We start from the raw sequence: 57,671 nt of genomic DNA on the forward strand, positions 1-57,671 counted from the left end.
ACACGAACGTAGCAGTGCATTCAATCGCATCAATCAACGGGGCCCTGCAAAAATGGGCTTTAGAACAAATGCTAATAACCTTAATTTAAATCGCGATTTTACTAAATTAGATACCCCAGAAGTTAGAAGTGTTTTAAAGGTTATTAACGACTACAACCCAAATTTATACATTGATGTACACGTAACCGACGGCGCAGATTACCAATATGATGTGACTTATGGCTACAATCCGGTATTTTCAAGCGAGTCGCCTGCGGTATCTGATGCACTAAACCAGTTTTTTAAGCCTCTGATTGACGATACGCTAGCTAAGCAAGGGCACATGCCAGGGCCACTTGTTTTTGTTATGGACAAGCGCGACTTTAAAAAAGGATTAGCGGGATGGGTTGCTACGCCGCGCTTTTCAAATGGTTGGGGTGATTTAAAGTCATTACCGACTATTTTAGTTGAAAATCATTCATTGAAGCCTTACAAGCAACGTGTATTAGGAACTTACGTATTTTTAGATGGTGCTATTACTGCGCTATCAAAGCACAGTCATGAATTAGCTAATGCAGTAAAAAAAGAACAGGAATTTGTTCCTAAACAGTTAATAGTAAAGCGTGGCTATGCCAAGCAAGCTGATACGATTGCGCAGTTTAAAGGTATTGAGTATTCATCAAGCATGAATGCGCTCTCAGGCCAAAATGAAGTGAAGTATTTGGGTAAAGCACATACATATACCGACTTACCTATTTATTGGCAAAAAGATGTACAACATACAGTTGAAGTACCTAAAGCTTTTTTTATTCCGCCTGTATATCGCAATATTATTAAGAAACTAAAGTTACATGGTGTCTCTATTAATAAACTTGAAGGGGCAAACACACAGCCTTTAAAAGTAGCAAAGGTGGCAGACTACACGTTTGATAAAGCACCATTTGAAGGCCGTTTTAGAGTGTCAGCAAGTTTTGATTATGTCCCAGCTATAAATGTAGATTTAGATGGTTGGTATCAAGTCAATACTCAACAAAAAGCAGGTGAGCTTGCTGTGCATTTATTGCATCCTGAAGCACCAGATTCGTTTTTTGCATGGGGGGAATTTAATACTATTTTTCAGCGTACTGAGTATATGGAAAACTATGCACTAATTCCGTTTGCACGCCAAATGCTAAAAGACAATCCAAAGCTAGCGCTTAAGTTTGATGAAAAGCTTAAAGATAAATCGTTCGCAAGCGACGCTGATGCGAGATTAAACTGGTTATATGAGCAAAGTCCATTTTATGATCAAGCGTACTTAAAGTACCCAATATTGATGTCATTTGAAGAAGAAGTTGTTATTCCGGATCAAAAAAGTAAAGAAATCTAATATGCAAATTATAACCATACCCGTCACTGCATTTGCACAAAATAGTCGTATTATTTGGTGTAGTGAAACTAAACAAGCCGTAGTCATAGACCCAGGTGGCGACCCTGATAAAATAGTAGCAGCCCTTAATGAGCATAAACTAGAATTAAGTGCTATTTGGTTAACGCACGGGCATTTAGATCATGTGGGTGGGGCTGATATTTTACGTAATCAATTTAACGTACAAACTATTGGCCCACAAAAAGATGAGTACTTCTGGTTTGAAAACTTACCTATGCAAGCACAAATGTTCGGGTTTAAACCCATTGAGCCTTTTTATCCGGATATTTGGCTAAACCATAACGATACCGTGAGCGTAGGTAAACTTAGCTTTTTAGTGAAGCATTGCCCAGGGCATACACCTGGTCATATTGTGTTTTATCAACAAGACAATGAATGCGTTATTGTAGGTGATGTTATTTTTAAAGGCTCAGTAGGGCGAACTGATTTCCCTAAGGGGAACAGCGAACAACTTATAGATTCGATTAAGACGCATATTCTAACCTTGCCTGATAATACTAAAATATTGGCAGGGCATGGGAGCGACACTACGGTTGGATTTGAAAAACAAACAAATCCTTTTGTGAGTGGTAAGTTTGGTTAAGTTACTTATTTGAAGTTTGGCAAACTGCATAAAAATTAAAAATAAGCAGACTGAGTTTTAAAATGGTTGTATAATTTAACCAGTTTATTTGATAAATAAGAAATAAAATGTCTCTAAATCACGTAGATCGCCAAATATTGGCACTTTTACAACAAGATGCTAGTTTATCAACCGCAGAAATTGCTGATAAAGTAGGCTTGTCTCAATCTCCATGCTGGCGTCGAATTGCCAAGCTAGAGCAAGATGGTTATATAAAAAGCAAAGTGGCTCTTTTAGATGAGAAAAAACTTGGCTTTGATATGCTTGTATATGCACATGTGCGTTTATCAAATCACGGTAAAAAGAACCTTGCTGAATTTGAAAAACTTATAATGAGTTATGATCAAGTAACAGAGTGTTACACCATGGCTGGAACAATGGACTTTATGCTACGCATAATTTCACAAGGCATAGAAGGTTATGAGCACTTTGTACGCGATAATTTACTAAGCTTAGAATATGTACAAGAAGTACATTCTAATGTAACAATGACATGTGTAAAACGCAGTACTTCCCTCCCTTTATAAAAGCACTTCTTTTAAAAGCTAAACCTCTTTTAGTTTAGTTTAACCACATAATGACAATTGTTAACTGAGCGCTAATTTGGTAGAATTTAGCGCTTTTTTGATACCCATTACACCATTTGAGGAACTCAATGTTTAACTTACTCAGTAGGGCGCCTAGCTCTGCTAAAAACGATATTTTATCTGGATTAACTGTGGCGCTAGCCTTAGTTCCAGAAGCTGTTGCGTTTGCCTTTGTTGCAAATGTAGAACCTTTAGTTGGTCTATATGCCGCGTTTATCGTTGGTTTAATTACGGCTATATTTGGTGGCCGCCCTGGTATGATTTCAGGTGCAACCGGTGCACTAGCTGTTGTTATGGTAAGTTTAGTGCTTGATCATGGTGTTGAGTATTTATTTGCGACCGTATTGCTCATGGGCATACTGCAGATACTCGCGGGTGTATTTAAACTCGGTAAGTTTATCCGCATGGTTCCTCATCCGGTAATGCTTGGTTTTGTAAACGGCTTAGCTATTGTTATTTTTCTCGCTCAGTTAGGACAATTTAAAGTGCCTGATGGTATGGGCGGACAAGAATGGATGACGGGTAACCCGTTATATATTATGCTTGGTTTAGTGGCTTTAACCATGGCTATTATTCAGTTTTTACCTAAACTAACAACGGCTGTACCCTCTACATTAGTCGCTATTATTACAGTGACTGCTTTAGTCATTGGTTTGGATTTAGAAGCGCATACTGTAGTTGATTTCTTAAAAGGAATGACAGGCGACGAAGCTGCAACAATTGCAGGCGGTTTACCTCAGTTTCATATTCCTATGGTGCCGTTTACTTTCGAAACGCTACAAATTATTTTTCCTTATGCACTTATTTTAGCGGCTATTGGTTTAATTGAATCATTATTAACGCTTAGCTTAATTGACGAGATTACAGAAACTCGCGGTCATAGTAATAAAGAGTGTATAGGCCAAGGCGCTGCAAATATTACTTGTGGTATGTTTGGTGCTATGGGTGGTTGTGCAATGATTGGTCAATCAATGATCAACATTAACTCAGGTGGTCGTTCTCGCTTATCGGGTATAAGTGCTGCATTGATGTTGCTTGCGTTCATCATATTCGCTTCAAGCTTAATTGAGATGATCCCACTAGCTGCACTTGTTGGTGTTATGTTTATGGTTGTATTAGGTACGTTTGAATGGGCCAGCTTTAAAATGATGAAGCGTGTGCCTCTATCTGACGCTTTCGTAATAGTACTTGTATCGGGTGTGACGGTTATTACCGATTTAGCGATTGCAGTATGTGTAGGTGTTATTGTATCTGCATTAGTATTTGCTTGGCAGCATGCTAAGCACATATACACAACTAACTATATTGATGAAGAAGGCTCTAAAGTATATGAGTTACATGGCCCGCTTTTCTTTGGTTCAGTTAAAAACTTTGCAGAGTTATTTGATGTTAAAAATGACCCTAAAAATGTAATTGTTGAATTTAAGCATAGCCGCGTATCTGATCACAGTGCAATAGAAGCAATTGACACACTTGCTGATAAGTATACAAAAGCAGGTAAACAACTTCACTTACGTCACTTAAGTAAAGACTGTACGCAGTTGTTGCATAAAGCACGCGATTTGGTTGAAGTGAATGTGATTGAAGATCCAACATACAAAGTAGCATCAGACAAACTAGCTTAATTTACACAAAGCTATTTATATTTAAAAAGCGAAAGGTGAATAACCTTTCGCTTTTTTAGTGTATCTACTATTTGTTTGCGGTAAGACTATTAAAAAGCAAGGTAGGCTGTAGTGCTATGCAAACTCATAAATCTATATAATAAGACTATCTAATTTTATTAAAATTAGCCCTACATAGGTAAAAATAATAAAGAATAACAAGCGCCTATTTTATGGAATTAGTCTTTAACTATACGGAGTAAACATCTATTTTGAACTGGCAATCTTTAGTCGATAACAGACAACGCTTTTTTTGGCTTTTGCAAATTGCAGGCTGGATTGGTTATGCGTTAGTAAATTATATTGGCTCTAAAGTATTTGAAATGCGTGATATATACGTATTTGTTATTTTATTAAATGCTTACGCTGGTTGCTTAATGACAGTACCGCTTAGGTATATTTACCGTAAAATTTGGAATGCCTCGCCTTGGGTATTAATGATTGTGGTATTTGGTGCCTCCTATGTAACAGGTACTTTATGGGCTGTCGTTCAAAAATTTAATTTGTGGGAAATATACCGCCATGGTTATAGACCAGAGGAGTGGTTTTATTACCTGCAGCAAGGCTTAGATTCTGTATATATTATTTTATGTTGGAGTGGTTTGTACTTTGGCGTTAAATATTATCAGTTATTACAAAGTGAGCGACAAAAAGCGTTAAAGGCCACAACTATGGCACACGAAGCGCAATTAAAAATGCTTAGGTATCAGCTTAACCCCCATTTTTTATTCAATACACTTAACGCTATTTCTACTTTAATTTTGGTTAAAGAAAACAAAGATGCTAACTTAATGGTAGCAAGGTTAAGTGACTTTCTACGTTATACATTAAATACCGATCCAATAAAAAAAGTACCGTTAGAGCAAGAGTTACATGCGCTCATGCTTTACTTAGAAATAGAACGTGTACGTTTTGATGAGCGATTAAAGGTAAATGTAGATGTAAGCGAGCAAGCTAAAGAGGCTTTAGTACCGAGCTTAATCTTGCAACCTATTATAGAAAACGCGATTAAATATGCTATTGCCCATCTAACAGAAGGTGGAGTAATTGATATAAAAGCACAGGTATTTGCGAATGAGTTATTACTAGAAGTGGGCGACAACGGCCCAGGTACTGACATACTCGATGGCCAATTAGTTAACGCTCAAGGCGTAGGTGTCGCTAATACCAAAGATAGATTAAAAACGTTGTATGAAAATAATTATTCGTTTGTATTATCACATAATACGCCAAGTGGATTAAAAGTTAATCTGCGAGTACCTTTTGAGAAGGCTGTGAAAAATGACTAAAATAAAAACACTCATTGTTGATGATGAACCGTTAGCACGAAAAGGTTTAGCGGTAAGGCTCGAAGAATACTCTGATATTGAAGTAATTAAATTGTGTAGTTCAGGCGCTGATGCAATTGAAATGTGTCAAAGCGAGAAAATTGATTTGGTTTTTTTAGATATTCAAATGCCAGGTATGAATGGCTTTGAAGTAGCAAGAGCCCTTAGCGAAAGCTCAAAAGCATTACCAGCGATTGTATTTGTAACGGCCTTTGACCAGTTTGCTGTAAAAGCGTTTGAAATTCATGCTCTCGATTACATTTTAAAACCCGTTGATGATAACAGACTAAAACAGGCGGTAGAAAAAGTGCATACCTACTTAAAAACGCAGCAAGACAACGCCCATAAGAAAAAACTAGCGAGTTTTGTAGCCGGTATTACTGGTAACAATTGCGAAGAAATACTTAAAAAATTAGCCACTGGCGATATGCTAACAGACAGACGTTACCCAGAATCGCTTGCTGTAAAAGAGCAGGGTGAAATTATACGGGTACCTGTAGCGACTATCCAATGGGTTGATGCAGCAGGTGACTATATGTGTTTACACTGTGAAGACGGGCAAACGCATATTCTACGTAAAACAATGAAAGAGCTTGAGCAAGAGCTCGACCCTCAGTTATTTGTGCGTGTGCACCGCAGCGCAATAGTAAATACAAAACAAATTAGTAAACTGGTTACACAAGTAAGTGGTGAGTATTTATTAGTACTTGAAAATGGCCAAGAATTAAAAGTGAGCCGTAGCTACCGAGATAAGGTTAAAGCGGCATTAGCAAGTTAAAGCCAACGCTTTTATTACAGACACAAAAAATGCGAGCTAAGCTCGCATTTTTTATATTCGGCGTTTAATTACGCAACAGTTACAATTTTCATTGTGTTAGTTGCGCCCACAGTTTCCATTGAGTCACCGTGAGTAATAATTACTGTATCGCCAGACTGTAAAGACCCTTGAGAAACTAAAGTATCAAGCGCGGCTTTTACCATACCGTCTTTTTCAGTTTTTGTAGAATCAAAAAATACTGGGTAAACACCACGATAAAGTGCTGTTTGACCTAATGTACTCGCATGACGTGAAAGCGAGTAGATTGGTAAGCCTGAGCTGATACGCGACATTAATTTAGCCGTACTACCAGATTCAGTAAGTGTGATAATTGCTTTAACAGAATCTAAGTGATTAGCTGCATACATAGCAGAAAGCGCAATTGATTCAGCATTGTTAGAAAAGCGACTATCTAAACGGTGTTTAGAAACGTGCGTTTCTTTTTGCGATTCAGCACCTAAACAAACGCGTGCCATAGTCGCAACTGTTTCTTCAGGATAATCACCTGCAGCTGTTTCAGCTGAAAGCATTACAGCATCTGTTCCATCAAGAACAGCATTTGCAACATCCATAACTTCTGCACGTGTAGGCATAGGGTTATCAATCATCGATTCCATCATTTGCGTTGCTGTTACTACAGTACGGTTTAATGAACGAGCACGACGAATAATTAGTTTTTGCTTGCCCATAAGAGCAGCATCACCAATTTCAACACCTAAATCACCACGAGCAACCATTACAGCGTCAGACGCCAAAATGATGTCATCAACAGCTTCTTGGGTTTCAACGGCTTCAGCACGTTCAATTTTAGCAAGTAACTGTGCTTTTGAACCAGCAGCTTCAGCAAGTGAGCGTACGTAGCGCATATCGTCGCCACTACGTGGGAATGATACGGCAATGTAATCTACGTCAATTTCAGCGGCAGTTATTAAATCTTCTTTGTCTTTTTCAGTAAATGCTGGAGCAGTTAAGCCACCACCTAAACGGTTAATACCTTTATTGTTAGATAAAACACCGCCAACAGTAACTGTACAATGCACTAAATGCCCAGCTACTTCATCAACACTTAATTGAATAAGGCCGTCATTTAGAAGTAGTAAATCGTTAGGGCTTACATCGTTAGGTAATTCTTTATAATCAATACCTACGGAGTTTATGTCGCCTTCGCCTTTTTCCATTTTTGCATCAAGGGTAAATTTTGCACCCACAGCAAGCGTTACTTTACCTTCTTTAAAAGTAGAAACGCGGATTTTAGGGCCTTGAAGGTCAGCAAGGATAGCAATATGCTTGCCTAATCTTTTTGCAATATCGCGTACAGCTTGTGCACGGTCTTTATGATCTTGGGCAACACCATGTGAGAAGTTTAAACGTACTACATTAGCCCCAGCGATAATAATTTTTTCTAAGTTGTTATCTCTATCGGTAGCAGGTCCAAGGGTAGCGACTATTTTCGTGCGTCTTAGCATCAATTTCTCCTGTTTGCTTGGTGAAAGCATGTTGACGTTATTTTGTTGACTTAAAATATCTATATTAGAATAAAATATTTTAGTTATGTGCAAACTTCAAAGGTTTGCCACTATTTTATACAAAACTATTGTGTCATCATTATGACACCGGTGTCAGAATGCGTCAATGATCTTAATTTCAATTAGCTTTGCTTTTAGTCACCCCGAGACCATTGATGTTTGATATAATTACGTAGCTTATTTATCTGTAATAAAAAAGCATGTTGTATTGACTCATAATTAGTATTTTATGACTGTATGAGTATAATGCACGCGGTATTATTTAATTTATACACTGAATTTTCTAACCAAATAGTTGTTACCGAGGAGGACACTAGATGCAAGTTGCATTAGTAGGGTTAGGCGTTATGGGAAAAAATCTTGCCCTAAACTTGATTGAAAAAGGGATAACGCTAGTCGCTTATGACAAAAACCCACATGCGGGTGAAGAGTTACTAAGTTGTGCTAAATCTCAAGGCATGGCTGATAGGCTTCACATTGTCTCTGATTTAAGAGACATGGTAAGGCGTTTAGAGGCACCTCGTTCTATTTTATTACTTGTTCCTGCTGGTGAGTTAGTTGATACAGTTTGTAATGAACTTGTAGAGGCCGGCGTTAACTGTGACGATATGATTGTCGATTGCGGTAATAGTAATTATAAAGACGGTATAACGCGTAAACTTAAATACCAAAATAAATTTGAATTTGCCACTATGGGAATTTCTGGCGGTGCAGAAGGCGCTCGCCATGGTCCTGCAATGATGGCAAGTGGTTCTGAGGGTGGTTGGGAACGTATTGAGCCATGGTTTGAAAAAGTAGCTGCTAGCTATAATGGCGACTCGTGTTTTGCACGTGTTGGTCAATCAGCAAGTGGTCATTTTGTAAAAATGGTTCACAACGGTATTGAATACGCACTTATGCAACTTATTGCAGAAGTGTACCAATTACTTCGTTTAGGCACTAATCGTTCTCCAAAAGAAGTGGCTGAGATATTTAATGACTGGTCAGAAGGTCAATTAAATAGCTACTTACTGTCTATTTCTAGCCACATATTGTCACTTGAAAATCATAATAATGTACCGCTTGCGGACTTAATTGATAATAAAGTTGGCGCTAAAGGTACTGGTCTTTGGACTGCGCAAAATGCACTAGAACTTGGTATTGCAGTTCCTTCACTTGTTGCTGCTGTACAAGCTCGTCATTTAACTAATGCATGTAATACAACGGCTGCACAAGAGATGACGTATGCATCTAAATCAACTAACAATGTTGAAATTGATTTAGAAGAGCTAAAAGAAGCGTTCTTACTTGCAAGCTTACTAGCGTATCGCCAAGGTTTAGCGTTAATTAAAGGTGCATCACGTACTCATCAGTGGAAAGTTGATTTATCTAAAACGCTTCAAACGTGGCGTGCTGGTTGTATTATTCGTGCTGACTACCTTGATAGCGTTGCACAAGGTGTTGAATTTATTGATACCCTTGAGAAAGAGTCTAACTCTTTGCGCAAAATTACCGGACAAGCAATAATGACTGGTTTAGCATTCCCTGTATTGGGTGCTACACAAACGTATTTAGCAACATTAACCACACCGAGTAATGGGCATTTAGTTCAAGCCCAGCGTGATTACTTTGGTGAGCACGGCGTTAAAACCCATAGCGGTGAAACATGCCATTTAACTGACTTAGTAGATATCGACGCTAAAGTTAGGTAATAAACAGTTGTTTAAAACGATAAAGGCACGCTATTTAGCGTGCCTTTTGTATTTTAGGCGCGGTGAGATTTAACGGCTTAATTCACCACGTAAATTGTCTTGCATTAAATGACGAATCGTCTCTACTTCTAGCTTTTGGCTAAATAAATAATGTAATTTAGTTAAACACGCTTCAAGGGTCATATCGTATCCACTAATAACACCAATATTTAACAGTGCATTACCCGTTGCATAGCCGCCCATATTTACATGGCCTTTTAAGCACTGGGTTAAATTAACAATAACGACGCCACGTTTACTTGCTTCTTCAAGTATTGATAAAAAGTTAGGATCTTGCGGTGCATTACCTACACCAAAACTAAGCAACACCAAGGCTTTAATATTGCCATTAACTAAGCTTTTAACCACTTCTTGACTAATACCAGGGTATAAATAAAGCACACCAATGGGTTGAGGTGTAATAGGAGTAACTTGCAGCTCATTTTCAACATAAGGACTAAGTTGGCCTTTAATAAGTTGAATACTAATACCCGATAACGCTAAAGGGTCAAGATTAGGCGACGCAAATGCATTAAATCCATCGGCGTGGGCTTTAGTTGCTCTGTTACCTCTAAACAGTTGGTTATTAAAAAATAGACTTACTTCTGCAATTGGATAATTTGCCGCTAAATACATTGCATTCAGAAGGTTTACTTGACCATCTGAGCGTAATTGAGAAAGCGGAATTTGTGAGCCAGTTACAATTACAGGTTTAGTTAGGTTTTCGAACATAAACGATAGTGCTGAGGCTGTATACGCCATTGTATCGGTGCCATGAAGCACAACAAAACCATCATAATCTTGGTATTTATCTTTAATGTCATCAGCAATAAGTTGCCAATGCTCAGGAGACATATCTGAAGAATCTATAAGAGGGCAGTATTCGTGAATATCAAACAAAGGCATTTCATCACGGTTAAATTCTGCGTTGTTTACTACGGTTTCTGTTAAAAAACCTTCAGCAGGAATATAACCTCGACTCGATTTTTTCATACCTATAGTACCGCCAGTATAAGCGATATAAATGCGTTTACGTTTCATAAAAAAAGCCCAGTAAAAAAACTGGGCTTAGTATAACGTTAAGTAACTTTAAATACAGCTGATTAGGTAAAGCTATGCACTTTTATTGTGCAACGTTACACACTAAACAGCGTGCATATACACCTTGTGGATCGTTGTAATCTTTAAGGTTTTCAACTTCAGTACTTAATTGGTTAATAACGCTTTGCAAGTTAGCTTGCGTTGCTAACACAGATGTTTTTTGTGTTTGTAAACCAAGCATCGATTTAATAGACGCGTTACCAAAAATATTTTGAATCATTTTTTCTTGCGAGCTTAAATCTTGTTTAATGGTTTTAACTTCATAGTGATTCAGTTTTGCAAGTGCTGCGGCTGCTTTTATAGCATCTTGTTTATCACCAAGTTTGTCTACTAAACCTAGTTCAAGTGCTTGAGATGCAATCCATACGCGGCCTTGGGCAATTTTATCAACTTGCTCAGGCGTCATATTACGGGCATCAGCGACAACATTCAAAAAGCGACCGTATGCTTCTTCAACGCTCATCTGAATTACTTGACCCATTTTTTCGTTTAGGGGACGAGTGATAGAAAAACCAGCCATTTCGGTTGTTGCAACGCCATCTGAATAAACACCAATTTTAGATAAGGTTTTTTCAAATGTCATAAACGTACCAAACACACCAATTGAACCTGTAATAGTACTCGGTGCTGCCCAGATTTCGTTTGCAGCAGAGGCAATCCAATAACCACCTGATGCAGCTACAGAGCTCATAGAGGCAATAACAGGCTTACCAGCAGCTTTAAGCGCTAATACTTCTGCACGAATAACTTCAGAGGCAAACATACTACCGCCACCTGAATCAATGCGCAGTACAACCGCTTTAACTTTGTCATCAAGGCGTGCTTTACGAAGTAGGGCTGCTGTAGAGTCGCCACCAATTTCGCCAGCTTTACGCTCACCATCCACAATTGTACCTTTAGCAACTACAACGGCGACTTTTTCGGTAATAGGGTTATCAAACTCAATCGGTGGTTTAACCAAGCTTAAGTATTCACGAAATGAAACTTGCTTAAATGTTTTGCCATCTTCTTGTGCGCCAACTAAATCAATTAATTGTTTGCGAACTTGTTGATTTGTTTTTAAAGAATCAACCCACTGGTGGTCAAGTGCATATTTACCTGCATCGCCATCTGCAGCTTTCATTTTTTCAAGATATACGTCCATTGTCTCGTCGAAATTTGACTCATCAAATGGGCGAACCGCAGCAACATCTTGTTTGTATTCGCTCCAAAGAGCGCCTAACCAAACACGGTTAGCTTCTTTGGCTGCTTCAGACATGTCGTTACGAATGAAAGGTTCTACTGCTGACTTAAATGTACCAACACGGAAAATATGCTGCGTTACTTCAAGCTTTTCAAGTGCATCTTTAAAGTAAAGCGGATACATGCCGTAACCTTCAATACCTACGCTACCGTATGGGTGCATAGCTATTTCATCAGCATGTGATGCAATATAGTATTGTGCTTGGGTATAGTAATAACCCGATGCAATCACTTTTTTGCCAGCTTGTTTAAATGCATCGATAGCATTGGTAATTTGCTTAAGTTTGTTTAAATGCGCTTTAGGCATTTCTTGTAAATCAAGCAGCATCACCGTAATGCGATCGTCTTTAGTCGCTTCGTTTATTACTTCAACAATATCGTCGAGTAATATTTCGCTTGGCGCTTCAGAACCAGAAGTAGCATCACTAATTGCAGCTTCGACCGGATCTATGTATGTTTTTTCTTCAACAATAGGGCCATTTAGGTTAAGCCTAAGCACAGAGCCATTTTCAACTATTATTTTATCGTCGTCACTTGAGAGTGACACTAAGAAAACAATTACCAGTAATAAAAACAGAATGTTGAGTATTAAACGACGAGAAAAGTTAATTCCAGCCCAAATACCTTTAAATACCTTTGCTATCAAAATAGCTCCTTAATTTGGTACAGTTAATACATTAGTTCCATCTTAGCCTAGAATAAAAATAAATTTAACTGCTAAATCGTAACGAAGTGTTTATGAGGTGCTATTAATACATGTTTTTATAGCTTTTTTTAATTAAATGAAGGCACATATTGCTTATTACTTGCCATTAAAGCAGAATTAGCTAATGTATACAGGTTAGACCAGTTAACGGGACACAAGATGTTAGAACAACAATTACAATTAAAACACACACAATTACGTAACCGCTTAGTGATGGGCTCAATGCATACAGGCCTTGAAGAGGGATGGCATAACCGCAAACGCTTACGTGCATTTTACGAAGCACGTGCAAAAGGCGGCACTGCAATGTTAATTACGGGCGGATACAGCCCTAATTTACGTGGCAAATTAACACCTATTTCATCTTCATTTAATAGTTATTACGATGTATTTAAGCACCGCGCTTATACAGATGCTGTGCATAAACACGGCGGAAAAATTTGTTTGCAATTATTACATGCTGGACGTTATGCGTACCATCCATTCAATCAGGCACCAAGTGCAATAAAAGCACCTATTAATCCTTATAAACCTAAAGCGATGTCGCTTGGCTCGATTAAAAAAACAATTAAAGACTTTGCGCACTCTGCCTATATGGCTGAAAAAGCTGGCTACGATGGCGTTGAAGTTATGGGTTCTGAAGGGTATTTGATTAATGAGTTTATGGCGCCGCACACCAATAAACGTGAAGATGAATTTGGTGGCAGCCTAGAAAATAGAATGCGACTTGCGCTTGAAATAGTTAAAGCTGTAAGAGCAAAAGTATCTGAGCAATTCTTAATCATTTTTAGATTGTCGGTTATTGATTTAATCCCAAACGGTTCAACACCAGAGGAAGTTGTCATACAAGCTACCGAGCTTGAAAAAGCGGGTGTTGATATATTTAACACAGGTATTGGTTGGCACGAAGCGCGTGTACCGACTATTGCGAGTATGGTGCCGCCAGGTGCATTTAAAGAAGCATCAAAACGTTTAAAAGACGTGGTGAGCGTGCCAGTGATTGCGGTTAACCGAATTAATACTCCAGAAATAGCTAACGATATTTTAAATGCAGGCGAGGCTGATTTAATTTCGATGGCAAGGCCGCTACTTGCCGATCCAGAGTTTTTTAATAAATACGCAAATAATCAATCTAAGCAAATTAATATTTGTATAGGGTGTAACCAAGGTTGTCTAGATCACGTATTTAAAAATAAACGTGCTACGTGTTTAGTTAATCCACAAGCTGCATTTGAGCTAGATTACCCGTTAGAGCAAGCAACCAAAGCTAAAAATGTATTAGTAGTCGGTGCCGGTCCTGCTGGTTTATCGGCAAGTTGTTACTTGGCTCAAAAAGGGCATAACGTCACGCTAATTGACCAAAAACCGCAAATGGGTGGCCAATTTAATTTAGCTATGCAAATACCAGGTAAAGAAGACTTTAACCATACTCTTACTTACTTCACTAATGAGCTTGAGCGATTAAAAGTAACTGTAGAGCTTGGTAAATCTTATGACGATTCAATGCTTAAAAGCTATGATGACATCGTATTTGCAACTGGCGTTAGGCCGCGTGAAGCCTCTATTAAATGTAGCGATGATAAGCGTGTGTTTGCTTATGACGAAGTTATACGCGGCGAAGTAGAGCTGGGTAAATCAATTGCTATTTTAGGTGCCGGTGGTATAGGTTTTGATATGGTTGCGTTTTTAAGCGAACATAAATCGCAAACTATTAGCGAGTTTAAAACGCAATGGGGGATTGAGTGTGAAGCCCAACCTCATAAAGATGAACGTCAATTGTATATGTTAAAACGCAGTGCGGGTCGTTTTGGTAGCGAGCTTGGTAAAACAACGGGTTGGATACATCGCCAAGTTGCTAAGCAGCATGGCGTTAAGCAAATTGCTGATTGCCAATACCAAAGCTTTGATAAAAGCGGACTAACTATTAATGTTGCTGGTGAAACTCAAGTACTGCCAGTAGACACTGTTATTGCCTGTATTGGCCAGGTTTCTAACAACGAAGTGCTAGAAAATTACACAGATAACGCAAAGGTACATGTTATAGGCGGAGCTAAACTAGCTGCAGCTATTGATGCTAAACGCGCTATTTTTGAAGCACTTCAGGTCGCTAGAAGTATTTAACCTTTGTAAATAAATTGAAATAGTTTATCAATTCATGCGGTCTTTGCTGTTTATAGTCTATAACTTAATAAACAGTGAACACACAGGATACGCATGAATAAACTAACCAATCTTTATGATGCAATATTGGGTAAACTATCATTTTTAGATGGTTTACCTGCATTGCTATTTCGCTTGATTTTAGCCCCTGTTATGATCATTGCAGGTTATAACAAACTTGCTATAAGCGGTGAGACAGAAGGTTTCTTTGATAACTTTTTAGCATCTCCAGATGTAGTTCAATGGTTTGGTAATAATGAATGGGGTTTAGGATTACCGTTTCCTGATTTACTAGCTTTTTTAGCTGGCTGGAGTGAATTTTTAGGAGGTTGGTTTTTATTACTTGGCCTTTTAACTCGCTTGGTCAGTATCCCACTTATGTTTACAATGGTTGTCGCTGCAACCTCAGTGCATTGGCATAATGGTTGGTTTGCAATAGCACCAACTAATCCAGAAACAAGTGCTGCGCAAGTGCTCGATTGGTTATCAATTCCGGGCGCTAAAGAAAGCCTTGAAAACTCACTAGAAGTACAAGACCGAATAGGTAAAATTCGTGGCTTAGTTGAAGAACACGGTTTTCCTGATTATCTATACGAAAAGGGCAAGCCGTCTATTTTAAACAACGGTATAGAATTTTCGGCAATTTATTTTGCTATGCTTCTTAGCTTGTTTTTTATGGGCGGTGGGCGTTTTGTTAGTATAGATTACTGGTTAAGGCGAAATATTGTAAAAGAATAACGTATTTAATCTACTTTACTAACGGCCGCATAGCTTAACCCTTTGCGGCCGTTTTGCATTTTAATTTCTCGGTATTTATTTTTTAAGGGTTTAAATGTTACTCTAGCGTTTTGAATTTTGAGGAATCGTTATGAACGCTATCGAGCTTTTACTTACCCGCCAATCAGACTCTAAACTAACAGAGCCGGGCCCTACGCCTGAGCAGCTCGACATAATTAAGCAAGCAGCATTACGTGTTCCTGATCATGGCTGTATAGCACCGTGGCAGTTCATTGTTGCTCAAGGTGATGCACGCAATAAACTGGGTGAAATTTACCATCAAAGTGCAGTGGCAGAGCAACAAGAAGAAAAAGTAATTAACCGTGCTAAAGAGCTTCCCCTTCGTGCGCCTATGATTGTAATAGCAATTGCTAAATATCAAGAACACCCAAAAGTTCCTCGAATAGAACAAGTACAAAGCGCAGGCTGTAGTGTATTAGCGATGCAACAAGCTGCATTTGCCCAAGGGTTAGGCGGTGTTTGGCGCACAGGCTACTTTGCACAAAGTAGCGCGGTTAAAAAAGCGCTTAACTTACATGAGCAAGATGAAATAGTAGGGTATTTATATATAGGTACACCCGAAGTCGATTGTAAAAAGTCGCCTCGCCATAAGCCGGAACACTATTTTAGTAATTTGTGAAATAGTATGAACTTTGCGCAACTTACGTAGTCATAATTCATTAAGGTTACAAAGAGTATTATTTAAAAGTTAATGACTTGGCTGTAAGAAGCGCTTGGAAGCACTAAATTTACTAAATCTTCTTCAGTTTGTTTTTTAATCGGTTGTTTTTTGATACATTATGGAAAGTCTTAATAAAAATAACGATAAAGAAGACGAAAACTATGGGAAATTTATTTTTACGTGAAAAAGAGAATTGGCTAGCATGGTCAATTTGGGGAATCATTGGTGCTTTTGTAACACTGTATGTTGCAATGAGCACAAATGCATCACACTTTATAGCCGGTTCAGCGATGGGTATGCTTGTGTTGTTAACATGGTGGATGCACCAGTCCAAACGTTTCGACTTTGGGCGTGCATTTAAAGTATGCTGCTACGTTTTATCGCTTAGTGTGCTACCAGCTTTTATGTTTGTTGTAGTACCAAGTGATGATTTAAATCGATTCGATTTAATTTTTCAAGGCGTTACCTTTACCGCACTGAGTATATTGGCTTGTTTAATCTGCTCTTGGATTGCACGTAGACCTAAACAATATTATTAATGTGTTTAACTTTAGTCTATTAACTACACTTTTATTAAAGTGAAGAGCTTAACAAAAGAACAAAGTGGGGCTATTTTATCCAATATGTTAATATTTTATATTAATTTCTATTTAGCTCTTTACAAGTTATGTATTTAGCCATATTATTCGCGCCGTGCGGAGAGATGGCAGAGTGGTCGAATGCACCGGTCTTGAAAACCGGCATGGGTTTATAGCCCATCTAGGGTTCAAATCCCTATCTCTCCACCATTATTTAAAAAAAACCGCCTTATGGGCGGTTTTTTGCTTTGTGGAGTTTCTAAATGACTAAGGCAACAAACCTACCAACCTCGCAGAAATTAATAAAACATCTTTTATTATGGACGGTATTTGGTTACTGCTATCAAAGTGCTATTAGCTTATTAGTAAAAATGGCTATAGATGCTCAACCAGAGTATCCATTAATTACCGCTTTAATTTATGGTGTTGGTTTTAATGTTTTAGCTGCCCATCTTATTACCAAATACGATAAGCATTGGCCAGTTATTGGCTCTGTTTTTATTGGTTGTATAGGGCTGCTTGTAGTGCCATTTTTACTGTTTGGCGAATCAGGATTACTAACAATGCCTCTACTTGTTGGAATTTTATTCAGTTTGCCGCTTTGTAGTTATATTGTTGGCCTAATTAAGCTAAAACTCAGCAAAAACTAGCCCCAAACGCGGTTTATTTTGTGATAGCATAGTCGCGTCTTTTAACTAACAAAACGTGAAAAACACATTATGTCAGATAATTTTACTACAGATGCTGAAAAAGCAAGTTACGGTATTGGCTTACAAATGGGTGAGCAACTTAAGTCTAATCCTTTTGAAGGCTTAAACCTAAATTCAGTATTTGAAGGCATGAAAGATGCGTACGCTGGTAGCGCATTTCAAGTTGAGATCCCTGAGATCCAAGCTGCATTTGAAAAAATCAACGAAGAGATTCAAGCTCGTCGTGAAGAAGAGTCTAAAGTACTTTCTGCAGAAGGTATTTCATTCTTAGAAGAAAACGCAAAACGTCCTGAAATCACAGTAACTGAGTCTGGTCTTCAATACGAAGTACTAGCAACTGGCGAAGGCGAAAAGCCAACAGCTGAGTCTACAGTACGTGTTGATTACCACGGTACACTTATTAACGGTACTGTGTTTGATAGCTCATACGAGCGCGGTCAACCAGCTGAATTTCCAGTTGGTGGCGTGATCAAAGGTTGGACTGAAGCATTACAAATGATGCCTGTAGGTACTAAATGGCGTATCTACGTTCCTCATGATCTTGCTTATGGTGAACGTGGCGCAGGTGCTGCAATCGCACCTTTCTCAACGCTTGTATTTGATGTTGAGCTACACGAAATCATTTCTTAAATTAAATAAATTTTAATTTAAGAATTTAAAAAGCCGTATTCAATTTGAATACGGCTTTTTTGTGTTTGTAATTTAAGAGTTTTATACCAATTAGCTTAATTAAGTGATCTATTTTTCGCTAAGAAAATTGTGTCGATAACAAGGCAAAAATTTCGTTGTTTAGTTGTTACCACTAATTGCTCTTGCATTGCTCTACCTCCTGCATCCATGCAGTCGTATATCAGAAATTCTTAACGCAGTTAGCGTCAGGTTTAATCCTTCAAATCGATTAAGTATTACTGCGTGTTGATATTATATATTCTAAAAATAAAAAAACCGCATTAATAAAATGCGGTTTGTAAATATATAAACTAAAAACTATTTTTAATTATTAAAAATAACCACGAACACCAAAGCGGAAGTTTCTGCCAGGTAGTGGGGCTTTATCTTTAATAAATGAGCTATGCACAAAGCCTAACTCATCAGTAATGTTATCCACGTTTATATAAAGCTGTGCATCTACACTGCCTAAACCTAATTGGTAATTCGCTTGTGCATCAAATAACGTATAACCATCGGTTTGTGTTTCAAACGCAGTTACATCGTTTTGATCAAAGTAATGAGTACCTGTAAGTGTTAGTTGTAAATCACCTAAATCATACTGTAGCTCCGAGCCTAATTTATTGGCTGGAATACGCGGTAGGTTACCTTCATCATCTTTAAGTTTTGCACGAGTTGAGTCACCAAATACTTTAACCATAGCGCTTGATGTAATTTGATAGTGAGCATCAAATTCAATACCATATAGCTCTGCATCTTTGCTGGTAAACTGATAAACCGCAACGGCATCATCATGTGCACCAATAGCCGATTCTAAACCATCTTCTTCATCGTAAACTAAACCTGTATTTTCTTGGAAGTAGAAGTTTTTAATATCGTTATAGAAAAAGTTAACTGTGTAACCAAAATCACCGCTAAAACGTCTAAAGCTTAAATCTAAGTTAGTTGAAGTTTCTTGCTTAATATTTTCAGGCTCAAAATGCGCTTCATTACCTTCAATGTTGTAACCAAGGCCAAGCTCATAAGTACCTGTTGCAATGTGTAAACCATTTGATAAAAGCTCTGCCGAAAGTGGTGCTCGCTCTGAATGAGAAATACTTGTCGCAATACTATGGCCCGGTTTGTACTGCCAGATGGCACCGGCAGAGGCGCTTAAATTGGTAAAGCTTTTATTGTATCCAATAGTTTCTTCGTCGCTATGATCTATTTCTACTTCATCGTGGCTATGTTCGTGTGCCGTGATTTTGCTTTCAATTTTGTAATCTTCTACACGTGCACCAAGCTCTATTGTCACGTCGCCAAATTCACGCTCTTCTAGTAAATATAATGCGTTAGTTGTAGTTACACTCGCGGGTGTAAATGCTTCTTCACCAATTGCATCGTAGTCAGAATCGCTGTAGTGATAGCCCATCATTCCGTGCCAATCAGCAAACTTATGCTCTACATTTAAACGTGCTTCAGTCGTTTTATTTTTAAAAGTAGTACCAATTTCGCCATCTTCAATTTCGCTGTGTGAATAATCTGTATAGCCAACACGTAGGTTGATGGTTTCAATCCAGTTATTATGAAGGGCGTAACTTACAAGCCCTTGCCAGCGGTCTTGCTCTAAATGTGCGTAAACCGGCTCTTCAGCTGCTTCATCTTCATGTTCAGCATGCTCTTCTTCAGTTTCACCTTCGTGATCGTGATGATGCTCATGCCCAGGAATACCGTAATCAGTCTCAATGCTACCGTAAGAAAAACCAATCGTTAAGTGATCGCCAACATAGCTGGTACCAAAGTTGAGTGTTTCGCTATCAATAAAAGTATTTTCTACCGAGCTTTCGGTTTCAACATCGCCATCATCGTCGGCAATAGTAAAGGTCGGTGTTTGGTAATCATCGCCGCTGCGCTTAGTACCATCAAAATGAAAGTTAAAGCCTTCATTACCTGTTTCAAGTTTTGCAGCTACGGTGTTTGAATTTGACACCGTATCGTGGCTGTATTCAGCAGCGCCTGTAAGCTCGTCGATGTTGCTAGTAGGAATACGGTTATCAACCACGTTTACAACGCCACCAATTGCACCAGAGCCATAAAGTAGGGTACTTGGACCTCGCAACACTTCAATTTGTTCTGCCGCTAGGCTGTCGCTTGATGTCGCGTGGTCTGGGCCAATACGCGACGCATCGCTGGCATCTAATCCATTTTGTGTGATTTTAACGCGAGGGCCATCTAAACCACGAATAATTGGGCTTGATGATACAGGGCCAAAGTAACTTGCATTTACGCCTGGTAAACCTTTAAGAGTTTCGCCAAGTGTTGGTTTAGATTTATTTCTTAATTCATCACCTGAGAGCACGCTTACTGGCGATATCATTTCTAGGCTGTTCTTATGAAGTGCAGAGGCATAAACAACCACTGTTTCAACCGATGTTGGTTTAAGTGACACAGACAGATTATTTGAAGATTCGGTAACAGTAATACGAGAGTCTATGTAGTTGTCTTTACTAATATGTAATTGGCTGTTTGCATCTATATCGATAGCAAACTCGCCTAAATCATTACTTTTAACGCTTTGGTTTTTGCCATGGACATGGATAGAGGCATTTTTAATTGGTTGATTTTTATCATCCATTACTTTACCAGTAACGGTTGCAGCCAAAGCTGATTGAGAACATAAAACAGAAAAAATAGCAGAGGAGATTAATGTTAACTTTGTCATGGATATATTGGTTCGTGGTTATTATGTTGTGATATAATATAACACCGCAAAATTAACGAATCAACAATGTTATAGTATAACTTTGTGTTTTGCGATGAATAATCAAAAAATGACGATTAAGCCAATATTATAAAAATTCAAATAATAGGTTTGTGAATAGGAAACTTATCTATTTGACCGAAGAACTCATAGCGCTAGCCGGTAAATCTATGTATTTAATAGCGGCTATCTATCATTATCGCATCTAGTTTATGCTGCGCTCTTGTCTGATTTGTTATATCTACAGATTCAATCATTTCGCATTCGTCGCGGATCATCTCTGAAATAAGGCTAGGGTAGTGGCGGCAGTCTTCTGGGCGGTCGAGGTAAATACTGCAGGTATACATATTTTTAGCGAGAGGATCTTTTTTAGGCGCAATTTCTAAAAATGGGCACACTTGAAGTCTTAAGCCTGTTTTTGGGTCAAACCAAATTTCGTTGTTTTTAACGTATTCATAAATTTCGGGGTTAAAAAGCTCCCATAAATCTATTTCTTCTTTTGTTGCGCTTAAATCGCCGCCGCCATATTTAATACAGCATTTACCACACTGGTTGCATTCTTTCATAATTGGCTAATTTAGTTGGCTGTTAACGAATTTAAGTTAGTTATTAGTGTAGCACCAAATTTATTATTAACGCTCTACTGAATTTACCCATCCTTTAATTTTTGGGTGTGTAAACAATAGTTAGATACAATAACTTAAGTTAAAACCCTTTGTTACATTTTATATAGTACAAGCTTTATTTAATGGTTTACTCTAAAGGTAGCGAAAATGTTACAAACCCCGCTTGAGCAACTGTGTGATTGTTAAATGTTGCTGAGCGCAGATACCTAAGCAGGGCGTTATTATGAAAGAGGCTGTCACTAAGTTAAAAACAGAATTTAATGCAAAGTTATTGTATTGGAACAATCTTAAAAGTAGCAAAGCTAAAGCGGCAATCATCCTATTATTTTCAGTTGTCATTGCACTTAAAGTGTTTACGACCATTTTTACATTGGATTGGGTTGCAAGTTTATTCAGCGTGTAAGTTTACCAAGAGTAATTGCGATAAAGTTTAATCACAGAGTGTTTAACGCCTACGCGATGTTCATTATTAATGTATTATTACGCTATACACCAAATTAAATAAATCAGTTGTTTAAATACGTTTTATAATGACTGTAATGATACATTTTAGCTAAATTGAGTGAGTAAATGAGTTTAGCTGCATTAAAGGATAACCAGTGATGATGAATACAAAAGTATATAAAGCGGTACATGATCTAGCAGAAGATTTAATGGCGGCGGCTAACAAAAATAACCGTGAAAAGTTTGAGTCGTTATTTGCAGAGTTAAAAGCTATTTGTATTGAAAACGAAAACACTTCAAAAGATCACCCTGTACAATGGGAAACTTTAGCTGATTTTACCGAAGAGTTAGAAGAGGCAATTACTACTTACGAAAAAGCATTAGAAAAGTCGATTGCGATTAATAACAAAGATCACATGTCGTCGGTTTCTTTTTCAATGGCTACATTACAGCTTGAGCTTGGCCAAAAAGATGAAGCTATTAAAAACCTTCAAAATGCTAAAGTCAGCGCCAATAAAATTGAAGACAAAGAGCTTAAAGCTGAAATACACGACCTACTAGAGTCGCTTATTGAAGAAGAAGGTTAAATACATAACTTATCCATATTAAATGTGATTTATGTGGATTTAGCTTGAGCTTAATAAAGCGCTGATGGTTTATACCCTCAGCGCTTTTTTATGTTTGCTATAAATACTAAACCAAAAGAAAAGGCTTACTATTGAGCTAGGTTATTCATAAAATCGACAATGTACTTTGCAATTTCTACTGGTTTTTCTTCAACGCTAAAGTGCCCTGAATCGAGTAAATGCAGTTCAGCGTTCGGTACATCTTTTAAGTATGCTTTAGCGCCTTCGGCTATAAACGCAGGGTCGTTCTTACCCCATACAATTAACGTTGGTGGTTGGTACTTGCGTAAATAAGCTTGCCATTTTGGATAGTCGAGAAGGTTGTTGTAGTAATCTTGTAGCAATTGCACTTGAATTACTCTATCTGCTTTGGTTTGTAAAAAGTGAAGATCATGCGTCCAGCTATCTGGGCTCATCACTTCAGGGTTACTTTGTACGTCTCGTAAATACTGCTTATTAATAATGGCTTGTTCAGACGTGAACGAATAAATTTTATCTTGCTGAGCTTTCGAACTATCTTCATTCGCGGCTTTAAAAAATGCTTGCCTCGGTAGGGTTAGCCCCTCTAAATACGCATTACCATTTTGTACAATAAGTGCATCAAGTTTATTAGGGTTATTTAACAACATTCTAAAGCCTACAGGTGCTCCAAAGTCTTGTATATATAGGCTGTAGCGCTTTACTTTAAGCGTTGTTAGTAACCCTTCAACGTATTGAGCTAGTAATTCAAAAGTATATTTTTGAGTTTCTGGGTTTGGGCGTTCGCTGTATCCTGAGCCTAAATAATCGGGTGCAATTACATGATAACGACCTGATAAAAGCGGGATCAATTCTCGGTAGCTGTGTGAAGACGACGGATAGCCATGTAAAAGCACAATGGTTTGCTTATGCTGGATGCCAGCTTCTCGGTAAAATATCTTTTTACCGTTTACATTTGCATATTTGTAAGCGGTTTTTGAAGGCCATACAGCATCAGCGGCATATACCTGAGCGGTAAGCGTAGACATTGAAACTAGTAAAAACACAATAAAAGAGACGATGTGAGCAGGTTTTACTTTAAGATTTTTTTGTATATCTGGGTGCATAAGTAAACTCGTTATTTTTGGTAATGACGCTTTATTAATTTACCAGACCCGTTATTTGCACAATTGTATTCAGATAATAACGTTGTAGTTTCACAGCAAAGAAGTGTACAGCAGGAGTAAGTGCAGCTTTGGACCTTACAAGATACTTATGAGCCAACAGTGGGCTAGGGCGTTAGCTCTTTATTGGCCGCTTTTTTGTATTTGAAATAGCTTATTAAATAAACGGCTATTGGAATCGTTGGGCTTAAAAATATGTGAGGATGAAAATAGATACCACGTTCGTCATATAGAAACACATATAACACGACCGCAAACGTTGAAGGTAAGGGGAAGATGATTGCGCCGTGCCCAACAGCAGCAAATAGTGTCCACGAGAAAACACTAGGCCAAAGCACTGCTCTGATGTAAGCACCTTTATTAGTCGCTTTAGCCTTTTTAGCGTAATTACGTGAAACAAAATAAGATATTAGCGTTGGAAACAAAGTTAAAATGATACTTAGCAGTATAAGCATAGTGATTCAATTCCTTTTGATATTATTTGCATAACCCAGTTTTTCACAATGTGTTAATTGGTTTGAGTTAATACCGTTTTTAAAGCAACAATTTGCTTAATTTCATCAGCTGTTAATGCTTTATATAACCTAGGATAGGGCCAACTATAGCCCCATCTGAAAGTCGATGGTATATAAGGGCTGCCACCAAATCGAACTCCAGCAAGCATAAGGTTCGCTATACTCGTTTCGCCGGCTTCAATAACACACTGTTGCAAGGCTTTATCTGCTTCTAAACGTTGCCAATAAGCGCCACCTTGCCAGTAGGCGTAGTCATGCGCTTTACAACATGCAAGCCACAACTTTTTAACTTTTGTCGTGCCGTCCGGAAAAGCACTACAGCCATCTGATGTGAACGGTTTTATATTTTCAGCATTTGCTGTATTACTTAATATGACAAGTAAGACAATGGGACTGAAACGCATTATTTTCATGCGAAAGAGTGTATTAGTAAAATTATATATGATTTTAAGTGTTACTGTTTTAGTTACAAATAATAACACTTTAAAAAGTATAAAAAAGGTTTTTACTGTTTATAGACTGGTTATGCTTATATGATAATTTTGATTTAGAGCTTTTTGTTTAGATACTCTATGCGTTCTATTTTCTTCGCTAGTTGCGAGGTGTTAATACTAAAAGTGCTGGTTAAAAAACTTACTACAATATTAGATTAAGGTTTACACATGGTGTGTTGCATTTGTACTTTAGGAGAGGAGCTGTGCTAGAACAAATAGAAAATTGGATTGACGCTACAAATTTAAAATACAGTAGTCAAAAAGTGAGTTGTGATAAATTCAGTAATGAATTTTATGGGTTTTATCCTACCGAGCTTTTAAAAAACGCGTATTACGTTGTTGTAGACCAAATACCAAAGCCAGACTTTGCGGGTCTGCGAGAAATGGGCCTAGGTGATTTTGTCGATATGGACGCGGCGGGTATAACGTATAAATATACTTATTATATACTTCCCCACGTCGCTACTAATTTAAGGGTCCATTTTCATGAACTTGTTCATGTTGCGCAGTGGCTTGAGCTTGGCGCTAACGCATTTATGCTTCGTTACATTAGTGAAATTCAACGAGAGGGATATCACCATGCTCCGCTCGAAAAGATGGCATACCCGCTTGATGATCAATTTGCTAGTCGTGGTAAAAAATAGATGTGCCAAAATATGTAACTCATACTCTGTAATTAGCGCAGAATTTTAAAGGAATTTATATGAACAAAACGTTAGGATGCTTTTTTACTTTAATGTGTATTGATGCACAAGCTGTAACGTTTGAAGAAGGTATAGTATCAGCCTTACTCGAGCGAACAAAACACAATATTACCTACGATGGGGCTTATCACTCAATTGCTTACCCAGGTGGTGATGTGCCTAAAAATATTGGGGTATGTACCGACGTTATAATCAGAAGTTACAGAAAGTTAGGCATCGATTTACAGAAACTCGTGCATGAAGACATGCAAAATAACTTTACACTGTATCCATCTAAACGTATTTGGGGTTTAAGTAAGCCTGATAAAAATATAGACCACCGACGTGTTCCAAATTTACAAGCTTACTTTGAGCGCCATGCAAACGTATTAAGTAAATCCAACAAAGTGAGTGATTATAAAACCGGCGATATAGTAACGTGGATGTTACCAGGTAATTTACCTCATGTAGGCATGGTGATTAATGAATCATCTCAAGATACAGGTAATCCGCTTATTGTGCATAATATTGGGCGTGGGCCGCAAAAAAGTGACATGCTTTTTGATTACAAAATTACAGGGCATTACCGGTTTGTTCCACAGTATTGATGCGCTTAATAAACGGTATATGTAAGTATTAATCTTATTTCAGATTAATACTTACATTGCCATTGGGTTTACAGCAGCACAGGAGTATTTCGCCTTCGCGCACAAATGCAAGGGGCTCTTCGTTATATTCAACACTACCTGACACTAACGTTGCTCTACAAGCGCCGCAGTAACCTTCACGGCATTGGAATGCGACGTCTATTTTCATGGATTCTAAGCAGTGTAAAAGAGAAGGGCAGCCAGCGGTAAACTCTATACACTGGCTGTTTTCTGCAAGCGTTACACTTGCAGTAGACTTGTCACTCATTATAAATCAAAATCACCAAATTCTGATGCATCAACTTGCGAGTCTATTTGACCAACAAGGTATGAGCTTATTTCTGCTTCTTGTGGTGCTACTTGCACGTTATCAGACACTAACCACGAGTTTATCCATGGGATAGGGTTACTGTTATTTTCAAACTGTGCTGGCAAACCAATCGCCGTCATACGCGCATTGGTAATGTATTCAACGTACTGACATAAAATATGCTTATTTAAGCCAATCATCGAACCATCTTTAAATAAGTATTCGGCCCACTCTTTTTCTTGCTCTGCTGCGTCAACAAACATTTTAATAGCTTCATCGCGGCACTGGGCAGCAACAATCGCCATTTCTGGGTCGTCTTTACCGTCTTGCATAATGTTTAAAATATGCTGAGTACCCGAAAGGTGAAGTGCTTCATCACGTGCAATTAGCTTGATGATTTTAGCGTTACCTTCCATTAGCTCGCGCTCAGCAAACGCAAACGAACATGCAAAGCTTACGTAAAAGCGAATCGCTTCAAGAATATTTACCGACATCATTGCAAGGTAAAGTTTCTTTTTAAGCTCAAACAAATTCACGATAACAGTTTTACCATTAATCTCGTGTTTGCCTTCACCGTATAAGTTGTAAAGCGAAACAGAGTTAATTAAGTCATCGTAGTATTTAGTTACGGCATCAGCACGTTCGCTAATTTTATCGTTGCTAACTATGTCATCAAAAATAAGCTCAGGTGCTTGTGTTACATTACGGATAATATGCGTGTATGAGCGGCTGTGAATCGTTTCACTAAACGCCCATGTTTCTATCCATGTTTCAAGCTCTGGTAGCGATACAATTGGAAGTAGGGCAACGTTTGGCGAACGACCTTGCACACTATCAAGTAGAGTTTGGTATTTGAGGTTACTTAAAAATATATGCTTTTCGTGATCGGGTAACGCTTGAAAGTCTAAACGGTCTTTACTTACATCTACTTCCTCAGGACGCCAAAAGAAAGACAGTTGCTTCTCGATTAATTTTTCAAAAATAGGGTATTTTTGTTGGTCGTAACGAGATACGTTTACAGTTTGGCCAAAAAACATTGGCTCTTGCATTTGGTTATTATGGTTTCGGCTAAAAGTAGTATAAGACATGTTTATCACTCAAAAAACTATCAGAAAAAGCGGGCTAAATGCCCGCTTAAAATAAAAATCAGCAGTTATATTTTACACGCGCCGCCTTCACAATCATCATCTTCCACTTCTGGAGTATCTTCTTGCATATCTGAGGCACCATCACGAGTATTGTGGTAGTACAAGGTTTTAACACCTAGTTTGTACGCGCTTAGTAAGTCTTTTAATAAGACTTGCATAGGTACTTTACCGCCTTCGAACTTGTTTGGATCATAATTTGTATTTGCAGAAATTGTTTGGTCTACAAATTTTTGCATTATACCAACAAGCTGCAAGTAACCATCGTTTGATGGAATGTCCCACAGTAGCTCGTATTGATCTTTTAAACGCTCATACTCAGGAACAACTTGCTTTAAAATACCGTCTTTACTTGCTTTAACGCTAATATGTCCACGTGGTGGTTCAATACCATTTGTTGCATTAGAGATTTGCGACGATGTTTCTGATGGCATTAACGCACTTAGTGTTGAGTTACGCATACCGTGCTCTTTAATATTTGCACGTAGTGTATCCCAATCAAGATGAAGTGGCTCATCACAAATTTTATCTAAATCACGTTTGTACGTATCTGTTGGCATAATGCCTTGTGAATACGTTGTTTCGTTAAACTTAGGACAGGCACCACGCTCTTTAGCAAGCTCGTTTGATGCTTTCATCAAGTAGTATTGAATCGCTTCAAATGTTTTATGAGTCAGTGCATTTGCGCTGCCATCTGAATAACGCTTACCGTTTTTAGCTAGGTAGTATGCGTAGTTAATCACGCCTATACCTAACGTTCGACGACCCATAGTTGCATTTTTAGCAGCCGGTACTGGGTAGTCTTGGAAATCAAGTAAGTTATCAAGGGCGCGTACTGCAAGTTCAGCTAGCTCTTCAAGCTCATCTAGTGATTCTATTGCACCTAAGTTAAACGCAGACAGTGTACAAAGGGCAATTTCGCCTTCTTCGTCATTTACGTTATTAAGTGGCTTAGTTGGCAATGCAATTTCTAAACATAAGTTAGATTGGCGAATAGGCGCAACTTTAGCAATGAACGGGCTATGTGTATTACAGTGGTCCACATTTTGTAAATAAATACGACCTGTACTTGCACGCTCTTGCGCAAACATAGAGAAAAGCTCAATCGCTTTAATGCGTTTTTTACGAATCGATTCGTCTTGTTCGTATTTTACGTAAAGCGCGTCAAACTCAGCTTGGTCTTCAAAAAATGCATCGTAAAGACCAGGCACATCTGATGGGCTAAATAACGTAATGTAGTCGTCTTTAATTAAACGAGAGTACATTAGTTTATTAAATTGTACGCCGTAATCTAGGTGACGAACGCGGTTGTCGTCCACACCACGGTTATTTTTAAGTACAAGTAGGTTCTCTACTTCTAAATGCCAAAGCGGGTAGAACAATGTTGCAGCGCCGCCACGTACACCACCTTGCGAACAACTTTTAACAGCTGTTTGAAAGTGCTTATAAAAAGGAATACAACCTGTGTGGTACGCTTCGCCGTTACGAATATGGCTACCTAGCGCACGAATTCGACCAGCATTAATACCAATACCTGCGCGTTGTGAAACGTATTTAACAATAGCTGACGACGTTGCATTGATTGAATCAAGGCTATCGCCACATTCAATTAATACACACGAGCTAAACTGGCGAGTAGGTGTACGTACACCCGACATAATTGGCGTTGGTAGAGATATTTTAAATAACGATACTGCGTCGTAAAAGCGCTTAATGTAAGAAACGCGTGTTTCACGTGGGTAGTCAGAGAATAAGCTCGCTGCTACTAAAATATATAAAAACTGTGCACTTTCGTAGATTTCACCCGATACACGGTTTTGAACGAGATACTTACCTTCAAGCTGTTTTACAGCCGCGTAGCTAAAGTTAAGATCGCGAGAATGATCAAGATATGCATCAAGCTCGTCTAATTCTTGCTCTGTGTAATCTACTAATAAGTGAGCATCGTAGCGTTTATCGCCAACCATTTTTGTTACGTGGTCAAATAAACGTGGTGGCTCAAATTGACCGTACGCTTTTTTACGTAAATGGAATACAGCTAAACGTGCAGCTAAGTATTGATAATCAGGCGATTCTTTTGAAATCTGATCCGCTGCTGCTTTAATGATGGTTTCGTGAATGTCTTTAGTACGAATACCGTCGTAAAACTGAATGTGCGATTTTAATTCAACTTGCGAAACCGAAACGTTGCTTAAACCTTCGGCGGCCCATTCAATGACGCGATGGATCTTATCCAGATCAAGAGGCTCTTTGCGCCCGTCACGTTTGCTTACAGATAACTGTTGGTTCATTTGCCTGTATTCCTTGGGAATTATGTATTTTGACCAATGCTTTATGCCTCGCCGAAGCAAGGTACATACTCATTTATTATAGGTTTCACCGTATTGGCGAATTTAATTGAATAACATTTGGCCACAATATCTGGTGTTGTTCAATTTAGAGATCACAAGATAGTGTGGTCTGAGTTGTTTTGCAAGGGACATAATTGCCCCTGTTTGTGGATAACTTTGGGATAACGCATTTGTGTTAGTAGACACTCACCTTCGAACAATCATTTAAGTTGAAATATGCAAAAATCAACTAATGATCTGCTAAATTTACTCATTTTAAAAATAAATTTTGACTGCTTTTTTTATCAGCAAGCTTTGTGTGAAAACTAACACAATCACAATATATAGTGTTTAATAATTAACATAGCACTATATATGGTTAAAACCATCAATTGGGCTTTGCCAGTTAAAATCAGCATTCCAGCTGTTGGCTTCATCAATACTTGGGATGTAACCCCAAAGTGCCGTTGCGGTATGCATACCTGCCGCTTTGCCTGCTTGTATGTCACGCTGTGCATCACCAATGTATAAACAACGGCTTGGTTCTACCTGCATAAGCTTTGCACAATGCAGCAGTGGTAAAGGTGATGGCTTAGCTTCAGCTAATGTGTCGCCACTTATTACTACACTGGCATTTTTTAATGCGGGAATAGCTGCCACTAAAGGATCGGTTAAAAACCCTGGTTTATTAGTCATGATCCCCCATTTGATCTTTTTCTGATCAAGGGCGATAAGTAACGATTCAACTCCGCTGAAGCAACGTGTGTGATTTGCTATGTTTGTGGCGTACTCGTCAACTAATTGCTTTATAAGCTCGCTTTGGGGTTGTTTAGCCCATAATTCTTTAAAACCAGCCTCTAATAATGCGCCTGCGCCGTTAGATGCGGCAGGACGGTATATATCACTACTAACAGGTTCTATTTTATTGCTAATAAGGACTGTGTTTAAAGCGGCACCTAAATCATCAGCGGTGTCGAGTAGGGTGCCGTCTAAATCAAATAAAAATGCATCGTACTCAATAAGGGGTAGGGGGGCTTGAGAGTTAGCCATTAAGCTAACTTCTCAAAATAAAGTATGTAATTTACGCTAACGTCACTATTGAGCGTATATTGCTTTGATAGTGGGTTATAAGAAAGCCCTGTACTTGCACGAACTTTTAAACCGGCTTGCTCTGCCCATGCAATAAGCTGTGCAGGCTTTATAAACTTTTTATGGTCGTGTGTACCTTCAGGCACCATTTTTAAGAGTTTTTCAGCGCCAACAATAGCGTATAAGTATGCTTTAGGTGTTTTGTTCAGGGTTGAAAAAAACACGTCTGCGCCTGGTTTGGCAAGTGCGGCTACGGCATGAATGATAGATGCTGGGTCGGGAACGTGTTCAAGCATTTCCATACACGTTATTACATCAAAGCGCTCAGGGTACTGTGTTGCAAACTCTTCTGCAGGCACTTTTATATAATCTACATTTACGCCAGTTTCTAAACTGTGCAACTTAGCAACAGTTAAAGGTTCTTGGCCCATATCGATGCCAGTTACTTTTGCACCCATACGCGCCATGCTTTGGCTTAAAATACCGCCGCCACAGCCAACGTCGAGTGTTTCTTTATCGAATAAGCCTTGCGTTTTGTTTGCTATAAAGTCTAAACGTAACGGGTTAATTTCGTGAAGAGGTTTGAATTCTCCGTCTAGGTCCCACCAACGCTCAGCGATGGCTTCAAATTTTGCTATTTCTGCGTGATCTACATTTTGATGTTCGGTCATAAAATACTTCCTCGTCAATCTGAGGCCATTATATAGGGCTAAATTGATAAATCGCAAAGTTTTGCGCCTGTAAATTAAAATTAATTGTGATAGCATGGCTGTTAGAAATAATAACAATACTCTTAATACCCAATACCGGGTTGTTGAGAGCTGATACTGAAGGAATGTGATATCAAATGACTGATCTCGCCAATGAAATTCTGCCAGTCAATATTGAAGACGAGTTAAAAAACTCCTACTTAGATTACGCAATGAGCGTAATAGTAGGACGTGCATTACCAGACGTACGTGACGGCTTAAAACCTGTTCATCGCCGCGTTTTGTTTGCAATGAACGAGCTTAGTAATGACTGGAACAAGCCTTACAAAAAATCGGCCCGTGTGGTCGGTGACGTAATCGGTAAATACCATCCACACGGCGACAGTGCAGTTTATGACACGATAGTTCGTATGGCTCAGCCATTCTCACTACGTTATATGCTTGTAGATGGCCAAGGTAACTTCGGTTCGGTTGATGGTGATTCAGCAGCGGCAATGCGTTATACAGAAGTACGTATGGCAAAAATGTCGCATGAGTTATTAGCCGATCTTGAAAAAGAAACGGTTGATTTCGTTCCTAACTACGACGGCACTGAGTTCATCCCTGACGTGTTACCTACGAAAGTCCCTAATTTATTAGTGAATGGTTCGTCGGGTATTGCAGTAGGTATGGCTACAAATATACCACCACATAACTTAACTGAAGTTGTGAACGGTTGTTTGGCACTTATTCAAAATCCTGATTTAACTATTTTAGAGTTAATGGATTATATTCCTGGTCCTGATTTCCCAACGGCTGCAATTATCAACGGTAAAAAAGGCATTGAACAAGCCTATTTAACTGGCCGTGGTAAAGTGTACATGCGTGCACGCGCCGACGTCGAAACCGATGAAAAAACAGGCCGTGAAACAATTATCGTTCACGAAATTCCTTATCAAGTTAATAAAGCCCGTTTAATTGAAAAAATTGCTGAGCTTGTTAAAGATAAGAAAATTGAAGGTATTAGTGCACTACGTGATGAATCAGATAAAGACGGTATGCGTATCGTTATTGAAATTAAACGTGGTGACGTAGGCGAAGTTATTTTAAATAACTTGTATTCACAAACTCAGTTACAAACTGTGTTTGGTATGAATATGGTTGCATTAATTAACAACCAACCTAAGTGTTTTAATCTAAAAGAAATGCTTGAAGAGTTTATTATTCACCGCCGTGAAGTAGTAACTCGTCGTACCGTGTTTGATTTACGCAAAGCGCGTGACCGTGCTCATACGCTTGAAGGTTTAGCAATTGCGCTTGCAAACATTGACCCAATTATCGAGCTTATTCGTAAATCACCTACACCTGCTGAAGCTAAAATTGCTTTAACTGCACGTCCGTGGGAATTAGGTCATGTACAAGGTATGCTTGAAAAAGCAGGCGAAGATAATGTAGCCCGTCCAGATTGGCTTGCTGATGATTTAGGTATTCGCGACGGTCAATACTATATTTCTGAGCAACAAGCTCAAGCAATTCTAGATTTGCGTTTACACAAGCTGACTGGTCTTGAACACGAAAAAATCTTAACTGAATATCAAGCGTTGTTAGAGTTAATTGCTGAGCTACTTTATATTTTGGCAACACCTGAGCGTTTAATGGAAGTTATTCGTGACGAACTAGTTGAAATTAAAGCGCAGTATGGCGACGAACGTCGTACCGAGATTAATGCAGCGGCTCACGATATCAGCCTTGAAGACTTAATTACCGAAGAAAACGTTGTTGTAACGCTTTCTCACGAAGGGTATGTGAAGTATCAGGCATTGTCTGATTACGAAGCACAGCGTCGTGGTGGTAAAGGTAAGTCAGCAACGAAGATGAAAGATGAAGATTTCATTGAACGTCTGTTAGTTGCAAATACACACGATACTATTTTATGTTTCTCTACGGCCGGTCGTTTATATTGGCTTAAAGTGTATCAGTTACCACTAGCAAGTCGTGCAGCGCGCGGTAAGCCAATTGTTAACTTGTTACCACTTGAAGCTGATGAACGTATTACTGCTATATTGCCAGTACGCGAGTACGCAGAAGATAAATATATCTTTATGGCAACTGCATTCGGTACAGTTAAGAAAACACCATTAACGGCTTACAGTCGTCAACGTGCAAGCGGTATTATTGCTGTTAACTTAAATGATGGCGATAGCTTGATTGGTGTTGATATTACCGATGGTAGCAACGAAATTATGTTGTTCACTGATGCAGGTAAAGTTGTACGCTTCAAAGAAGCTGAAGAAACAACAGTTGTTGATGAAAACGGCAACCCAGTATTAGACGAAGAAGGTAACCCTGAGATTCGCTTCAAAGGTGTTCGCCCAATGGGTCGTACTGCTACAGGTGTTCGTGGTATTAAAATGCCAGACGAGCAACGCGTAGTATCGTTAATTGTACCAAAAACTGACGGTGCCATTCTAACGGTAACTGAAAATGGTTACGGTAAGCGTACACAACTTGAAGATTACCCATCTAAGAGCCGTGCAACACAAGGTGTTGTATCAATTAAGGTGAGTGAACGTAACGGTGCTGTTGTTGGTGCTGTGCAAGTTGATGACAACGATGAAATAATGATTATTTCGAATCGTGGTACCTTAGTACGAACTCGCGTTAATGAAGTTTCAACGGTTGGACGTAACACACAAGGTGTTATTTTGATCAGAACTATTGACGGAGAGCAAGTAGTTGGTTTACAACGTATAGAAGAGATTGAAGTTACAGAAAGTGACTTAATTGATATTGAAGACGTTGAAACAGTAGATACGGTTATTGATGAAGTAGCGGATGATAATCCTCCTTCAGAATAATTGATATTGAAAAAGCGGCCTTGGCCGCTTTTTTTAATGTTGTTGAAAAAAATTAATAGAGTGTGAAATTATACTCATACCAATTCGCTTAATTAAGAGATCTATTTTGAGGGTGGAAAAACGTGTTGATAGCTAGGCAAAAAATTCGCTATTTAGTTGTTCTAAATGAGAATTTTTTAACGCAAGTAGCGACACGTTTAGCCCCGCAAAATGATTAAGTATTATTGCGGATTGGTATTATTCATTAAATTTTAAAGGTTTAGCGGATTGGTATTAAATGTTCATGCTTAGTAGTTAAATTACTGGAATGAGGCAAAGGTAATGAGTAAATATAATTTTTGTGCGGGGCCAGCTATGCTTCCGCAAGCGGTTATGAAAAAGGCGCAAAAAGAGTTTCTAGATTGGCAAGACCTAGGTGTGTCTGTGATGGAGATTAGCCATCGTAGTAAAGAGTTTTTAGCGCTTACAGCTAAATGTGAAGCTAGTCTTCGTCGCCTAATGAATATTAGTGATGAATTTGAAGTGCTGTTTATGCATGGTGGTGGTCGTGGCCAGTTTAGTGCTGTGCCATTAAACTTACACCAAGAAGGTAAAACAGCGTTTTATTGCGAGAATGGCGTATGGTCGAAAAGCGCCAGAGATGAAGCGAATAAGTTTACTCAAACGTCTTTTACGGATGTCCGTAATGATGCTGATGGTGAGTTTTCAATTAAAGACGTTGCTGACTGGGAATTACCAGAAGACGCTGCGTACATCCACTATTGCCCTAATGAAACTGTCGATGGCTTAGAGATTTTTGATGTACCAAGCCACCCAACAGCTCCGATTATTGCTGATATGTCTTCAACTATTTTATCGCGTGAGATAGACGTTAATAAATTTGATTTGATTTACGCTGGTGCGCAAAAAAATATCGGTCCATCGGGCATATCAATTGTTATTGTTCGTAAAACATTACTTGAGCGCGAAGGTTTGCCAAAGCCCGGTATTTTAGATTACGCACTTGAAGCAAAGCAGGGCAGTATGTTTAATACCCCACCTACCTTTGCTTGGTATTTAGCGGCTGAAGTATTTGAATGGCTTGAAAGCAATGGTGGGGTAAAAGCCATGGAAGCACAAAATATTGCTAAAGCAAATTTACTGTATGATTTTATCGATAACTCAGATTTTTATTCAAATATAGTCGCTAAACATTGCCGCTCACGCATGAATGTTCCATTTTGGTTAAACGATGAAAGCTTAAATAGCAAATTTGTTGCTCAATCAAACGAGGCCGGTTTACTTGCACTTGAAGGTCACAGAATTGTGGGCGGTATGCGCGCAAGTATTTATAACGCTATGCCTCTTGAAGGTGTTCAAGCACTTGTAGATTTTATGGCTGCATTTGCAAAGGAGCACAGCTAATGGAGCAGCTCCGTTTAGAACCTATTTCTAAAGTAAATGGCACGGTAACCCTACCAGGTTCAAAGAGTCTATCGAACAGAATTTTATTATTAGCAGCACTGGCAAACGGTACCACCGTTGTAGAGAACTTACTTGATAGTGACGATATACGCCATATGCTGGGTGCTTTAAAGTTATTGGGTGTAAATGTAACTTTAAATGATGAACACACTGTAGCGACCGTAGAGGGAGTTGGTGGTGTGTTTAATACACCTACTGAGCCCTTGTTTTTAGGTAATGCGGGTACTGCTTACAGACCTTTAACGGCTGTACTTGCTGCCGTTGCTGGTGAGTATGAGCTAATAGGCGAGCCACGTATGGAAGAGCGTCCGATAGGGCACTTAGTTGATGCTCTACAAGCGCTTGGTGGTGATGTTACTTATACAAAACACAAAGACTATCCACCACTTAAAATTGTAGGTGGTCAAATAAAAGGTGGTGAGGTTGAAATTGACGGTAGTATTTCAAGTCAATTTTTAACGGCTCTATTAATGGCAGCGCCATTATTTAGCGGTGATACAACGATAACTATTAAAGGTACTTTAGTATCTAAACCTTATATTGATATTACGCTTGATGTAATGGCACGTTTTGGTGTTAGTGTTGAACACAGTGATTATGCAACTTTTAAAGTTAAAGGTGGTCAACAGTATCAATCACTCGATCGAATTATGGTTGAAGGCGATGCATCTTCTGCTTCTTACTTTGTTGCTGCGGCTGCAATTGCTGGCGGCGAGATTGAAATTAAAGGCGTGGGTGCTAAATCAGTTCAAGGTGATATAGGCTTTGCTAAAGTAATGGAGCAAGTAGGCGCAAAAATCGATTGGTATGATGAACGTTTAGTTGTTCGCAAAGGCGAATTAAAAGGCGTAGATATTGACGCTAATGCAATTCCTGATGCTGCTATGACCCTTGCAACTGTTGCTCTTTTCGCTAAAGGCCCAACTGCCATTCGTAACATTTATAACTGGCGAGTAAAAGAAACAGACCGTTTATATGCGATGGCAACTGAGCTTAGAAAAGTAGGTGCAGAAGTGGTAGAAGGGCATGACTTTATAGAAATTACACCGCCTAAACACTTCAACGATGTAGCAATAGACACTTACGACGATCACCGTATAGCCATGTGTTTTGCAATGGTTGCCGTTGGTGGAAAGCCAATAACGATTAATGATCCAAAGTGTACCTATAAAACATTTCCTACATTTTTCAATGTTTTAGCGTCAGTCAGTGAATAAGCTAATTAGAAGTAATTACAAAAGTTACACACTAATAGCAGATATATTTTAATAACTGACGTATAATGTCGCGGTTTATTTAGGTGTGCATTGCAGGAGGTTTTAAATGCAGGCGTTATTAATGCCCGTGATCACCGTTGATGGCCCAAGTGGTTCAGGTAAAGGAACTGTTTGTCGCTTGTTAGCCGACAAGTTAGGGTGGGATGTATTAGATAGCGGTGCGATTTATCGCGTTTTATCTTTAGCTGCACTTCATCACCAAATTGCATTAGACAATGAAGAAGGGCTTGTCCCTCTTGCTGCAAATTTAGATGTGCAGTTTTTGGTAGATAGCCAAACTAATGCAGGAAAAGTTATTTTAGAAGGCGAAGATGTAACTACTACTATTCGTAATGAAGAAGTAGGCGCTGCAGCATCAAAAGTTGCAGCATTACCTCGCGTTCGTGAAGCGTTATTACGTCGCCAGCGTGCATTTCGCACTGAAAACGGCTTAATTGCCGATGGCCGTGATATGGGCACTGTGGTTTTTCAAGATGCGCCGTTAAAAATATATTTAACAGCAAGTGCAGAAGAGCGTGCTCGTAGACGCTTTGTTGAGTTGAATACGCGCGGTCTTGATGTTACACTAAGTGGTCTATTACAGGACATTCAAGCTCGTGACGAGCGCGATATGAATCGTGCCGTTGCTCCGCTTGTACCTGCAGATGATGCTATTGAGCTTGATACTAGCGAACTCAATGCACAGCAAGTGTTTGATAAGGTAATAACTTTATTGGATATTGCAATCTCTGAAGGTAAGCTTCCTAAACGAAGCTAAAACACATTTTATGCGCCAGCAGGATGCCAGTGCTATTTTAACAACCCCATGCAGCATGGTTGCTTATTGGTATAATATATAGAGACGTATATTCGTATGTCAGAAAATTTTGCGCAGTTATTTGAAGAAAGCTTAAAGGGTTTTGAAGCAGAGCAAGGCTCTATCGTTAAAGGTACAGTAATCTCTATCGAGAATAACATTGTACTTGTAGATGCTGGTCTTAAATCAGAAAGTGCTATCCCTGCTGAGCAGTTCAAAAATGCTGCTGGTGAACTTGAAGTTGCTGTAGGCGACGAAGTAGATGTTGCACTAGATGCAATTGAAGACGGTTTCGGTGAAACTATTCTTTCTCGTGAGAAAGCTAAGCGTCACGAAGCATGGATCCGTCTTGAGAAAGCATGTGAAGAGCAAGAGACTGTTACTGGTGTTATCAACGGTAAAGTTAAAGGCGGTTTCACAGTTGAAGTTGATTCAATCCGTGCTTTCCTACCTGGTTCACTTGTTGATGTTCGTCCAGTACGTGACACAACTCACCTTGAAGGCAAAGAGCTTGAATTTAAAGTAATCAAGCTTGACCAAAAACGTAACAACGTTGTTGTTTCACGTCGTGCAGTTATCGAATCTGAAAACTCACAAGAACGTGAAGAGCTTCTTGCTAACCTTGTTGAAGGCCAAGAAGTTAAAGGTATCGTTAAGAACCTTACTGACTACGGTGCATTCGTTGACCTTGGTGGTGTTGATGGTCTACTACACATTACTGATATGGCTTGGAAGCGTGTTAAGCACCCTTCAGAAATCGTTAATGTTGGCGACGAAATCGCAGTTAAAGTTCTAAAATTCGACAAAGATAAAACTCGTGTATCTCTAGGCCTTAAACAGCTTGGTGAAGATCCATGGGCAGCTATCGCTGGTCGTTACCCAGAAGGTTCTAAACTTTCTGGTCGTGTTACTAACCTTACAGATTACGGCTGTTTCGTGGAAATCGAAGAAGGCGTTGAAGGTTTAGTACACGTTTCTGAAATGGATTGGACTAACAAAAACATCCATCCTTCAAAAGTTGTTAGCTTAGGCGACACTGTTGAAGTTATGGTTTTAGAAATTGACGAAGAACGTCGTCGTATTTCTCTTGGTCTTAAGCAATGTATTGCTAATCCTTGGCAGGAATTTGCTCGTCTACAAAACAAAGGCGATCAAGTTACTGGTAAGATCAAATCAATCACTGACTTCGGTATCTTTATCGGTCTTGACGGTGGTATTGACGGTCTTGTACACCTTTCAGACATTTCTTGGAATACACCTGGCGAAGAAGCTGTACGTGAATTCAAGAAAGGCGACGAAATCACTGCTATCGTATTGCAAGTTGACCCAGAGCGTGAACGTATCTCTCTAGGTGTTAAGCAAATCGAAGCTGACCCATTCAATAACTACCTTGATGCAAACAAAAAAGGTGCTATTGTTAAAGGTAAAGTGACTGAAGTTGATGCGAAAGGCGCAACTGTTGAACTTATCGAAGGCGTTGAAGGTTACATCCGTGTAGCTGATATCGCTCAAGAACGCGTTGAAGATGCAACTACTGTTGTTTCTGTAGGCGACGAGATTGAAGTTAAATACGTTGGTGTTGATCGTAAGAACCGCACTTTAAGCTTATCTGTAAAAGCTCTTTTCGAAGCAGAAGAGAAAGAAGTACTAGAGAAGCTTAAGAAAGAAGAGCCAGTGTTTGAAAACGCAATGGCAGCTGCTTTCGCAAATGCACAAAAAGACTAATATATAATTAGTTTTTAGTTGGAAGGGCATTTTTTGCCCTTCCTATATCTCTTTTTAAGGAAACGCTATGACTAAGTCAGAACTGATAGAAACACTTGCGGAACAACACGCACACGTTCCAGTGAAAGATGTTGAGAATGCTGTAAAAGAAATTCTTGAACAAATGGCCGGCTCATTATCTACTTCAGATCGTATTGAGATCAGAGGTTTTGGTAGTTTCTCTTTGCATTTCCGCGCTCCTCGCACAGGTCGTAATCCTAAGACTGGCGATACAGTTGAGCTTGAAGGAAAGCATGTACCTCATTTTAAACCAGGCAAAGAATTACGCGACCGCGTAAATGAAAGCATTGCCTAGTTAACTTAGTGGAGTAGTTACTTGTTCAAGGTATTAAAAATTATTCTGGTTGCGCTATGCCTTATCAGTGCATTTGTATTAGGGTCACAAAACCCACAGTTAGTACAAATAAATTATATTATAGCCAGTAATACACTACCTTTAGCTGTAATAATAAGTATCTGCTTTTTATTAGGTGTTTTAGTGGGTTGTTTTATTAGCTTTAAATTGTTTTCACAATTAAAGTGGCAAAACTACCGCTTAAAAAAGCAATTAGCGCCTGAAAAAGATAAAAAAAAGCTTGCCGCGAATAAAGACACCTAACTATGATTGAGCTTTTGTTTTTACTATTACCTGTTGCCGCCGGTTACGGCTGGATTATGGGTAAAAACAGTGCTAAAAACCAAGCTCATCAACTAAACCGTCAGATCACTTCTGAATACAGCAAAGGCTTAAAGTTTCTACTCGACAGAGAAGAAGACCAAGGCTTAGAGCACTTGATTAATTTGCTTGAAGTTTCAGCTGACTCTGTTGAACACTATTCTACACTTGCCACCATGTTTCGCCGTAGAGGTGAATTAGACCGCGCAATTAAAATTCATGAACTTCTATTAAAACACCCAGGCTTAAATGAACAACAAGCTGCAACTAGCCGTTTAGAACTTGCCGAAGATTATATAATGGCTGGTCTACTAGATAGTGCAGAAGAGCACTTAGTTTGGTTAGTTAAGGCTGGCCATGTAGAAGCGCTAGACCCTATTATTACTTTATATTCGCAAACCCGTGAATGGGAAAAAGGCATCAACATGTTTGAAGCCCACAGCGAACTATTTTCAAAAGAACAACAATTTAAAGCGATTGCTAATTTTTATTGTGAATCAGCTTTAAGTGATAACACACCCCAACTAATGAGAAAAGCGATTAGCTTAAATTATAAAGCCGTACGTCCGCTTTACGAGTTAGGATTAGTTGCTTACGCGAAAGAAGATTACGTTAAAGCTATTTATTACTGGCGTGAGCTTGTATCACAATTCACTTTGTTTGCGCCGTTGTTTATTGATGAGCTAGCTCACAGCTATAAACAATTAAATTTAACGCATCAATTTCATGAATTAGTCAGTGACTTGTTAGAAAAGGGCGGTGTATTAATTAAAATAAAACATTGCCAAGCATTGCTTGAGCAAGGACACACTAAACAAGCCTTTGAATTTCTAACTGATAGCTTAAAACGTCAACCTACTATTCGTGGTTTCAGTTTTTTACTGCAATTAATGGGTGACCAAAATAAAAATACTAAAGAAGTACTTAATGAAATTGATAAGCTTGTAACCTCTTATATTGCTACAAAACCTGATTTCCAATGTCAGCATTGCGGTTTTACAAGCTACACCATATATTGGAATTGCCCTTCTTGTAAGCATTGGGAAACCATTGTTCCAAGTCGAGGCTTAGACGGATTTTAATAACCCCTTAAATAATATCGGATTTAACTATGATAATTTTAGCAAATTAAACTGAGAGTTTACTGGGTTGGAATTTTTTGATGTTGTGTCTATATAAATTTCTCTACACCTTCTCTCAAATTACCAGCTAGCACTATTGCATTAAATCTACTTATACAATTACTTTATATCAATTCGCTTAATTAAGTGGTCTGTTTTGAGGTAAGAAAATTGTGTCGATAACAAGGCAAAAATTTCGTAATATTATTGTTCTACATAAGAAATTTTTAACGCAGTTAGCGTCAGATTTGGTCCTCAAATTGATTAAGTATTATTGCGGATTGGTATTATAGCCATACATTAGGATAGTCATGTCTTTCGAACAGTCAAAAAAAATTCTTATAGCATTAGATTACGATGATCAAGAGGTTGCTTTAAACTTTGTTAAACAACTTTCTCCTGATACATGTCGTCTTAAAGTAGGCAAAGAGATGTTTACTTATTTTGGACCTGCATTTGTTAAAGAGTTAATTGATTTAGGTTTTGATGTTTTTCTAGATTTAAAATTTCATGACATCCCTAATACAGTAGCTAAAGCTGTTACTGCAGCTGCGAAAATGGGTGTGTGGATGGTAAACGTTCATGCTTCTGGTGGTTTTGAAATGATGAGCAAAGCTAAATCGGCTCTAGAACAATTTGGCGATAAAGCGCCATTACTTATCGCGGTTACTGTATTAACAAGCATGGATGAAACAGAACTAAAGCGTTTAGGCGTTGATAAATCTGCTCAAGAGCAAGTTATATATTTAGCTAAGCTTGCAAAGGAAGCAGGGCTTGATGGCGTTGTGTGTTCTGCACAAGAAGCAAAAGCTTTAAAAGCAGAGTTAGGTGAGAACTTTAAACTTGTAACACCAGGTATACGTCCTGAAGGCAGTGATGCTGGCGATCAAAAGCGTATTATGACTCCTAAGCAAGCAATAGATGCAGGAAGTGATTATTTAGTTATAGGCCGACCTATTACTCAGGCAGATGATCCCGTAAAAGTGCTTAGTGATGTTAATAGATCTATAGCATAATTTAACAAAAAGCAGCAATATAGTGCTAAAAGCCCTTACCTCATGTATATTTTATGTTACATTATTAGGATTGAAATGTAGTAGGGGTTTGTTTTGAAGTTATTATTAGGTTTTATAATTATTATTGTTGCGGGTTTTTCAGTAAATAAAAATCTTTTTTCTAATAAAGCATATGATGATGTTACATCAGTAACAGATATAATCACGAGTTACCCTGTCAATATGTTCGATTTTAAACAAACAATGCAAGATTATGCACACCACCTATGTTACAAAAATGAGGATACACTCATATCTCAGCATATAACAGTAACTGATTGCATATCTAAGCTTGATGATAAAAAAATAGAATGCGAAAAGAAGGTTTTTCGTTTGGCACCGCTTAACCTAGAGTCAAAAGGTGAAGTGCTTGATTATTCAAGGCAATATACGCAATGTACATTGCCTTATAAGTATATTTTAGGTTAATTACAAACAGATAATATTAGTAATTACAGCCTATTATTTATAATTAAGATCTTAAGCGAATGGATTTCGCTTCAATATCTATCAACTCTTGTTTGAATAATCCACCAATTGCTTTTTTATAGTTAGCTTTACTAGTAGAAAACATCTTTTTTATTGCTTCAGGTTCAGATTTATCACCTAATGGGATAACTCCACCTTCGTTTTTAAGTTTTTGCATAATAGTTTCACCAAGGTCACTTACTTTTCCCATACCTGGTTTTTCTAATACAACATCAATTTTTCCATCTTCACGTACTTTCTGAATGAAGCCTTTAAGCTTTTGACCCACAAATAAGCTTTTAAATACCATATTGTAAAAAACAACACCGAAATGCGATTCTTCAATTAATACCTTGTAGCCAATATCTGTTTTACCAGCAACAATTAAATCTACTTCTTGTAAGTGAGTATATTGTGGCTCATCTTTAGATAGGAAGCGATTAAAGTTGTTTGATGCACAAATACGTTGGCTTGCATTATCAAGGTACAGACGAACTAAATATGAGTGACCTTCTTGCATGCGTGGTTTTTGTTCGTTAAACGGGGTTAGTACATCTTTCTCAAGACCCCAATCTAAAAATGCACCAATACTATTAATTTCTTTAACGCGAAGCAGGGCATATTCACCTACTTGTGCGTGTGGCTTTTTAGTTGTGGCAGTTGCTAAGTTAGCGTTGTCTAAAAAGATAAATACACTAATGCTATCGCCCGCTTCAAGCTCATGTTTAATTTCTTGTTTTGGTAAAAACACTTCACCTAAATCATGACCATCTAAGTAAGCACCTTCGTTACTCACTTCTTTTACAAATAATGTTTGTGTGGTTCCTAGGTAACTCATAATTATTCCTGCTCAGTCTTTTTTTTACGGCGCATTGGTGTATCGCCATCAATGTTCATTGGTGCTTTAATTGGTGCTGTGGGCTTTTTAGGTTTGGCTTTGCGTTTAAATACAGGCTTTTTAACAGCGGCGGATTTTTCTTTAGATTTATCCCACGTTGCCTCAGGCTTTTTCTCTTTTAAACCTTTAAATTTAGCTTTTAAGCCCTCTACGCTCGCAAATTTTAACTCATCATTTAAAAATGCTTTAATAGCTAAATAACTTGCCCAATCTTTTGGGCCAACTAATGAAATTGCGTTACCTTTAAAGCCTGCTCGTCCTGTACGACCTATGCGGTGTACATATTCTTCAGCGTGTTTTGGTAAATCAAAGTTAATAACATGCGTTACACTTAGTAAATCTAAACCACGAGATGCAACATCAGTTGTGATTAATATTTTAAAGTTTTCGCGACTAAACGAATCCATTATATCTAAACGTTTATTTTGTGTTAAATCACCAGCAAGCGCTACAGACTTGAAGCCTTTAGCATTAAGCGCTTCACTCAAGCGACTAGTGTCAGAACGTGTTGCTGTGAAGATAATGCATTGACCAACATCATCTTGATTCAAAAAGTGCTCTAATAGCGCTTCTTTATGATCAAGGTGATCGGCTAGATATAAAGTTTGTTTAATATCGCTATGTTGCTCATTCGCTGCACTTAGCGTAATTTGCTTTGGTTTTTTTAATAGGTTACGTGATAGAGCATCTACTTGTGCATGGTCAAGTGTTGCAGAAAACAATAACGTTTGACGTAAACGGTGATTAGCTTGCTCGTTAATCATTTTTAACTGCTCGGTAAAGCCTAAATCTAAAATACGATCGGCTTCATCAAAAATAAGCAGTTCTAGTCCACTCAATTGTAATGAACGTTTTGTAATGTGATCAGCTAAACGCCCTGGTGTAGCAACTACGAATTGTGGATCGTTTCTAAGTGCTTTTATTTGGTCATTAAAGTTTTCGCCACCAAGTATTTTTACGGCCTTAATGGCTGTGCCTGCAATTAATAAACGCAGCTGAGTAAATACTTGCGTAGCAAGCTCACGAGTAGGAGCAACAATAAGTACACGAGGATCGCGTTTACTGAGTGCTTTTTGTTTCATAACCCTTTGTACAGCAGGTAATAAAAACGCCAAGGTTTTGCCCGACCCAGTTTTAGACTGAGCGAAAATGTCATGCCCTGCAAGTGCGGTAGGCACTGCATGCGCTTGAATATCGGTGGGCTGGGTGATCCCTTGATGTGCTAACTGTGTTTCAAGGCGTGTATCAATCCCAAGATCAGTAAACTGCAATGTGTGTTTCTCCAAAATGAGCAAATTAAGTCTATAAATTTATCAGCGCATTATAGCTTACACAGATAGGTCGCTAACAGTAAAAACCAATCTATAGCGCTATTTTTTGCAATTAAACTAAAAAAGCGTAAAATACGCGCCCCATATGCGCCGGATTTACGATTCGGTAAACGCCAATACTGGCTAATAAGGCAAAATAGGAAATAGAATGACTGTTGTTCATAAAGATAATGTAACGGGCGATCACTTTGTAGTATGTGCGCTGTATAAATTTGTTGGTTTACCTGAATTTGAAGCTATCCGTAAGCCGTTGCTTGAAGTGATGGAAGCAAATGAAGTACGCGGTACTTTACTACTCGCTGCCGAAGGTATAAACGGCACTGTTTCTGCAAAACGTGAAGGGATAGACAACTTATTAGCCTGGCTTGATGAGCAACCAAATTTAAAAAACATCGTAACAAAAGAATCTTACGATGATGAATGCCCGTTTTACCGCACTAAAGTAAAACTAAAAAAAGAAATTGTAACGATGGGCGTTGAAGGCGTAGATCCGCTTAAAGTTGTGGGTAGCTATGTAAAGCCAAATGAGTGGAACGCACTTATATCTGATCCAGAAGTAATTTTAATTGATACACGTAATGATTACGAAATTGAAATTGGTACATTTCAAAATGCAGTCGATCCAAATACTAAAACCTTTCGCGAATTTCCACAGTGGGCTAAAGAAAACTTAGACCCTGAAAAACATAAAAAAGTAGCGATGTTTTGTACAGGTGGTATCCGCTGCGAAAAATCGACGGCCTACATGAAAGAGCAAGGTTTTGATGAAGTTTATCATCTTGAAGGCGGCATTTTAAAATATCTAGAAGAAGTGCCAAAAGAAGAAACCATGTGGGAAGGCGAATGTTTTGTATTTGATAATCGCGTTGCGGTTGATCACGACTTACAAAAGGGCTCTTATGATCAATGCCACGCGTGCCGTATGCCAATTACAGAAGACGAAAAGTTAAAGCCTGAATACATGGAAGGTGTATCTTGTCACCATTGTATTGAAGAAGTGACAGACGAGCAGCGGACACGTTTTGCGGAGCGCCAAAAGCAAATAGAATTAGCGCAAGCCCGTGGCGAAGGCCATATTGGTAATGAGGCACAAGCTGTTTTACAGCAACGTAAAGAAGCCAAAAAAGCCCAAAAAGACGCTCAGCGCGGTAAATAAATTTTTACAATAAGTATTATATTTAAAGAGTCTATTTAGGCTCTTTTTTTGTGCCCAAAATTGTGTAGTAATTGTTTTCACACTCCGATGATAGTGTTAATCTGCAAAACATATTTAGTCATTTTAATGCGCATACAGGAAGGGATTTATGCAAGCCGAACAAGTTGAAATCGCACAATTTTTAGCACAACATCCTCCTTTTGATGACTTACCTCAAAAAGCGCTTAATGAGCTAGCTCAACAAGTAGAAGTTGCTTATTTTAGAGCAAAAACAGACATTTTAAGTTTTGGACAAGACATATCTGATTTGTATGTGATTAGAAGTGGTTCTGTAGAAATGTATCGCCGAAATGGTGAGCTATACAATCGTTTGGCCATTGCAGGAATATTTGGTCAAATGGGTTTATTGATGAACCGTAAGGTGCGTTTTCCTGCAACTGCTCTTGAAGATACGTTAGTTTATTGTATAAATGTTGAGCTATTTAATCGTTACTGTGATGAGTTTGATGCGTTTGCTGATTACTTTGAAACAGATGGTAACGTGCGTTTACATCAAGCTATTGTTGAACAAGCTGATGGCAATGACCTTACAACAGCTAAAGTAAAATCATTAATTCACAGAGATGTAGTCACCGTAGATGCAACATCTACAATACAAGATATCGCTAAATTAATGACCGAAGAGGCGGTATCGTCAGTTTTGGTAACCGATGTAAATAAACCAATAAACGACGATCCTGAGGAAGATGATGGACAAGTCGTTGGCATAATAACCGATAGGGATTTACGCTCAAAAGTAGTGGCTAAAGGGCTTGATTTTAACACACAAGCAAAAGAGATTATGTCTACTAACTTAGTGCTTTTAGATGCTAATGACTATATTTTTGAAGCGGTACTGGCCATGCTCAGAGATAATCTCCATCATTTACCCGTAGTACAAAAAAGACGTCCTATAGGAGTTATCTCCCTCTCTGATATTTTACGTTACGAATCGCAAAGCAGCTTATTACTTGTACGCGGCATACTTGCTCAACAAACAATTGAGGATTTAGCGCATTATGCACGCCAATTACCCAATGTATTTGTCCGTATGGTTAACGAAGATGCAAATTCACACATGATTGGCACTGCCATGGCCGTTATCGGACGTACTTTTAAACAAAGATTACTTGTATTAGCTGAGGAAAAGTTTGGTCCACCTCCCGTTCCTTATTGTTTTATTGCACTGGGCTCCATGGCTCGCGACGAGCAACTTATTGTAACTGATCAAGATAACGCACTAATTTTAGATGACAGTTACGACGATGAAAAACATAACGTGTACTTTCAAAATATTGCCGATTTTGTGTGTGATGGCTTAGCGCAGTGTGGTTACACTTATTGTGATGGCGAAATAATGGCGTCGTTTAAAAAATGGCGTAAAACTCGCTCAGAGTGGTTCGATCAATTTGCTGATTGGATAGCCCAGCCAAAACCACAAGCACTGCTTAATAGCTCTATATTTTTTGATTTAGACGGTGTGTGGGGCAAAACCAAGTGGGCCGACGAGCTTAAAATATTTATAGCGAAACAAAGTAAAGTGAATCGTATATTTCTAGCAAATATGGCTGCAAATGCTCGAAATAGGACACCACCGCTTGGCTTTTTTAAAGGCTTTGTTATGGAGCATAACGGCCAACATAAGCGTTCAATGAACTTAAAACGAAGAGGTACTGCACCACTTTCTGATGTTATACGTGTACACGCATTAGCTATTGGTTCGCGTAAACAAAACTCGTTTGAGCGATTAGAAGATATTATTGAAGCTAAGCTATTACCGCAGGGTAAAGCGCAAGATTTACGTGATTCACTTGAGTATATTGCTATGATGCGAATTCGCCATCAAGCGTGGCAAATAGAGAAGGGCGAAGAGCCTGATAACGACTTAGACCCACATTTACTGTCTCCTTTTGAACAGCGAAACTTGAAAGAGGCATTCGCTATTTTAGAAAAAGCACAAAGCTATTTAAAATTTAGCTACACAGCAAACTCTGGTGTGAAGTAGCCTATGAATCCGCGCAATTATAAAGCAGTTGATTGGCAAGCTAGATACAACGAGCTTGCTAACAACACCGAAAATAAACTTCTAAAACACTTTTATGCAGGTGCTTATAACCAAGATAAAGCCGCAGTAGAAGATGTGCCTTTTGTAGCAATGGACTTTGAAACAACAGGTTTAAATAGCCAGAACGACGATATAGTGAGTGTTGGCTTAGTGCCGTTTAATTTAAAGCGTATTTATTGCAAACACAGTCGGCATTGGGTTGTTCAACCAAGACGTAACCTGCATGAAGAGTCTATTTTAATCCATGGAATAACGCACTCTGAGGTGGATGACGCCCCTGATTTTAACCGAATTATTGAACCTTTACTTGAAGCGCTAAGTGGCAAAGTTGTCGTGGTGCATTACGCTGCAATAGAGCGCCATTTTTTAAATAATGCGTTATTACTGAGGCTTAAAGAAGGTATTGAGTTTGCTCTTGTTGACACAATGGAGCTAGAAAAAAGAGCACTAAAAGAGAGGCAAGGTTTATTAGGCCGATTATTTAATACAAAACTAGGCTCGCTCAGATTAACAGATTGCCGTGCGCGTTATTCCCTACCTGCGTACCAAAATCATAATGCGTTAACGGATGCACTTGCCACAGCTGAGCTTTTACAAGCGCAACTGAGTCATCATTACCGTGTAGATACTCCAATCTCAGAGTTGTGGGTATAATACTAATACGCAATAATACTTTAATCATATTGAGGGTTAAACCTGACGCTAGCTGCGTTAAAAATTTCTCATTTAGAGCAATTAAATAAAGAAATTTTGCCTTACTATCGAGAAGTTTTTCCTGCCACAAAATAGATCACTTTATTAAGCGAATGGATATAACCTTAAATAGTTAAATAAAAAAGCGCCGCAAAAATTGCGGCGCTTTCGTTACTAATTAAAAGTATTGCTTACTAAAAGTATTATTTAACTGGGCGAGGCTCAGTTCGTAAACCTAAAACTAAGCTTAAACACATAAACAACAATACAATAGTAAATGGCAAGCCTGTAGAAACAGCACCTGCTTGTAGTGCTTCGATTGCTTGTGTACCACCAATCCAAAGTAAGGCCGCTGCAATTGCGCCCTCTACCGTTGCCCAAAATATACGTTGTGGCACCGGTGCGTCAATTTTACCGCCAGCTGTAATTGAATCAATGACTAATGAGCCTGAGTCAGATGACGTAATAAAAAATACTAACACTAATATAATCGCAATAAATGATAAGATATTAGATAGAGGTAATGCATCAAACATCTGGAACATAGCTAAAGGGACATCAGTTAAACCATTAGTGCCTAGTGCACCAACACCATTAACTACTTGATCAATAGCAATACCGCCGTATATAGACATCCATAAAATAGTGACAGCAGTAGGGACGAGTAATACCGCAATTAAGAACTCACGAATTGTACGACCACGTGATACACGCGCGATAAACATACCTACGAACGGTGACCAAGAAATCCACCAAGCCCAGTAAAATACAGTCCAGCCATGCATCCATGTTTCGTCTTCACGGCCGTGAGGATTACTCAATGGAATAATGTTTTCTACATAGCCCATCACGGTAGTCGGTACATTACCCATTGCTACAGCAAAGCCCACTAAACAAACAAACAATAATAATGAGAAAGCAATTAACATGTTTACATTACTTAGCAGTTTCACACCACCGTCAATACCGCGAACCACAGAAACAATGGCTAAAAGTGTTACACCCGCAATAACTAGAATTTGAGAGCCAATGCCACCTTCTGTACCAAATACATGGTTAATACCTGCAGAGGCTTGTTGAGCACCTAAACCTAAAGATGTTGCAAGGCCAAATAACGTAGCAAGTACAGCTAAGATATCAATGATATGACCAGGCCAACCCCATGCTCTATCACCTAATATAGGATAAAAAATAGAACGAATAGAAAGCGGTAAACCTTTGTTATACGTAAAAAATGCAAGAGATAAACCAACAACAGCGTAAATAGCCCAAGGATGAAGACCCCAATGGAACATAGTTGCGCCCATTGCTAATTTTGCAGCTTCTGGTGTATTAGCGGCTACATTAAGTGGTGTTTCGTACCAACCAGTAAAGTAAGCAACCGGTTCAGCAACGCCCCAAAACATAAGGCCGATACCCATACCTGCAGCAAATAACATAGCAAGCCATGAAACTCGAGAGTGAGAAGGTTTAGCATCATCACCACCAAGGCGAATATTCCCGTAAGGAGAAACAATAAGTGCTAAACAAAAGAGTACAAAGAAGTTAGCAGCCCACATAAATAGGGCATCAAAATTATTAATAATATCGGTCTTGATACTATCAAGCGCTGTTTTTGCAGTTTGTGGGTCGGTAACAAGTATGGCGATTAAAAAGATGACAATCAGGCCCGCACTAGTTCCAAAAACAGGGTTGTGTATATCAAACCCCCACTTTTGTACGTTGTCCTGACCTACGGTGTAGTCCGTATTGTCAATACTATATTTGTCATGATTTTCCTTCATGCAATACCTCTTTAGTTGTCCTAACAAGCCAAAATAAATTCGGCGTCATATCGAATTACATTAGCCTTTAAATATTAAGTAAAAAGTAATACCGTAATTATTTGAAGACTAACTAATTTGAAGAGTGATCATACAGCTAGTAGTGTATGAGTTAAATATTAAATGTAAATGAATTTGTATTTAAAACGCTGTTTATATAGCCAAATTAATGATTCTTTTATTTAAAAAGCCCTAAAATTATAAATTCAGTGAACGTTAAAATTTAGTTTGCTATTAAAAGTATTAATTTACTTAGTTAAGTAAAAAAAGATCACTTTTAAGCAACTTAATTAATGCTTAAATACTAGGGCTTGTTGATCTTTTAGGATTAAAATTTGTTCAATTTAGGAGCTGTTTAATCGATCCTAGGTTTGTAACCTAACGGTTCGATAACTGCTCCTGCGTTATTCTGCATGCTTACATACACGTGAGAATAATTAAAAGCTGAGCAGCAAAGAGCAAATTTCCCTTTAGGGCTAGTATAAATTTATAAGCTGATAAGCATCTTTAATCAAGTTGTAATATGAATATGATTTAACACAACATTAGGGCATGTTGAATTTTGGCGATTGAATTTACAGTAGTATGTTTGGTTTTTAGGCAAGGCAGAGCCTATGTAGTGTGGTCATTCCCCATAAATAGGCGATAACGCAGCATAAATACCAAACATACACTGCCCTTTGGGTTCTTTCTAGGGACGATTAACTCTTTGTTACTCGGTTTTTACTTAGCCCACTAGGTTACAAACCTCGTGCCGCGATTTAATCGCCCCTAAATTGAACAAATTTCAATCCAAAAAGCTCAGCATGCCCTAAGCTATATTTTATAAATAGATAGGCAAAGGATTAATACTATTATGCGTGAATGCGCTTTAAACAATACCAATCAAAACGAACTTGTTAAACGCTTTTGCAGCGTTAGGGGCGAAAGCCTGGCTATTATTGAACCACTCACTGTAGAAGATTGCCAATTACAAGCTATGGCAGATGCCAGCCCAGGCAAATGGCATTTAGCGCACACCACGTGGTTTTTTGAAACGTTTTTACTTAGTGTTTACTGTAAACAGTACACTGTGTTTAACTCTCACTACCGAATGCTTTTTAATTCTTACTACAATGGGATTGGAGAGCAATTTAAACGGGCAAACCGAGGTAGTTTATCTAGACCTAGTTTAGATGAAGTTTTAGCTTATAGAGAGCATGTAGATAGCTGTGTGGTTGAATTACTTAAAACTGAAGTTAGTCCACAAATTAAAGATATTATTGAACTTGGGTTACACCACGAGCAACAGCATCAAGAACTAATGCTTATGGACATCAAATATAACTTTTCAGTAAATCCATTATTTCCGCAATATAAAACATCGCCTTTAAACAGCCAAAACAAATCAGCAGATATTAAGCCTCTCAATTTTATAAATTTTGAGCAAGGCATTATTAATATAGGTACAAATGCCGACGATGAATTTGCATATGATAACGAGCGCCCCAAACACCAAGTATTAATTCATTCATTTAACTTTGCTAATAGGTTGGTCACTAATGGTGAGTATTTAGACTTTATAAATGCAGGTGGATACAGCAATCCACAGTATTGGTTAAGTGACGGTTGGGCAAATATACAAAACAACGCTCTAACGCAACCATTATATTGGCATTGTATAGATAACGAGTGGTTTGAGTTTACACACTATGGATTAGAGCTTCTCAATTTAAATGCCCCGATCTGTCATGTTAGTTATTTTGAGGCCAGCGCCTATGCTAATTTTGTAAAGGCTCGCTTGCCTACAGAGTTCGAATGGGAATATGCAGCTAAAAATACACCTTCAACAGAGATTAATAATCACTACCTAACACCTCAGCAAGCAAAGAGTGATACTGAAATAAATCAGTTAACTGATTCGTGTTGGCAATGGACGAACAGTGCATATTTACCATACCCCGGTTTTAAGCCTATTGAAGGAGTAGCAGGGGAATACAATGGTAAGTTTATGAATAACCAAATGGTGTTACGTGGTGGGTGTGTGTTTACCCCTCAAAACCATTTACGACAAACATACCGAAATTTTTATTACCCGCATCAAGCGTGGATGTGCAGCGGGATAAGACTAGCTAAGGATATAGTATGAGCCAAGTAACAGCGATTAAGCAAAGCAACATAACCGACACTGAATTTCTAAACGACGTGATAAGCGGATTAACTCAACAACAAAAAACGCTTCCGTGTAAATATTTTTATGATGATAAAGGCGCTGCATTATTTGAGCAAATAACAGCCTTACAAGAGTATTATGTTACACGTACTGAGCTTTCTATATTAGAGCAACACTCAAAGTCGATTGCTCAAATGCTACCTGAAAACCTCTCTATTATAGAGCCCGGCTGTGGCTCGGGTAAAAAGGTAGCCTATTTATTAGCGCATATGGCAAACGTTAAAACCTTTGTACCGTTTGAAATATCTGAGGAGATGCTCAGTTATTCACTTGCACATTTGTCACCATTATTTCCAGATTTGGCAATTTCGCCATTATTAGGAGACTTTACACATAGCCAAATGGTCAAACAGCTAACCAAAGACACCGCTTTAGACAGTCAAACTAATTTGGTGTACTTTCCGGGCTCTACTCTTGGTAATTTTGCCCCAGTTAAAGCCATAGAAATTATGAATAATTTCCATCGCTTATGCGGTGTAAATGGTTATGTATTAATTGGGGTTGATTTAGTAAAAGAGCGCCAAGTGTTACTTGATGCATATAACGATAAGGCGGGAGTTACCGCTGCTTTTAATAAAAATTTACTACAACGTATTAATAACGAGCTAAACGGCACATTTAATATAGATAACTTTAGCCACGAGTCACGCTTTAACGAGCAACATAGCCGTATCGAAATGCATTTAGTAAGTAATCGTACTCAAAGCGTGATTATAAATGATCAGCAAATAGACTTTATAGAAGGCGAAAGTATCCATACAGAAAACTCTCACAAGTACACGCTCGAGTCGTTTAAGCAGCTTGCAGCGCAAGCTAATTTAAAGTTAGAGCAAACATGGCAAGACGATAGTAACTATTTTGCCTTGTGCTTATTAAGACCGCTTTAAACGTTACTTAAGTTTAGGGCGTGTTGATCTTTGATAGTTGAATTTGCAGCAATATGTTTGGTTTTTAGGCAAGGCAGAGCCTATGAAGTGTGGTTATTCCACATAAATAGGCGATAACGCAGCATAAATGCCAAACATGTGCTGCCCTTCGGGTTCTGCCTAGGGGCGATAAACTCTTTGTTGCTCGATTTTTACTTAGCCCACTAGGTTACAAACCTCGCGCCGCGATTTAATCGCCCCTAGATTGAACAAATTTCAATTCGCAAAGATCAACACGCCCTAGTAAATGACAACTTGGGCATTGTTAAACTCATAGTTTAGCAATGCGCCATTATTTGACTGCTGTACAAGCATAGCTTTATTTAAACCGTGTAGTCTAAATAGCAGGGGTGCAATAACAGATACCGCAGAGCCTGTAGCACTGTCTTCATTTACACCAAACTGGGGTGCAAAGTATCTAAAATGCGCTATAGCATTTATTTTTTCTATATTTTTTATACTAAGCGCTATAACAGCATTTTTATGGAGTTTATTCAACGCGTTAAAATCAACGTGTAAGCTTTTTAAATCGTCTTTTTCAACTTCTTTATCGAATTCTTTAATAAAGAATTTATTAAATTCTTTATTAAATAATACAACCGTATAACCGTTTTTGTCGCCGGTACTGTAGGCTGCTTTTATTGCTGATGAAAACACACTTTTTAACTCACCTATAGCTAACTCACTTTTTTTTGGCTCTATGCTTTTTAGTAACAGCTGAGCGCGTTGTTTTTTTACTCTTATAGTAAAGCGCTCATTACTCATTGAAGTAAATACTTCAGGGCAATAACCCAAATGGTCTATTAAAAAATTAGCGGCTGCTAAAGTACCATGTCCACAGCGTTTAATTTCACTCGTTTGATTAAACCAGCGAATTTTACAATGGCGTTTAGCTATCTCATTTTGATTTAAAAATACGGTAGCAGGGTAAGTTGATTGTGATGCAATATATTGCATTGTTTTTGATGTTAACCCATTTTTATAAATAACAATTAAAGCGCTTGAGCCTTTTAAGTTATGTGCAGAGCTATAAAAAACAGATTCGGTGGAAATGAGCTCTATAAAGCGAAGCGTAAGCCATTTAGGCTTACGCTTCGCTAAACAAAGAGTATTAACCTTTGCTTGCATATGCGTCGTTATGAACGCCTGCAGCACGACCTGATGGATCAGCATTGTTTTGGAACGATGCGTCCCATGCAAGTGCTTCAGGAGTCGAACACGCTACCGATTTACCATGAGGTACACATTTAGCTGATGCATCACCAGGGAAATGCGATTCAAAAATAGTACGGTAGTAGTAAGCTTCTTTTGAATCTGGCGTATTAATAGGGTATTTAAATTTCGCATTTTCAAGCTCTTGATCGCTCACTTGCTCATTTACAAACTCTTTTAAGGTATCAATCCAGCTGTAGCCTACACCGTCTGAAAACTGCTCTTTTTGACGCCATAGCACTTCATCAGGTAAGTAACCTTCAAAGCCTTCACGTAAAATGTGTTTTTCAATTTTTCCATCTTTACACATTTTAGCTTCAGGGTTGATACGCATAGCAACATCAACAAATTCTTTATCAAGAAACGGTACACGTGCTTCTACGCCCCATGCCGCCATTGATTTATTAGCACGTAAACAGTCAAACATATGCAGTTTTGATACTTTACGGTTTAGCTCTTCATGAAACTCTTGTGCGTTAGGGGCTTTATGGAAGTATAAGTAACCACCAAATAGCTCATCAGCACCTTCGCCAGATAACACCATTTTAATGCCCATTGCTTTAATTTGGCGAGCCATTAGGTACATAGGTGTAGAGGCACGAATTGTTGTTACGTCGTAGGTTTCTATGTGGTAAATCACTTCACGTAATGCATCAATACCTTCTTGAATGGTAAAAATGATAGGGTGGTGAATAGTACCAATCATGTCAGCTACTTTTTGTGCAGCCGCTAAATCAGGTGAGCCTTCAAGACCTACTGAAAAAGAATGCAGCTTAGGCCACCATGCGTCGCTTTCGTCGTTATCTTCAATACGTTTTGCAGCAAAGCGCTGGGTAATAGCAGAGATAACCGATGAGTCTAAACCACCAGAAAGTAATACACCGTAAGGTACGTCACACATTAATTGGCGTTTAACGGCCGCTTCTAATGCATCTTTAACGTCTTGCGCTTCTGCGCTGTTATCTTTAACTGCATCAAATGTTTCCCAATCACGTTTGTAATAAGGCGTCATTTTGCCATCTTTGCTATACAGGTAATGCCCTGGTGGAAATTCTTCAATATGCTTACAAATTGGAGAAAGTGCTTTTAGCTCAGAAGCAACGTAAAAGTTACCGTGCTCGTCGTGACCGGTGTAAAGCGGGATAATACCAATATGGTCACGGCCAATTAAGTAGGCGTCATTTTCTTCATCGTATAAACAAAATGCAAAAATGCCATTTAGATCATCTAAAAAGTCAGGCCCTTTTTGTTTATACAGCGCTAAAATAACTTCACAGTCTGATTGAGTTTGAAAAGTAAAATCAACATCTAGCTCTGCTGCAAGTTCTTTATGATTATAAATCTCGCCGTTAACCGCCAAAATATTTGTTTTTTCAGGATTGTATAAAGGCTGTGCACCGCTTGATACACCAACAATAGCTAAACGCTCATGCACTAAAATAGCTTTTTCAGATGCATATACACCAGACCAATCTGGGCCACGGTGTCTAAGCAGCTTTGACATTTCAATTGCTTGGGTACGCAATTGAGTGGGATCAGATTTAATATCTAATACCCCAAAAATTGAACACATAGTAACTCCTCATTCCTATTATGTGTGCAGCAGAGCCAATTTGCTGTGCTGCGAAACCTTGTTTTATCAGAAAAAATTACTCAAGTCACATAGCTTTTACAATTAATTAAGAATAATTTATGCACCAAGCTAGATGTAATTGCACCAAAGTGGTTAATGCGTAGTTCCTGCTGCTATTTTTACGTCGCTATTATTGTTTAAAGCTTGTGCAATCATAACTCTCAGGGCATTAATAACGGTTTCTTCGCTCATGCTTGGTGCGCCATTGTGGTGCACAGCTTGGCTTGGTAAATAAGGAATATGCACAAAGCCACCTTTCATTACAGCGCAGTGATCATTTATGTAATGCATAAGACCATACATAACGTGATTACACACATAAGTACCTGCTGTATTGGAAATGGCAGCAGGTATATTGCTGTTGTGCAATGCTTGTAACATGCGCTTTATTGGTAAGTTTGTGAAATAGGCATCAGG

50 protein-coding genes, 1 tRNA gene and 1 pseudogene (2 of these 52 only partly in view) are annotated in these 57,671 nt (G+C 38.5%); 33 read left to right on the forward strand and 19 right to left on the reverse strand.

The genetic code is table 11. The features are described 5' to 3' along the window. From GQR38_RS01480 to GQR38_RS01505, 6 genes are all read left to right on the forward strand, one after another. On the forward strand, positions 1 to 1,348 hold the 3' portion of the coding sequence (locus GQR38_RS01480) for a M14 family metallopeptidase (protein WP_165721543.1). Its footprint begins 470 nt before the window's first position; only the last 1,348 of its 1,818 coding nucleotides appear in the window; its start codon lies off the left edge, out of view; it ends in the stop codon at positions 1,346 to 1,348. Between the two features lies 1 nt (position 1,349). Continuing rightward, complete coding sequence (locus GQR38_RS01485; protein WP_165721544.1) at positions 1,350 to 1,991, forward strand: MBL fold metallo-hydrolase; 642 nt, start codon at positions 1,350 to 1,352, stop codon at positions 1,989 to 1,991. 107 nt (positions 1,992 to 2,098) lie between these two features. Continuing rightward, positions 2,099 to 2,557: an Lrp/AsnC family transcriptional regulator gene (locus GQR38_RS01490; RefSeq protein WP_007375323.1), complete on the forward strand. Its 459-nt coding sequence runs from the start codon at positions 2,099 to 2,101 to the stop codon at positions 2,555 to 2,557. A gap of 128 nt (positions 2,558 to 2,685) precedes the next feature. Then, complete coding sequence (locus GQR38_RS01495; RefSeq protein WP_165721545.1) at positions 2,686 to 4,242, forward strand: SulP family inorganic anion transporter; 1,557 nt, start codon at positions 2,686 to 2,688, stop codon at positions 4,240 to 4,242. Between the two features lie 251 nt (positions 4,243 to 4,493). Then, positions 4,494 to 5,570, forward strand: coding sequence for a histidine kinase (locus tag GQR38_RS01500; RefSeq protein ID WP_024608248.1), 1,077 nt, complete (start codon positions 4,494 to 4,496; stop codon positions 5,568 to 5,570). Further along, positions 5,563 to 6,387, forward strand: a complete 825-nt coding sequence (locus tag GQR38_RS01505) for a LytTR family DNA-binding domain-containing protein (protein WP_007582688.1) — start codon at positions 5,563 to 5,565, stop codon at positions 6,385 to 6,387. The genes GQR38_RS01500 and GQR38_RS01505 overlap by 8 nt, the downstream gene beginning before the upstream one ends. 68 nt (positions 6,388 to 6,455) lie before the next feature. On the opposite strand, the gene pyk is transcribed toward GQR38_RS01505, so the two are convergent. Beyond that, positions 6,456 to 7,892: a pyruvate kinase gene (gene pyk / locus GQR38_RS01510; protein WP_007582689.1), complete on the reverse strand. Its 1,437-nt coding sequence runs from the start codon at positions 7,890 to 7,892 to the stop codon at positions 6,456 to 6,458. A gap of 377 nt (positions 7,893 to 8,269) precedes the next feature. Here pyk and gndA point away from each other — a divergent pair, with 377 nt between their 5' ends. Then, entirely contained in the window at positions 8,270 to 9,643 is a 1,374-nt protein-coding gene (gndA, locus tag GQR38_RS01515; protein WP_010554474.1) for an NADP-dependent phosphogluconate dehydrogenase, read from the forward strand. A 69-nt stretch (positions 9,644 to 9,712) separates the two neighbouring features. On the opposite strand, the gene ansA is transcribed toward gndA, so the two are convergent. After that, on the reverse strand, positions 9,713 to 10,723 hold the full coding sequence (gene ansA, locus GQR38_RS01520) for an asparaginase (RefSeq protein ID WP_007582693.1): 1,011 nt from the start codon (positions 10,721 to 10,723) through the stop codon (positions 9,713 to 9,715). 82 nt (positions 10,724 to 10,805) lie between these two features. Then, positions 10,806 to 12,671 (reverse strand): signal peptide peptidase SppA, encoded by a 1,866-nt coding sequence (sppA, locus tag GQR38_RS01525; RefSeq protein ID WP_024590136.1) that lies wholly within the window; start codon positions 12,669 to 12,671, stop codon positions 10,806 to 10,808. A gap of 219 nt (positions 12,672 to 12,890) precedes the next feature. Here sppA and GQR38_RS01530 point away from each other — a divergent pair, with 219 nt between their 5' ends. From GQR38_RS01530 to GQR38_RS01560, 7 genes are all read left to right on the forward strand, one after another. Further along, positions 12,891 to 14,852, forward strand: a complete 1,962-nt coding sequence (locus GQR38_RS01530; RefSeq protein ID WP_165721546.1) for an NADPH-dependent 2,4-dienoyl-CoA reductase — start codon at positions 12,891 to 12,893, stop codon at positions 14,850 to 14,852. 93 nt (positions 14,853 to 14,945) lie between these two features. Beyond that, positions 14,946 to 15,629: a DoxX family protein gene (locus tag GQR38_RS01535; protein WP_007582701.1), complete on the forward strand. Its 684-nt coding sequence runs from the start codon at positions 14,946 to 14,948 to the stop codon at positions 15,627 to 15,629. Between the two features lie 130 nt (positions 15,630 to 15,759). Continuing rightward, a complete protein-coding gene (locus GQR38_RS01540) occupies positions 15,760 to 16,308 on the forward strand; it encodes an NAD(P)H nitroreductase (protein ID WP_024590138.1) in 549 nt (182 codons plus the stop codon). 203 nt (positions 16,309 to 16,511) lie between these two features. Beyond that, a complete protein-coding gene (locus tag GQR38_RS01545) occupies positions 16,512 to 16,889 on the forward strand; it encodes a hypothetical protein (RefSeq protein ID WP_007582705.1) in 378 nt (125 codons plus the stop codon). Positions 16,890 to 17,047: 158 nt separating this feature from the next. Next, a tRNA-Ser gene (locus GQR38_RS01550) sits at positions 17,048 to 17,138 on the forward strand. A 53-nt stretch (positions 17,139 to 17,191) separates the two neighbouring features. Continuing rightward, positions 17,192 to 17,578 (forward strand): hypothetical protein, encoded by a 387-nt coding sequence (locus GQR38_RS01555; protein ID WP_010554477.1) that lies wholly within the window; start codon positions 17,192 to 17,194, stop codon positions 17,576 to 17,578. Positions 17,579 to 17,647: 69 nt separating this feature from the next. Beyond that, positions 17,648 to 18,268, forward strand: coding sequence for an FKBP-type peptidyl-prolyl cis-trans isomerase (locus tag GQR38_RS01560; RefSeq protein ID WP_165721547.1), 621 nt, complete (start codon positions 17,648 to 17,650; stop codon positions 18,266 to 18,268). 370 nt (positions 18,269 to 18,638) lie between these two features. On the opposite strand, the gene GQR38_RS01565 is transcribed toward GQR38_RS01560, so the two are convergent. Further along, positions 18,639 to 21,008, reverse strand: a complete 2,370-nt coding sequence (locus GQR38_RS01565; RefSeq protein ID WP_165721548.1) for a TonB-dependent receptor — start codon at positions 21,006 to 21,008, stop codon at positions 18,639 to 18,641. Between the two features lie 215 nt (positions 21,009 to 21,223). After that, a complete protein-coding gene (locus GQR38_RS01570; RefSeq protein WP_024590141.1) occupies positions 21,224 to 21,613 on the reverse strand; it encodes a YkgJ family cysteine cluster protein in 390 nt (129 codons plus the stop codon). A gap of 283 nt (positions 21,614 to 21,896) precedes the next feature. Here GQR38_RS01570 and GQR38_RS01575 point away from each other — a divergent pair, with 283 nt between their 5' ends. Together GQR38_RS01575 and GQR38_RS01580 are read left to right on the forward strand one after the other, a co-directional pair. After that, the gene (locus GQR38_RS01575) at positions 21,897 to 22,076 is read left to right on the forward strand and encodes a hypothetical protein (RefSeq protein WP_024590142.1); all 180 of its coding nucleotides are present in this window, start codon (positions 21,897 to 21,899) and stop codon (positions 22,074 to 22,076) included. 199 nt (positions 22,077 to 22,275) lie between these two features. Next, complete coding sequence (locus GQR38_RS01580; protein WP_024600261.1) at positions 22,276 to 22,704, forward strand: hypothetical protein; 429 nt, start codon at positions 22,276 to 22,278, stop codon at positions 22,702 to 22,704. Between the two features lie 128 nt (positions 22,705 to 22,832). On the opposite strand, the gene GQR38_RS01585 is transcribed toward GQR38_RS01580, so the two are convergent. The 3 genes from GQR38_RS01585 to GQR38_RS01595 all read right to left on the reverse strand — a co-directional run bounded on the left by GQR38_RS01585 (position 22,833) and on the right by GQR38_RS01595 (position 24,804). Next, the gene (locus tag GQR38_RS01585) at positions 22,833 to 23,828 is read right to left on the reverse strand and encodes an alpha/beta hydrolase (RefSeq protein WP_165721549.1); all 996 of its coding nucleotides are present in this window, start codon (positions 23,826 to 23,828) and stop codon (positions 22,833 to 22,835) included. Between the two features lie 164 nt (positions 23,829 to 23,992). Then, a complete protein-coding gene (locus GQR38_RS01590) occupies positions 23,993 to 24,340 on the reverse strand; it encodes a hypothetical protein (RefSeq protein WP_165721550.1) in 348 nt (115 codons plus the stop codon). A gap of 53 nt (positions 24,341 to 24,393) precedes the next feature. Continuing rightward, entirely contained in the window at positions 24,394 to 24,804 is a 411-nt protein-coding gene (locus tag GQR38_RS01595; protein WP_165721551.1) for a hypothetical protein, read from the reverse strand. Positions 24,805 to 25,097: 293 nt separating this feature from the next. Here GQR38_RS01595 and GQR38_RS01600 point away from each other — a divergent pair. Then, positions 25,098 to 25,570, forward strand: a pseudogene (locus tag GQR38_RS01600) (hypothetical protein). Positions 25,571 to 25,597: 27 nt separating this feature from the next. Continuing rightward, a complete protein-coding gene (locus GQR38_RS01605) occupies positions 25,598 to 26,185 on the forward strand; it encodes a DUF1287 domain-containing protein (RefSeq protein WP_165721552.1) in 588 nt (195 codons plus the stop codon). 34 nt (positions 26,186 to 26,219) lie between these two features. Here the strand turns inward: GQR38_RS01605 and yfaE are convergent, their stop codons facing one another. The 5 genes from yfaE to ubiG form a co-directional block, all read right to left on the reverse strand. After that, on the reverse strand, positions 26,220 to 26,492 hold the full coding sequence (gene yfaE / locus GQR38_RS01610) for a class I ribonucleotide reductase maintenance protein YfaE (protein WP_165721553.1): 273 nt from the start codon (positions 26,490 to 26,492) through the stop codon (positions 26,220 to 26,222). Then, positions 26,492 to 27,622 carry a class Ia ribonucleoside-diphosphate reductase subunit beta gene (gene nrdB, locus GQR38_RS01615; RefSeq protein WP_007583038.1) on the reverse strand — a complete coding sequence of 377 codons (1,131 nt, stop codon included), beginning with the start codon at positions 27,620 to 27,622 and terminating at the stop codon, positions 26,492 to 26,494. Before nrdB ends, yfaE begins: the two co-directional genes overlap by 1 nt. A gap of 65 nt (positions 27,623 to 27,687) precedes the next feature. Then, complete coding sequence (gene nrdA, locus GQR38_RS01620) at positions 27,688 to 29,970, reverse strand: class 1a ribonucleoside-diphosphate reductase subunit alpha (RefSeq protein WP_010552863.1); 2,283 nt, start codon at positions 29,968 to 29,970, stop codon at positions 27,688 to 27,690. A gap of 408 nt (positions 29,971 to 30,378) precedes the next feature. Beyond that, positions 30,379 to 31,059 (reverse strand): HAD-IA family hydrolase, encoded by a 681-nt coding sequence (locus tag GQR38_RS01625; protein WP_165721554.1) that lies wholly within the window; start codon positions 31,057 to 31,059, stop codon positions 30,379 to 30,381. Continuing rightward, entirely contained in the window at positions 31,059 to 31,769 is a 711-nt protein-coding gene (gene ubiG, locus GQR38_RS01630) for a bifunctional 2-polyprenyl-6-hydroxyphenol methylase/3-demethylubiquinol 3-O-methyltransferase UbiG (protein WP_008171708.1), read from the reverse strand. Before ubiG ends, GQR38_RS01625 begins: the two co-directional genes overlap by 1 nt. A gap of 176 nt (positions 31,770 to 31,945) precedes the next feature. Between ubiG and gyrA the strand changes: the two genes are divergently transcribed. The 10 genes from gyrA (at position 31,946) to GQR38_RS01680 (ending at position 43,227) form a co-directional block, all read left to right on the forward strand. Continuing rightward, positions 31,946 to 34,645 carry a DNA topoisomerase (ATP-hydrolyzing) subunit A gene (gyrA, locus tag GQR38_RS01635; RefSeq protein WP_007583046.1) on the forward strand — a complete coding sequence of 900 codons (2,700 nt, stop codon included), beginning with the start codon at positions 31,946 to 31,948 and terminating at the stop codon, positions 34,643 to 34,645. A 321-nt stretch (positions 34,646 to 34,966) separates the two neighbouring features. Further along, positions 34,967 to 36,049: a 3-phosphoserine/phosphohydroxythreonine transaminase gene (serC, locus tag GQR38_RS01640; RefSeq protein WP_010552860.1), complete on the forward strand. Its 1,083-nt coding sequence runs from the start codon at positions 34,967 to 34,969 to the stop codon at positions 36,047 to 36,049. Next, entirely contained in the window at positions 36,049 to 37,326 is a 1,278-nt protein-coding gene (gene aroA, locus GQR38_RS01645; RefSeq protein ID WP_010552859.1) for a 3-phosphoshikimate 1-carboxyvinyltransferase, read from the forward strand. The genes serC and aroA overlap by 1 nt, the downstream gene beginning before the upstream one ends. A gap of 106 nt (positions 37,327 to 37,432) precedes the next feature. After that, on the forward strand, positions 37,433 to 38,143 hold the full coding sequence (gene cmk / locus GQR38_RS01650; protein ID WP_007583052.1) for a (d)CMP kinase: 711 nt from the start codon (positions 37,433 to 37,435) through the stop codon (positions 38,141 to 38,143). A gap of 96 nt (positions 38,144 to 38,239) precedes the next feature. Further along, a complete protein-coding gene (gene rpsA / locus GQR38_RS01655) occupies positions 38,240 to 39,907 on the forward strand; it encodes a 30S ribosomal protein S1 (protein WP_002961176.1) in 1,668 nt (555 codons plus the stop codon). A gap of 67 nt (positions 39,908 to 39,974) precedes the next feature. Beyond that, positions 39,975 to 40,262: an integration host factor subunit beta gene (ihfB, locus tag GQR38_RS01660; protein ID WP_007583054.1), complete on the forward strand. Its 288-nt coding sequence runs from the start codon at positions 39,975 to 39,977 to the stop codon at positions 40,260 to 40,262. 21 nt (positions 40,263 to 40,283) lie between these two features. Continuing rightward, the gene (locus GQR38_RS01665; RefSeq protein WP_007583056.1) at positions 40,284 to 40,565 is read left to right on the forward strand and encodes a LapA family protein; all 282 of its coding nucleotides are present in this window, start codon (positions 40,284 to 40,286) and stop codon (positions 40,563 to 40,565) included. A 2-nt stretch (positions 40,566 to 40,567) separates the two neighbouring features. Further along, positions 40,568 to 41,704, forward strand: coding sequence for a lipopolysaccharide assembly protein LapB (gene lapB, locus GQR38_RS01670; RefSeq protein ID WP_010552858.1), 1,137 nt, complete (start codon positions 40,568 to 40,570; stop codon positions 41,702 to 41,704). Positions 41,705 to 42,054: 350 nt separating this feature from the next. Continuing rightward, complete coding sequence (gene pyrF, locus GQR38_RS01675; RefSeq protein ID WP_101217323.1) at positions 42,055 to 42,759, forward strand: orotidine-5'-phosphate decarboxylase; 705 nt, start codon at positions 42,055 to 42,057, stop codon at positions 42,757 to 42,759. A 93-nt stretch (positions 42,760 to 42,852) separates the two neighbouring features. Beyond that, complete coding sequence (locus GQR38_RS01680) at positions 42,853 to 43,227, forward strand: hypothetical protein (protein ID WP_101164055.1); 375 nt, start codon at positions 42,853 to 42,855, stop codon at positions 43,225 to 43,227. 43 nt (positions 43,228 to 43,270) lie between these two features. On the opposite strand, the gene GQR38_RS01685 is transcribed toward GQR38_RS01680, so the two are convergent. Both GQR38_RS01685 and GQR38_RS01690 read right to left on the reverse strand, forming a co-directional pair. Next, on the reverse strand, positions 43,271 to 44,104 hold the full coding sequence (locus GQR38_RS01685; protein ID WP_024590152.1) for a S1-like domain-containing RNA-binding protein: 834 nt from the start codon (positions 44,102 to 44,104) through the stop codon (positions 43,271 to 43,273). A gap of 2 nt (positions 44,105 to 44,106) precedes the next feature. Continuing rightward, positions 44,107 to 45,435 carry a DEAD/DEAH box helicase gene (locus tag GQR38_RS01690; RefSeq protein ID WP_007583068.1) on the reverse strand — a complete coding sequence of 443 codons (1,329 nt, stop codon included), beginning with the start codon at positions 45,433 to 45,435 and terminating at the stop codon, positions 44,107 to 44,109. A gap of 208 nt (positions 45,436 to 45,643) precedes the next feature. On the opposite strand from GQR38_RS01690, the gene GQR38_RS01695 reads away from it, so the two are divergent. The 3 genes from GQR38_RS01695 to GQR38_RS01705 all read left to right on the forward strand — a co-directional run bounded on the left by GQR38_RS01695 (position 45,644) and on the right by GQR38_RS01705 (position 49,409). Beyond that, the gene (locus GQR38_RS01695) at positions 45,644 to 46,651 is read left to right on the forward strand and encodes a rhodanese-related sulfurtransferase (protein WP_007583069.1); all 1,008 of its coding nucleotides are present in this window, start codon (positions 45,644 to 45,646) and stop codon (positions 46,649 to 46,651) included. A 148-nt stretch (positions 46,652 to 46,799) separates the two neighbouring features. Further along, positions 46,800 to 48,695 carry a DUF294 nucleotidyltransferase-like domain-containing protein gene (locus GQR38_RS01700; RefSeq protein ID WP_165721555.1) on the forward strand — a complete coding sequence of 632 codons (1,896 nt, stop codon included), beginning with the start codon at positions 46,800 to 46,802 and terminating at the stop codon, positions 48,693 to 48,695. Between the two features lie 3 nt (positions 48,696 to 48,698). Beyond that, positions 48,699 to 49,409 carry a 3'-5' exonuclease gene (locus GQR38_RS01705; RefSeq protein ID WP_165721556.1) on the forward strand — a complete coding sequence of 237 codons (711 nt, stop codon included), beginning with the start codon at positions 48,699 to 48,701 and terminating at the stop codon, positions 49,407 to 49,409. A 242-nt stretch (positions 49,410 to 49,651) separates the two neighbouring features. On the opposite strand, the gene GQR38_RS01710 is transcribed toward GQR38_RS01705, so the two are convergent. Further along, positions 49,652 to 51,232: a BCCT family transporter gene (locus GQR38_RS01710; RefSeq protein WP_024590156.1), complete on the reverse strand. Its 1,581-nt coding sequence runs from the start codon at positions 51,230 to 51,232 to the stop codon at positions 49,652 to 49,654. Positions 51,233 to 52,127: 895 nt separating this feature from the next. Between GQR38_RS01710 and egtB the strand changes: the two genes are divergently transcribed. Both egtB and egtD read left to right on the forward strand, forming a co-directional pair. Beyond that, the gene (egtB, locus tag GQR38_RS01715) at positions 52,128 to 53,399 is read left to right on the forward strand and encodes an ergothioneine biosynthesis protein EgtB (protein WP_165721557.1); all 1,272 of its coding nucleotides are present in this window, start codon (positions 52,128 to 52,130) and stop codon (positions 53,397 to 53,399) included. After that, positions 53,396 to 54,370, forward strand: coding sequence for an L-histidine N(alpha)-methyltransferase (egtD, locus tag GQR38_RS01720; protein ID WP_165721558.1), 975 nt, complete (start codon positions 53,396 to 53,398; stop codon positions 54,368 to 54,370). Before egtB ends, egtD begins: the two co-directional genes overlap by 4 nt. Positions 54,371 to 54,649: 279 nt before the next feature. Here the strand turns inward: egtD and GQR38_RS01725 are convergent, their stop codons facing one another. The 3 genes from GQR38_RS01725 to pcp form a co-directional block, all read right to left on the reverse strand. Next, a complete protein-coding gene (locus GQR38_RS01725; protein WP_165721559.1) occupies positions 54,650 to 55,537 on the reverse strand; it encodes a PhzF family phenazine biosynthesis protein in 888 nt (295 codons plus the stop codon). After that, positions 55,521 to 57,194: an asparagine synthase B gene (gene asnB, locus GQR38_RS01730; RefSeq protein WP_007583083.1), complete on the reverse strand. Its 1,674-nt coding sequence runs from the start codon at positions 57,192 to 57,194 to the stop codon at positions 55,521 to 55,523. The genes GQR38_RS01725 and asnB overlap by 17 nt, the downstream gene beginning before the upstream one ends. A gap of 153 nt (positions 57,195 to 57,347) precedes the next feature. Then, positions 57,348 to 57,671: the 3' portion of a pyroglutamyl-peptidase I gene (gene pcp / locus GQR38_RS01735; RefSeq protein ID WP_080670012.1), read on the reverse strand. 345 nt of this gene lie beyond the right edge of the window; the window shows 324 of its 669 coding nt (coding positions 346-669); its start codon lies off the right edge, out of view; it ends in the stop codon at positions 57,348 to 57,350.

Origin of the sequence: Pseudoalteromonas sp. c7(2019), from assembly GCF_011378625.1 — a bacterium.
Classification (GTDB): domain Bacteria; phylum Pseudomonadota; class Gammaproteobacteria; order Enterobacterales; family Alteromonadaceae; genus Pseudoalteromonas; species Pseudoalteromonas arctica.

Bases quoted from the DNA above. Each gene is read 5' to 3' on its own strand.
- GQR38_RS01725 (WP_165721559.1), bottom strand. From the start codon at position 55,537: ATGCAAGCAAAGGTTAATACTCTTTGTTTAGCGAAGCGTAAGCCTAAA.
- egtD (WP_165721558.1), top strand. From the start codon at position 53,396: ATGAGCCAAGTAACAGCGATTAAGCAAAGCAACATAACCGACACTGAA.
- GQR38_RS01710 (WP_024590156.1), bottom strand. From the start codon at position 51,232: ATGAAGGAAAATCATGACAAATATAGTATTGACAATACGGACTACACC.
- GQR38_RS01540 (WP_024590138.1), top strand. From the start codon at position 15,760: ATGAACGCTATCGAGCTTTTACTTACCCGCCAATCAGACTCTAAACTA.
- GQR38_RS01695 (WP_007583069.1), top strand. From the start codon at position 45,644: ATGACTGTTGTTCATAAAGATAATGTAACGGGCGATCACTTTGTAGTA.
- GQR38_RS01595 (WP_165721551.1), bottom strand. From the start codon at position 24,804: ATGCGTTTCAGTCCCATTGTCTTACTTGTCATATTAAGTAATACAGCA.
- egtB (WP_165721557.1), top strand. From the start codon at position 52,128: ATGCGTGAATGCGCTTTAAACAATACCAATCAAAACGAACTTGTTAAA.
- GQR38_RS01685 (WP_024590152.1), bottom strand. From the start codon at position 44,104: ATGAGTTACCTAGGAACCACACAAACATTATTTGTAAAAGAAGTGAGT.
- lapB (WP_010552858.1), top strand. From the start codon at position 40,568: ATGATTGAGCTTTTGTTTTTACTATTACCTGTTGCCGCCGGTTACGGC.
- GQR38_RS01545 (WP_007582705.1), top strand. From the start codon at position 16,512: ATGGGAAATTTATTTTTACGTGAAAAAGAGAATTGGCTAGCATGGTCA.
- GQR38_RS01700 (WP_165721555.1), top strand. From the start codon at position 46,800: ATGCAAGCCGAACAAGTTGAAATCGCACAATTTTTAGCACAACATCCT.
- GQR38_RS01555 (WP_010554477.1), top strand. From the start codon at position 17,192: ATGACTAAGGCAACAAACCTACCAACCTCGCAGAAATTAATAAAACAT.
- nrdA (WP_010552863.1), bottom strand. From the start codon at position 29,970: ATGAACCAACAGTTATCTGTAAGCAAACGTGACGGGCGCAAAGAGCCT.
- nrdB (WP_007583038.1), bottom strand. From the start codon at position 27,622: ATGTCTTATACTACTTTTAGCCGAAACCATAATAACCAAATGCAAGAG.
- GQR38_RS01580 (WP_024600261.1), top strand. From the start codon at position 22,276: ATGATGAATACAAAAGTATATAAAGCGGTACATGATCTAGCAGAAGAT.
- yfaE (WP_165721553.1), bottom strand. From the start codon at position 26,492: ATGAGTGACAAGTCTACTGCAAGTGTAACGCTTGCAGAAAACAGCCAG.
- GQR38_RS01530 (WP_165721546.1), top strand. From the start codon at position 12,891: ATGTTAGAACAACAATTACAATTAAAACACACACAATTACGTAACCGC.
- gndA (WP_010554474.1), top strand. From the start codon at position 8,270: ATGCAAGTTGCATTAGTAGGGTTAGGCGTTATGGGAAAAAATCTTGCC.
- pyrF (WP_101217323.1), top strand. From the start codon at position 42,055: ATGTCTTTCGAACAGTCAAAAAAAATTCTTATAGCATTAGATTACGAT.
- asnB (WP_007583083.1), bottom strand. From the start codon at position 57,194: ATGTGTTCAATTTTTGGGGTATTAGATATTAAATCTGATCCCACTCAA.
- gyrA (WP_007583046.1), top strand. From the start codon at position 31,946: ATGACTGATCTCGCCAATGAAATTCTGCCAGTCAATATTGAAGACGAG.
- GQR38_RS01605 (WP_165721552.1), top strand. From the start codon at position 25,598: ATGAACAAAACGTTAGGATGCTTTTTTACTTTAATGTGTATTGATGCA.
- GQR38_RS01535 (WP_007582701.1), top strand. From the start codon at position 14,946: ATGAATAAACTAACCAATCTTTATGATGCAATATTGGGTAAACTATCA.
- rpsA (WP_002961176.1), top strand. From the start codon at position 38,240: ATGTCAGAAAATTTTGCGCAGTTATTTGAAGAAAGCTTAAAGGGTTTT.
- serC (WP_010552860.1), top strand. From the start codon at position 34,967: ATGAGTAAATATAATTTTTGTGCGGGGCCAGCTATGCTTCCGCAAGCG.
- GQR38_RS01625 (WP_165721554.1), bottom strand. From the start codon at position 31,059: ATGGCTAACTCTCAAGCCCCCCTACCCCTTATTGAGTACGATGCATTT.
- GQR38_RS01485 (WP_165721544.1), top strand. From the start codon at position 1,350: ATGCAAATTATAACCATACCCGTCACTGCATTTGCACAAAATAGTCGT.
- GQR38_RS01495 (WP_165721545.1), top strand. From the start codon at position 2,686: ATGTTTAACTTACTCAGTAGGGCGCCTAGCTCTGCTAAAAACGATATT.
- GQR38_RS01590 (WP_165721550.1), bottom strand. From the start codon at position 24,340: ATGCTTATACTGCTAAGTATCATTTTAACTTTGTTTCCAACGCTAATA.
- GQR38_RS01505 (WP_007582688.1), top strand. From the start codon at position 5,563: ATGACTAAAATAAAAACACTCATTGTTGATGATGAACCGTTAGCACGA.
- GQR38_RS01570 (WP_024590141.1), bottom strand. From the start codon at position 21,613: ATGAAAGAATGCAACCAGTGTGGTAAATGCTGTATTAAATATGGCGGC.
- GQR38_RS01705 (WP_165721556.1), top strand. From the start codon at position 48,699: ATGAATCCGCGCAATTATAAAGCAGTTGATTGGCAAGCTAGATACAAC.
- pyk (WP_007582689.1), bottom strand. From the start codon at position 7,892: ATGCTAAGACGCACGAAAATAGTCGCTACCCTTGGACCTGCTACCGAT.
- GQR38_RS01560 (WP_165721547.1), top strand. From the start codon at position 17,648: ATGTCAGATAATTTTACTACAGATGCTGAAAAAGCAAGTTACGGTATT.
- GQR38_RS01565 (WP_165721548.1), bottom strand. From the start codon at position 21,008: ATGACAAAGTTAACATTAATCTCCTCTGCTATTTTTTCTGTTTTATGT.
- cmk (WP_007583052.1), top strand. From the start codon at position 37,433: ATGCAGGCGTTATTAATGCCCGTGATCACCGTTGATGGCCCAAGTGGT.
- ansA (WP_007582693.1), bottom strand. From the start codon at position 10,723: ATGAAACGTAAACGCATTTATATCGCTTATACTGGCGGTACTATAGGT.
- GQR38_RS01575 (WP_024590142.1), top strand. From the start codon at position 21,897: ATGAAAGAGGCTGTCACTAAGTTAAAAACAGAATTTAATGCAAAGTTA.
- GQR38_RS01490 (WP_007375323.1), top strand. From the start codon at position 2,099: ATGTCTCTAAATCACGTAGATCGCCAAATATTGGCACTTTTACAACAA.
- ihfB (WP_007583054.1), top strand. From the start codon at position 39,975: ATGACTAAGTCAGAACTGATAGAAACACTTGCGGAACAACACGCACAC.
- GQR38_RS01585 (WP_165721549.1), bottom strand. From the start codon at position 23,828: ATGCACCCAGATATACAAAAAAATCTTAAAGTAAAACCTGCTCACATC.
- ubiG (WP_008171708.1), bottom strand. From the start codon at position 31,769: ATGACCGAACATCAAAATGTAGATCACGCAGAAATAGCAAAATTTGAA.
- aroA (WP_010552859.1), top strand. From the start codon at position 36,049: ATGGAGCAGCTCCGTTTAGAACCTATTTCTAAAGTAAATGGCACGGTA.